Origin of the sequence: Cupriavidus sp. 2KB_3 (assembly GCF_052115685.1) — a bacterium.
Taxonomy (GTDB): domain Bacteria; phylum Pseudomonadota; class Gammaproteobacteria; order Burkholderiales; family Burkholderiaceae; genus Cupriavidus; species Cupriavidus campinensis.
Genome location: NZ_JBFRHD010000015.1, coordinates 112601 through 167995, shown reverse-complemented (window position 1 = coordinate 167995; position 55395 = coordinate 112601). Strand labels below are relative to the sequence as shown.

The window sequence follows — 55395 nt, the reverse complement described above, 5'->3', positions numbered from 1 at the left end:
GCCGCGAGGCGAACCGCAGCCAGAAGCTGGCCGAGGTGGTGTCGCGTGAAGTGGTGGAGGAAGGGCTCGCCAAGGTGCAGCAGGGCGAGGCTACGCTGGCGCAGGCCGAAGCCGCCGTGGACGTGGCCAAGCTGAACCTGGACCGCACGCGCGTGGTGAGCCCCGTGGAGGGCTACGTCAACGACCGCCTGCCGCGCCTGGGTGACTACGTGAGCACCGGCAAGCCCGTGCTGTCGATGGTCGATGCCCGGTCGTTCCATGTGGAAGGCTACTTCGAGGAAACCAAGCTGCACGGCATCCATATCGGCAGCCCGGTGGACATCCGCATCATGGGCGAGAAGGGCGTGCTGCATGGCCATGTGCAGAGCATCGCCGCCGGCATCGAGGACCGTGACCGCACCAGCAGCAACAGCCTGCTGCCCAACATCAATCCCACGTTCAACTGGGTGCGGCTGGCGCAGCGCGTGCCGGTACGGATCCAGTTCGACCAGATGCCCGCCGATGTGCGGCTGGTGGCCGGCCGTACCGCCACGGTCTCGGTGACCGGAGGAGGTGCGCAGTGAACAGCGCAGTGAGTTGCTTTACCCGCGCCACGCTGGCGGCGATGTTGCCGCTCGCGCTGGCAGCCTGCATGACCGTCGGCCCCGACCACAAGGTGCCCGGGGATGCCGTGGTCAACGCCACCACCGCCAACGGCCCGTTCCAGGGTGCCGACAACCCGGCGGTGTCGATCGGCGAGGTGCCCAACGACTGGTGGCGGCTCTATGACGACCCGAAGATCGAGGGGCTGGTGAAGCAGGCGCTCGTCGCCAACACCGACCTGCGCGTGGCCGCCGCCAACCTGAAGCGCGCCATCGCCGTCTATCACGAGGTCGAAGCGGAAAACTTCCCCGAAGCCAAGTTCCGCGCCAGCGCGGAGCGCGGCCAGATTGCCGGCGAACCGCTGCTGAAGGAAGAAAAGATCCCGGTGATGAACTTCGGCGACATCGGCTTCGACGTGTCGTACCTGATCGACTTCTGGGGCAAGCTCACCCGCGCCGACGAAGCCGCGCTGGCCGGCGCGCAGGCCAGCCAGGCCGCGCTGGACCAGGCCCGCGTGGGCGTGGTTGCGGAAACCGTGCGTGCCTATATGCAGGGCTGCACCGCCACGCATGAACTGCACGTGGCCCAGCATCAGCTCGACCTCCAGGTGCGCGGCGCGCAGCTCGCCCAGAAGATGGTCGATGCGGGACGCGGCATGCCCACGGACGTGCTGCGCGCGCAGGCGCAGGCCGATTCGCTGCGCGCCGTGCTGCCCAGGTACCGTGCCGAGCAGGAAGGCGCCGCCTATCGGCTGGCCGTGATGCTGGGCAAGCCGCCCACCGCGCTGGATATGTCGAGCGTGGCGTGCGAGCACGTGCCCACGCTGCGCCAGGCCCTGCCGGTGGGCGATGGCGCGGCGCTGCTCAAGCGCCGTCCAGACGTTCGGCAGGCCGAGCGTGAACTGGCTTCGGCGACGGCCAAGATCGGCGTGGCAACGGCGGACCTCTATCCGCAGATCCGCATCGGCGCCTCGGCGGGCTTCACCGGTATTCTGGATCACCTGGGCCAGGCGCCGACCGCGCACTGGGGCTGGGGCCCGGCGATCTCCTGGACGATTCCGACCAGCGGCACGCGCGCCCGCATCCACAACATGGAAGCCGGTGCCGAGGGCGCGCTGGCCCACTTCGACGGCGTGGTGCTGCGCGCGCTGCGCGAGACGCAAAGCGCGCTCTCCAGCTACACGCACGAACTCGAGCGCAACCAGTCGCTGCGCGACGCACGCGACAAGGCCGACGAGGCCGCCCGGCACAACCGGCTGCTGTATCAGGCAGGGCGCTCGCCGTACCTCCAGAGCCTGGACGCGGACCGCACGCTGGCTAACAACGACGCTGCGCTGGCCGCCTCGGACGCGCAGATCGCCATGGACCAGATCAACCTGTTCGTGGCGCTGGGTGGGGGCTGGCAGGACGCGCCGGCCGTGGCGAGCCACCCGGTCGGCAAGGAACATTGAGGTAAAGTTTCGTCCCGGCCGCGTCCACCCGACGCGGCCCCGCCGCCGCCGATCCGCGCGCGCGGCCTTCGATCCTGAGGAAAAAGACGTATGAAGACGCTTTCGTTCGCAAAGACCCTGTCCGCCGCCGTGGTGGTGGCGACATTTGGCGTGATGGCCGCCGGCAACGCCGGGGCCCAGGAACAGACCGTGCGCGTGGGCACCGTGAGCGGCCCGGATGCCGAGGTCTGGCAAGTGGTGCAGAAGGTGGCCAAGCGCAACGGCCTGAACGTGAAGGTGGTGGAGTTCAACGACTACGTGCAGCCGAACGCCGCGCTGGACGCCGGCGACCTGGAGGCCAACAGCTTCCAGCACCAGCCGTACCTGGACAGCCAGGTCAAGCAGCGCGGCTACAAGATGGTCAGCGTGGGCTACACCTATATCTCGCCGCTGGGCATGTATGCGCAGAAACTGAAGTCGCCGAAGGACCTGCCGCAGGGCGCGAAGGTGGCCGTGCCGAACGACCCGTCGAACGAGAACCGTGCGCTGCTGCTGCTGGCCGCGCAGGGCGTGATCAAGCTGAAGCCGGGCGTGGGCACCAACGGCGTGAACGCCACGCCGCTGGACGTGGCCGAGAACCCGAAGAAGCTGAAAATCGTGGAACTGGACGCCGCCCAGCTGGCGCGCGCCCTGCCTGACGTGAGTGCGGCGGTGATCAACACCAACTACGCGCTTGCCGCCGGCCTCCAGCCGACCAAGGACGCCATCGCCATGGAAGACATCCGCAGCCCGTACGCGAACATCATCGTGGTGCGCACGCAGGACAAGGACAAGCCGTGGGTCAAGAAGCTCGTGGCGGCGTACCAGTCGGAAGACGTGCGCCAGTTCATGAAGGAAAAGTACAAGGGCGCGATGGTGCCGTCGTTCTGATCGGCACTTCATCTATCCATACTCGAATTCCTTCGTTCGCCCATGGCGGCGGCGGCGCTAAGGTAGGGGTCGATCCCAACGGAGGTACACCAGTGGTCACACCCCTCAAAGTCGTCGCCGTCAATGGCAGTGTCCATCAGCCCTCGCGCACGCGGGTGCTGGTGGAGGCACTGCTCGGGGCGCTGGAAGAACGGCTCGTGCTCGACACCCGCGTCGTCGACCTGAGCGAGATTGCCCGCCCGCTGGGCGGCGCGCTGTCGCGCGAGGAACTGCCTGCGGAGATCGAGGCGCAACTGGCGCACATCGAATCGGCAGACCTGCTGATCGCCGCCGCGCCGGTCTACCGTGGCTCGTTCCCGGGCCACTTCAAGCATCTGTTCGATCTGGTCGGGATGAACGCGCTGGTCGATACGCCGGTGCTGCTGGCCGCCACCGGCGGCAGTGACCGGCACGCGCTGGTGCTGGAGCACCAGCTGCGCCCGCTGTTCGGCTTCCTCCAGGCGCTGACGCTGCCGATTGGCGTGTACGCGTCCACGGCGGATTTCGATGGCTATCAGGTGGGCAATGGCCCGTTGCAGGAGCGCATTCGTCTCGCGGCGGATCGTGCGGCGCCGCTGTTCGCCAGCCACGCACGCCAGTTGCTGCGCGTGGCCTGACCTGGCCGGACCCGGGGCTCAGATTCCCAGGATCTTCTTCGCCTCGCCGAGCGATTTCATCGAGGCGTCGTGATCGCCGGCCTTGTGCTGCGCTTCGCCGTCGGCACGCAGCTTCTGGACCTTGGTCATGTCGGCCTGCGACAGCGCCGGCTTGGTCGCCAGCTTCGCGTCGATGGCCTTCATCTCGTTGGGGCAGTTATGCGCCAGCGCGGCACCGCTCGCGAAGAGCAGGCCCAGCGCCATAGCGATGTGACGTGAGGTGCCCATGACTGACTCCTTGGTACGGGGATGGGGAGCCTTCAGGATAGTGCACCGAGGTCAGTCCGCTGGGATCAATCCGCTGGGAGTCAGTCCACAATCGCCGGCGGCAGCCGGCTACCCACCCAGTCGCGCGCCTGCTCATAGGCGGCGGCGAGTTGCAGCACGCCCACGTCGTCGCGCGGGCGGCCGATCAGCTGCATCCCCATCGGCAATCCTTCCGCACTGAATCCCACCGGCACGCTGATGACGGGCGAGCCGGACAGCGTCCACGCCACCACCACCTCCATCCAGCGGTGATAGGTATCCATCTGCCGGCCGGCGATCGATTTCGGCCACGGCTGCTTCACATCGAACGGGAACACCTGCGCCGAGGGCACCGCCACGTAGTCGAACGTGGCGAAGGTGCGTTGCAGCGCGTTGTACCACGCCGAACGTTCGGTGCTGGCGGTGTAGAGGTCGCTGGCGGTCAGGTTCAGCGCGCCTTCGATCTCCCAGATGGCCTCGGGCTTCAGTTGTGCACGCGTGGCCGGGTTGCGGTAGAGCGCCATGCGCGCGTTGCCGACGAGGAAATGCCGATGGGTCAGCCAGACCTGCCAGATCTTGTCGGGCGGGTAGGGCGCGCCGATGGTCTCCACGCTGACGCCGAAGTCCGGGAAGAAGCGCAGCGCCTGCTCGCACAGCGGCAGGATGCCGTCTTCCATCGGCAGGTAGCCGCCCCAGTCGCCCAGCCATGCTACGCGCTTGCCGGTGAGGTCGGCGCGCAGCACGTCCGCCACGTTTGCCGGCGTGAGCGAGGCCAGCACCGGGTCGGCCGGCAGCGCCTGCGGGGTGCGTGCGTCGGGGCCGGCCTGCGTGGCCAGCAGCAGGGCGAGGTCCGCCACCGTGCGTGCCATCGGCCCTTCGCAGCCAAGCTGCGGCAGGAACAGCTCCGGCGTGGGGCCGTAGGGCACGCGGCCTGCCGAGGGCCGGAAGCCGAATACGTTGCAGTAGCCGGCCGGGTTGCGCAGGGAGCCGCCAAAGTCGCTGCCGTCCGCCACGGGCAGCATGCGCAGCGCCAGTGCCGCCGCGGCGCCGCCACTGCTGCCGCCCGCCGTGCGCGTGGCATCGTAGGGATTCAGCGTGGCGCCGTAGACCGGGTTGAACGTCTGCGAGCCCAGCCCGAACTCGGGCGTATTGGTCTTGCCGATCAGGATTGCCCCGGCGCGCCGCGCGCGCTCGACCACGACGCCATCGCTGGCCGGCACGTTGTCCTTGTAGATCGGCGAGCCGAAGGTGGTGCGGATGCCGCGCGTCATCGCCAGGTCCTTGGGCGCCTGCGGCATGCCGTGCATCCAGCCTGCGGAGCGGCCTGCCGCCAGCGCTTCGTCGGCGGCGGCGGCCTCGGCCATCAGGGCCGCTTCGTCGCGCAGTGCCACGATGGCGTTGCTGCCCGGATTGACCCGCGCGATATGGGCCAGGTAGGCCGCCATGACCTGCCGGCAAGATACTTCGCCACCGTGGGTGGCCTGCGACAGCGCACGCGCTGACAGCATGACGATGGGATCGGCGGCGTAAGGCATGGCGTGCTCGGCGTCAGAGTCAGAGTTGGGCGGCGTGGTGCCGGATATGGTCGGCAATGAACGTCTGGATAAAGTAGTAGCCGTGGTCATAGCCGGCATGGCGGCGCAGCGTCAGCGGCTGGCCGGCCACCTTGCAGGCCGCCTCGAACGCTTCCGGATGCAACTGCTCATCAAGGAAGCGGTCGGCCAGCCCCTGGTCGATCAGGATGCCGGCCGGGAAGGGCGGTGCATCCTGCCCGGTCATCAGCTCGCTGGCGTCGTGCTCGGCCCAGCGCACCGGATCGTTGCCGAGGTAGCCACTGAACGCCTTGACGCCCCATGGGCACTTCATCGGCGCGGCAATCGGCGCGAAGGCGGACACCGAGCGGAAACGGTGCGGATAGCGTTGTGCCAGCACCAGCGCCCCGTGGCCGCCCATCGAATGGCCGAAGATGCCCACGCGCGCCGCATCGCCGGGCAGCTCCGTGGTGGCGATGGCGAACAGCTCGCTCGCCACGTAGCTCTCCATATGCCAGTGCATGTGCCACGGCGCCTCGGTGGCATCCACGTAGAAGCCGGCCCCCACGCCGAAGTCCCAGCTGTCGGCCTCGCCCGGCGCGTTGGCCCCGCGCGGGCTGGTATCGGGCGAGATCAGCATCATGCCGTGCTCGGCGGCGTGGCGCTGGGCGTCGGCCTTGATCGGGAAGGTTTCCTCGGTGCAGGTCAGCCCGGCCAGGTAGAACAGCGCCGGCACTCGGGTCGTGCCCGTGCCCAGCGCTTCCTTCGGCAGGAACACCGAGAACCGCATCGGCAGCCCGATGGCCGCCGAGTGGTGCCGGTAGAAGCGCTGCACGCCGCCGTGGCAGCCGTGCTCGGCGAGCAGTTCCAGATCGGTCTGCATCAGTACAGCACCACCGAGCGGATCGATTCGCCGCGCTTCATCAGGTCGAAGCCCTCATTGATGCGGTCCAGCGGCAGCGTGTGGGTGATCAGGTCGTCGATGTTGAGCTTGCCGTCCATGTACCAGTCGACAATCTTCGGCACGTCCGTGCGGCCGCGTGCGCCGCCGAACGCCGAACCCTTCCACTCGCGGCCCGTCACCAGCTGGAACGGGCGCGTCGAGATCTCCGCGCCGGCTTCCGCCACGCCGATGATGATCGACTTGCCCCAGCCCTTGTGGCAGCACTCCAGCGCCTGGCGCATGACCTGCGTGTTGCCGATGCACTCGAACGAGTAGTCGGCGCCGCCGTCGGTCAGCTGGACGATGTGGTCCACCACGTTCGGCACGTCCTTGGGGTTGACGAAGTGGGTCATGCCGAACTTGCGCGCCATCGCCTCGCGGCCCGGGTTCAGGTCCACGCCGATGATCTTGTCCGCGCCAACCATCTTGGCCGCCTGGATCACGTTCAGGCCGATGCCGCCGAGGCCGAACACCACCACGTTGGCGCCGGCTTCCACCTTGGCCGTGAACAGCACGGCGCCCACGCCGGTAGTCACACCGCAGCCGATGTAGCAGACCTTGTCGAACGGTGCGTCCGGGCGGATCTTGGCCAGCGCGATCTCTGGCACCACGATGTGGTTGGCGAAGGTGGAGGTGCCCATGTAGTGGAAGATCGGCTTGCCGTCGATCGAGAAACGCGAGGTGCCGTCCGGCATCAGCCCCTTGCCCTGCGTGGCGCGGATGGCCTGGCACAGGTTGGTCTTGCGCGACAGGCAGAACTTGCACTGGCGGCATTCCGGCGTGTACAGGGGGATCACGTGGTCGCCCGGCTTCAGCGAGGTCACGCCGGGGCCCACGTCGGTGACGATGCCGGCGCCCTCATGGCCCAGGATGGCCGGGAAGATGCCTTCCGGATCGGCGCCCGAGAGTGTGTAGTAGTCGGTATGGCAGATGCCGGTGGCCTTGACTTCCACGAGCACCTCGCCGGCGCGCGGGCCGTCCAGGTCGACGTCTTCGATGGTCAGCGGGGCGCCGGCTTTCCAGGCGATGGCGGCTTTGGTCTTCATGGGGGGCTCCTAGGCAAGCGTGTGGGGCAGCGCGCGTGGCGCGCGAACAGGTCACGACTATACGGCCATCGGCGGCGCGCGGCCAGACGGATGCTCGATTATCGGCCGCCCGGCGCGCCGCGCGCGAGCACGGTGGGCGCGTCCCCGGCGGGTGTCAGCTGGCCTTCATGCCGCCGGCCCAGCCACCAGCCCAGCCAGGCCCACGCGATGGCCAGCACCGCGCCGGCCAGCGCCACGGAGGCGGGGTGGCCGGAGATGGCGTCGATGGCGGTGCGCACCCAGGCGCTCACCGCGTCGCCGGCGCGATAGACCGCCGTGTCGATAACGTTCTTGGCCTTGTACTTGGTTTCCGGGTCCACCACGGTGAACAGCATCTCGCGCCCGGGGCGCAGCAGCGCGTACTCGCCCACGCGCCGCACGATCATCACACCAGCCAGCACCGCGAAGGTCGGCCAGACCGCCAGCGCCAGGAAGCCGAGGGTCACCAGCACGGGCACGCCGGTCAGCAGCGCCGTCACGCCGTAGCGCCGCGCCACGCGGCCCGAGAAGAACAGCTGGATGACGATGGTCAGCGCCTGCACCGTGGCATCGAGCGCGCTGAAGACCTGCGTCTGCTGGGCGCGCGACGGATACGCGGCCGCCACGAGTTTGGCCTGCTCGAAGTACAGGAAGGTGCTCGCCGTGGCGAGCAGGATCACGAACACGCTGATGCCGAGCAGGTAGCGCGAGCGCGCCACGAGCACCAGCCCCGCCCAGAGCCCCCCGCCGACCGGCTCGGCCGGGTCTTGCCCAGCACCGGCACCGCCTATGCCCGCCATGCCAGCCCCCGCGCGGCGCCGCCAGCCGAACAGAAAGCCCGCGCCCGGCAGTGTGGCGGCCAGCAGCGCCGCCGACAGCACCATCAGCCCGGTCAACCCGATGCTTCCCACCAGCCAGCCGCCCAGCAGCGGACCGGCCAGCCCGCCGGCGCTGGCACCCGCCGCCAGCAGCGCGAACAGCCGCTTGGCCTGGTCGGGACGGAACACATCGGCCATCAGGCTCCACGCCACCGATACCACGAACAGGTTGAAGACCGAGAGCCAGACATAGAACACGCGTGCCAGCCACACGTTGTCCGGCATCGCCCGCGTGGCGAAGGCAAAGCCGAGCAGGTTGGCGATGAAGAACGCGTAGACCCACGGCACGAAGCGCCGCCGGGGCAACCATTTGCAGCAGGCGCCGTAGAACGGAATGGCCACCAGCATCACCACGAAGGTGGCGGTGAACAGCCATTGCAGGTTCTGCACGCCGCCGGCGATGCCCATGGTCTCGCGCACGGGCCGCAGCATGAAATAGCTGGCGAACAGGCAGAAGAAGAACAGGAAGCCCGCCACCACGGCGGGGGTCTCGCCGGGGCGCATGCCGAAGCCGCGTTGCAGCGGGCGGGCGGTGTCGGCTTGGGCGGGAGAATAGGGCGAGGGCGGGGGCGTAGCCATGGCCGGCGCTCAGGCCAGCGCGGCGGCAATGCGGGCCCGCTCGCGCGTATCGGGCATGCGGCCGAACGCTGCGCTGAGGTTATCGGCCATATTGCGCGGCTTGGACGTGGCCGGGATAGCCGCCGTCACGGCCGGGTGGCTGACCACGAACTTCAGGAACAGCTGGCCCCAGGTGGTGCAGTCCACCTCGCCGGCCCAGTCGGGCACGGGCTTGCCCTTTACCGCGCTGAACAGCCGCCCGTCCTGGAACGGCCGGTTGATCAGCACGGCCACGCCGCGTTCCTCGCACAGCGGCAGCAGCGTCTTTTCGGCATTGCGCTCGCCCACCGAGTAATTGATCTGGAGGAAATCCATCTTTTCGTGCCGAAGGATCTGCGCCAGAGTGTCGTGCGAGTCTTCCCGATAGTGGGTGATGCCGATGTTGCGCGTCTTGCCGGCTTCCTTCTGCTGGCGCAGCCAGCGCAGGTTGTTCTGCCAGTCGATCAGGTTATGCACCTGCAGCAAATCCACGCTGTCCACGTGGAGATCGGACAGCGAGCGGGCGAACTGCGCCGGCACCTGCGCCACGCTGGTGGAAATCTTGGTCGCCAGGAACACCCGCTGGCGGGCCTTGGCAGCCTGCAGGAGGTCGCCGGTGACGGCTTCCGCGCTGCCGTAGCTGGGCGCGGTGTCCACCACGGCGCCGGGAATGCGCTGCAGCAACAGCGCCATGACCTCGGTGAGCGGGGCGCGTTCGTCGGGGCCGGTGCCCACGTTGAAGGTGTCCGCCGTGCCCATGCCGATGACCGGCAGCTGCACGTTGGTGCCCGGGATCTTGCGCCGCATCGGCGCCTCCACGGTGGCGGCATGAGCGGCGGCATGCGCGGCGGCATGCGCGGCGGCCAGGGCAGGGGTGGCCGCCGGCAGGGCGGCCAGCGCGGCGGAAAGTCCCAGGAAGGTGCGGCGGTCGATCGGCATGGCAATGTCCCTCGCGGTTGGGTTTCAGGACGTTAGCGCGTGGCCGGGGCGATGTAAACCAGACAACGCGCCAGACAACGCGCCAGACAAGGTGGCGAAACCCGGCACGCGCGGGTGGGGCCCGATTGCAAAAAAGCGGCGCGCACTGAACAATCCGGCGGCAACCCTGAAAACGGAGGACAACCCCGGTGATCGCGAGTTTCCTTGGCGTGCTGTTCGACGGCCTGGCGTACGGCAGCCTGCTGTTCCTGATCAGCATTGGCCTGTCCGTGACCATGGGGCTGATGAACTTCGTCAACCTGGCCCATGGCGCCTTTGCCATGCTCGGCGGCTATGTGGCCGTGGTGCTGATGAACCGCGCCGGCGTGCCGTTCCTGGCGGCGCTGCCGCTGGCCTTCCTGGGGGCGGCGGCGGTGGGCTGGGTGCTGGAGCGCACGCTCTATCGGCGTCTGTACCGGGCCAGCCACCTCGACCAGGTGCTGTTCTCCATCGGCCTGACCTTCATGGCGATGGCCGGCGCCACGTGGCTGTTCGGCCCCGGCCAGCAGCCGGTGGCGCTGCCCGAGTTCCTGATCGGGCAGGTGCAGGTGGCGGGAATCGACCTCGGCGCCTACCGGTTGTTCCTGATCGGCGTGGTGGTGGTCATCACGCTGGCGCTGGGCTGGCTGGTGGCGCGCACGCGCTTTGGGGCGCAGGTGCGGGCGGCGGTGGATCACCAGCAGGCCGCGCGCGGCCTCGGCATCAACGTGGAGCGGGTGTTCAGCCTCACGTTCGCGCTCGGCTCGGGGCTGGCGGGTCTTGGTGGCGGGCTGGGCATCGACGTGCTGGGGCTCGATCCGGCCCTCCCGCTCAAGTACATGGTGTATTTCCTGCTGGTGGTGGCCGTGGGCGGCGCCGGCTCCATCCGCGGCTCGCTGCTCGCGGCGATCGTGCTCGGCGTGGCGGACGTGGCCGGCAAGTACTACGTGCCGGCGGTGGGCGCGTTCGTGATCTACGCGATGATGGTGGTGCTGCTGGTGGCCTTTCCGGCCGGGCTGTTCGGGAGGCGCGCATGAAATCCGTGCTGCGTACCGATCACGCCGCCCAGCCGGCGGCCGCCCTGCGCCACCGCCTGCCCGATGGCCGCTGGCATCCGGCCGAAATCGTCTTCTGGCTCGCGCCGGTGGCGGTGTTCTTCCTGCTGCCCGACTACCTGATCCTCGGCAGCCAGATCCTGATTACCGGCCTGTTTGCGCTGTCGCTGGACCTGATCCTCGGCTACGCCGGCATCGTCTCGCTGGGCCACGCGGCCTTCTTCGGGCTGGGCGCCTATACGGCGGGCCTGCTCGGCGCGCATGGCTGGGGCGAGCCGATTTCCGGCCTGCTGGCCGCCGGCGCCGTGGCCGCGCTGGCGGGCTGGCTGTGCAGCTTCCTGGTGGTGCGCGGCGGTGACCTGACCCGGCTGATGGTCACGCTCGGCATCGGCCTGATGCTGTTCGAGGCCGCCAACAAGGCGGCCTTCCTGACTGGCGGGGTCGATGGGCTGTCCGGCGTGACCATGGGCAAGGTGCTCGGGCTGTTCGAATTCGACCTGTTCGGCAAGACTGCCTATATATATAGCCTCGTGGTGACCTTCCTGCTGTTCGTGGCGGTGCGCCGCATCGTGGCATCGCCGTTCGGGCTGTCGCTGCGCGGGGTGCGCGAGGGCGTGCGGCGCATGCCGGCGCTGGGCGCCAACGTGCCGCGCCGGCTCGGGGCGGTGTTCACGGTGTCGGCGGCGGTGGCTGGGGTGGCCGGCGGCCTGCTGGCCCAGACCACGCAGTTCGTCGGGCTCGACGTGCTGGGCTTCCCGCGTTCGGCCGAGCTGCTGGTCATGCTGGTGCTCGGCGGCACCGGCCGGCTCTACGGCGCGCTGGTCGGCGCGGCGCTGTTCATGATCGCGCAGGACGTGCTGGCCGGCATCAATCCGGTCTACTGGCAGTTCTGGATCGGCCTGCTACTGGTGCTGATGGTGCTGTTCGCCAAGGGCGGCGTGATGGGCGCGGCCAGCGCCATCGCGGGCCGGCTGCGGCGGGGCCGGGGGGCGGCACCGTGACGGCCATGCTCCGTACGGCAGGGCTCGGCAAGTCCTGGGGCGCCTTCGCCGCCAATAGCGACATCTCGCTCAGTTTCGCGCCGGGCGCACGCCACGCGCTGATCGGCCCGAACGGTGCCGGCAAGACCACCTTCATCAACCTCCTGACCGGCGCGCTGCCGCCCTCGGCGGGGCGGATCTGGCTGGGCGACCAGGACATCACCGCGCTGCCCCAGCACGCCCGCGTGCGGCTGGGCATGACGCGCACGTTCCAGATCAACACGCTGTTCCCGGGGCTGACGGTGCTCGAATCGGTGGTGCTGGCGGTGGCGGAGCGCACCGGGGCGGCACGCATCTGGGCACGCACGGTGGCCTCCCAGACGGCACTCGTCGACGAAGCCATGGCGGTGCTGGCCACGCTGCGGCTGGACGCCGATGCCGGCGTGGAGACCCGCCAACTGCCCTACGGCAAGCAGCGGCTGCTGGAGATGGCGCTGGCGCTGGCCACGCGGCCGTCGATCCTGCTGCTGGACGAACCCGCCGCCGGCATTCCCTCGGGCGAGAGCTTGGAGCTGTTCGCGGTCATCGCCGGCCTGCCGCGCGACATCACCATCGTCTTTATCGAGCACGACATGGACCTGGTGTTCCGCTTCGCCGAGCGCATCACGGTGCTGGTGGCGGGCCGCGTGCTGACCGAGGGCACGCCGGCTGAAATCGCCGCCGACCCGCGTGTGCGCGAGGTGTACCTGGGGGAGGCTGCCCATGACTGACTTGCTGCGGATGGAGGGCGTCAGCGCGGGCTACGGCGATGCGCTGGTGCTGGACGGCATCGACCTGACGCTCGCCGCCGGCGACAGCCTGGCGCTGCTGGGCCGCAACGGCGTGGGCAAGACCACGCTGCTGGCCACGCTGATGGGCTTCACGCGGCTGCGCGGCGGGCGGCTGCACTGGCAGGGGCGTGACCTCGCCCGCATGGCGCCACACCGGCGTGCGCAGGGCGGTATCGGCTGGGTGCCGCAGGAGCGCTGGGTGTTTCCGTCGCTGACCGTGGCCGAACACCTGAGCGCCGTGGCGCGCCCCGGGCCGTGGGACATCCCCCGCGTTTTTCAGGTTTTTCCGAGGCTTGAGGAGCGCCGGAAGAACCTCGGCAACCAGTTATCGGGCGGGGAACAGCAGATGCTGGCGATTGCGCGCGCGCTGATGGTCAATCCGTCGCTGCTGCTGCTGGATGAGCCCATGGAAGGGCTGGCGCCGATCATCGTGCAGGAACTGCGGCGGGTGATTGCCGGGCTGATCGCGGACAGCGGCATGGCGGTGATCGTGGTGGAACAGCACGCCCGGCTGGCGCTGGCGATGACGCAGCGCGCGATGGTGCTCGACCGGGGGCGCGTGGTGCATGCCGGCGAGAGCGCCGCGCTGCTGGCGGACCGGGCGCTGCTGGACCGGCTGGTCAGCGTGGCGGCATAGGTGGCGGCATCGGTGGCGGCATAGGACTCGTCCGATCGCTTTTCAGAAACGTCTCATATCGCTGGGCCAGCTTCATTCCCAGAATGCATGGATCGGAATCATCCGCTCAGCCAGAAGGAGATCGCCATGCACAAACCAAGACCCGCCGCCCGCACGTCCATTACACCCGGCATGCTGGGGACACCGGGGTTCCCCGGGCCGATGGCGCCGTCGGCCCCCGCGCTGCGTCAGCTGGAGCGTATACAGGAAGCATTGGGGGTGATGTCGGCGGCGCTGGATAACGCGGCCTCGCCGGACTTCGGCAACGCCGGCGCCGCGCTGATCATGCGACTGATCCGGCGCGAGGCGGCGTCAGCCATCTCGGTGCTGTCGCCGCCGAAGGCACGCTCCGGTCACGGCTTCAAGCCGCTGTAGAACGCCGCGAGGTTGTCGATGTCCTTGTCGGTCAGCGGCTTGGCCATCAGGTTCATCATCTCGTCCTTGCGCGCGCCGGTCTTGTAGTCCTTGAGCGCCTTCACCAGGTAGGTCTCGTTCTGGCCGGCCAGGTGCGGCGCCTCGGGCAGCTTCGACTTGCCGTCCAGGCCATGGCAGGCCTGGCACTGCATGGCCTTGGCCTTGCCGGCCTGGGCGTCGGCGGCCAGGGTCGGCGCCCCGGCCATGGCCACAACCATGACCATTGCCAACAAGGCGGCGATTGTCAGGGAACCCTGTCGCGTCACTTGGCCCCCGCGTAGGAGATGCGGTAGATCGCCCCGGCGTAGTCGTCGGACACCAGCAGCGAGCCGTCCTGCAACTGCTGCACGTCCACCGGGCGGCCCATGTACTCGCCGTTGGCCGTCAGCCAGCCTTCGGCGAAGACCTCCGTGGCGCCTACCGAGCCGTCGGCGTTGACCGGCGTGTACACCACCCGGGCGCCAATCGGCTTGGTGCGATTCCAGGAGCCATGCTCGGCCGCAAACACGCCGTTCTGGTACTTGGCCGGGAACATCTTGCCGGTATAGAACGACATGCCGAGGTCGGCCGCGTGGGGGGCGTATTCCACTACCGGGAAGACGGCGTCTGCCGGCGGCTTGGCGTCCTTGTACTCGACCGTGCGGACCTTGCCGCCGCCGTACCACGGGAAGCCGAAGTTCTGGCCCGCCTTGGTGGCCCGGTTCAGCTCGCCAGGGGGCTGGTCGTCGCCCATGCCGTCCACCTGGTTATCGGTGAACCAGAGCATCTTGTCGACCGGGCTGAAGTCCAGGCCCACGGAGTTACGCACACCATGGGCATAGACCTCGCGGTTCTTGCCGTCCTGGTCGATCCGGATGATGCCGCCGACGCCATTCTTGTCGAGGGTGGCCAGCTTGTCCTTGGGCGGCACGTTCCACGGCTGGCCGAGGGCGACGTAGAGCTTTTTGTCCGGGCCAACGCGGCAGGCACGCGCGCCGTGGTTGAAGCTCTCGAACTCGGTCGGGATCAGCTTGCCCTGCGGCACGACCACGCCCACAGCCACGTCCGGGCCGCCCTCGCCGAAGAACTGGGCGGCCGGGAACGCCAGCACGCGGTTCTGCTCGGCCACGTAGAGGATGCCGTCGGGGGAGAAACAGACGCCGTTGGGCACCTTGAAGGCAACGGAACTGGCGAACTGCACCACGTCGTCCGCTACACGGCGCTTGTTGCGGTCCGTCACCTGCCAGACCTTGGACTTGCGCGTGCCGACGAAGACCACCCCCGTGGAGGGCTCCACCGCCATGTGGCGGGCCTCGGGCACCACCGCGTACAGCTCGATCTTGAAGCCCTGTGGCAGCTTGATGCTCTTGAGGTTCTCGCGGATGGCGTCGGCGCGCGCGCCGGTCTGCGGCACGGTTTCCGGCGTGGCGGTGCCGGTCGGCTTGAAGCTCTGGAGCTTCTGGAGGTTGTCTGGGGCGGCCATGGCGGGTGCCATGGCCAGGAACATCGCGGCGGCGGCCGCGGCGGCGGGGGTGAATATCGCAGTCCTGATCATTTTGTCGTCTCCGGAGTTCTTCTTGTGTGCATCAAACAGCTTAGGTCAAGAATCGGAACTCGCGTCATGCACATTCTTGACGACGCAATAAAAGAAATTCAGGACGGCCGTCGCCGGGGCAGGCTTATTTGCCGGAGTCCTTCACCCCGTCGAATTTGTCGAACTCGACGTTGTAGAGCTCCCCATTCACCTTTTCCACCTTGCGGATGTAGACGGTCTGCACCACGTCCCGGGTGGCCGGGTCGATGGTGATGGGGCCGCGCGGGCTCTGGATCTTCATGCCCTTGAGCGCCGCCAGGAACTTGTCGCCGTCCGTGGCGCCTCCGGTCTTCTTCAGGGCCTCGTAGATGGCGGCCATGCCGTCAAAGGCGGCCACGGCCATGAAGTTGGGCCGACCGGCGCCCGGGTTGGCCTCGGCAAACGCCTTCAGGAACGCCTTGTTTTCTTTCGAATCATGGGCGGCGGAGTAGTGGAACGAAGTGATCACGCCCAGCGTGGCGTCGCCCATGGCCGGCAGCACGTGGTCGTCGGTCAGGTCGCCGGTGGCAATCACGCGGATGCCGGCGGCGGCCAGGCCGCGTTCCCGGAAGCCCTTCATGAACGCCACGCCCTGTTCGCCGGCGGGCAGGAACAGGAATACGGCCTCGGGCCTGGCGTCCTTGATGCGCTGGATGAACGGCGCGAACTCGGGGTTGCGCAGCGGCACCCGGATCGACTCGATAATCTGCCCGCCGCCGCCCAGGAAGTTGGTCTTGAACGCGGTTTCGGCGTCGATGCCGGGCGCGTAGTCCGCCACCAGCGTGACCACCTTGCGGATGTTGTTGCGCACCGCCCAGGTCGCCATCGGCGCCGAGATCTGCGGCAGCGTCATCGAGACCCGCGCGATGTAGTTCGACTTGGTGGTAATGATGGAGGAGGCCGCGTTGAAGATCACCATCGGCTTCCTGGCCTGCTCGGCGATGGGGGCCACCGCCAGCGCCTCGGGCGTGAGGCCAAAGCCGGCCAGGATGTCCACCTTGTCGCGCACCACCAGTTCCTGGGCCAGGCGCTTGGCCACGTCCGGCACCGGGCCGGTGGTGTCCTTGAGGATGACTTCGACCTTGCGGCCGCCCACGGTGTCGCCGTGAAGCTTCTGCCAGGCCTTGACGCCGCCTTCCATCTGCTTGCCGTAGTCGGCAAAGCTGCCCGAGAACGGGGCGATCAGCCCGATCTTGACCGGATCGGCGGCAAAGCTGGAAGCGGGGAATGCCAGGACGGCGAGGGCGCCGCACGCCAGGACGGCGCGCCGCAGCGGGGTGAAGGTCATCGAAGTCTCCCGAAAGTGCGGTACTAGGCGACCGCATCGAACGGGAGTGTAGGGGGGGAGGGCGGCTGTGCGCAATCCCGTGTTTTGCTCCCCCTCCCGCAGGCGTGAGAGGGGGAAAACCAAGGTTCAGACCACCGTTAGACCACCGTTGCCAGCGCCAGCGTCAGCCCCAGCGCCACCACCGAGATGATGGTTTCGCAGACCGACCAGGTCTTGAACGTCTGCGCCACGGACATGTTGAAGTACTCCTTCACCAGCCAGAAGCCGCCGTCGTTCACGTGCGAGAGGATCAGTGACCCGGCGCCCGTGGAGAGCACCAGCAGTTCCGGGCGGGTGCCCGGCACGCTGGCGGCGATCGGGGCGACGATGCCGGCGGCCGTGGTCATGGCCACCGTGGCCGAGCCCGTGGCGATACGGATCATCACTGCCACCAGCCAGCCCAGCACCAGCACGGACACGTGGGCGCTGGTCGCCACGTCCACGATGGACGTGGAGATGCCCGAGTCGCGCAGGATGCGGCCAAAGCCGCCGCCGGCGCCCACCACCAGCGTGATGATGGCCGTGGGGGCCACGCACTCGTTGGTGAACTTCAGGATCATCTCGCGGCTGAAGCCGCGCGCCTTGCCGAAGGTGTAGAAACTGACCAGCGCGGCGATCAGCAGCGCCATCACCGAGTTGCCGATCAGCTTCAGGAAGTCGTTGGCGAAGGTCTTCGGCGTGGTGAACACGTCGGCCCAGCTACCGATCAGCATCAGCATCACCGGCAGCAGGATGGTGAACACCGTGATGCCGAAGCTCGGCAGGGCGTGCGTGGTCTTGACGCCCTCGTCTTCCTCGGTGAACTGCGCGGCCAGCGGGTTCACATCGGGCAGCTTCACGTAGCGGTCCATCAGCTTGGCGAACAGCGGGCCGGCGATGGCCGCCGTGGGAATGCCCACGATCAGCGCGTACATGATGGTCTTGCCGATGTCGGCGCCATAGGCCGTCACGGCCAGCAGCGCGGCCGGGTGGGGCGGGATCAGGCCGTGCACCACGGACAGGCCGGCCACCATCGGAATGCCGACCAGCACCATCGAGGTACCGGTGCGCTTGGCCACGTTGAAGGCAATCGGCACCAGCAGCACGAAGCCCACCTCGAAGAACACCGGCAGGCCGACGATGAACGCGATGGTCACCATGGCCCAGTGCACGTTCTTCTCGCCGAAGAAGTCGATCAGCGTCAGCGCGATGCGCTCGGCGCCGCCCGACTCGGCCATCATCTTGCCGAGCATGGTGCCCAGCCCGATCACCAGCGCGATGTGGCCCAGCGTGCCGCCCACGCCGGCCTCGAACGACTTGATGATGTCGCCCATCGGCATGCCCACGGCAAAGCCGAGCGCGACGGACACCACCACCAGCGTGATGAACGGGTTGAGCTTGAACCTGGCGATCAGTATGACCAGCGCGATCACGGCGATCAGCGCATAGACCAGGAGTGTGGTTCCTGTTACGGCACCCATATTGTCTCCTTGCGCGGGTGCCGTCCGGAGGACGGTCCGCTTCCGCTATGAAAAGGCCGCTATTCCTGTGGGGCTTAGCGGCCGGGTTGAAAAATCGGTTGGCTCACCGTGCGGGCTTATGCCGCGGGTTTCTTGTAGGCAATGCAGTCCACTTCGACCTTGCAGTCCACCACCATGCTGGACTGCACGCAGGCGCGGGCCGGCGGGTTGGCGCCGAAGTATTCCTTGAAGATCTTGTTGAACGAGGTGAAGTCGCGCGCGTCGTCCAGCCAGACGCCGCAGCGCACCACGTGCTCGGGGCCGTAGCCGGCCTCGGCCAGGATCGCCAGCACGTTCTTGATGGCCTGGTGGCTCTGCGCCACGATGCCGCCGTCGATGACCTCGCCGCCCACCATCGGCACCTGGCCGGATACGTAGAGCCAGCCGTCGGCGGCTACCGCGCGGGCGAACGGCATGTGCGAGCCGCCCTGGCCCGTGCCGCCTTCCACGCCGAAACGCTTGATGTCCATGAAAACTCCTGTTTGCTAATAGTGAAAGGGATCAGGCCGTGGGATCAGGCCGTGGCGCGGCTGCCGCGCGGCAGGAAGCGGCCGGCGCGCACGCCGGTGGCCGCGCGCTGCTGCCAGGACAGCGCGCCGTTGACCCAGACCGCCGCGATGCCCTCGGCGGGCTGCATCGGGTCGGTGAAGCTGGCAGCGTCGCGGATCGTAGCCGCGTCGAACAGCACCAGGTCCGCCCAGTAGCCTTCGCGCACGAAGCCGCGCCCGGTCAGCCCGAAGCGCTCTGCGGAGAGGCCGGTCATCTTGTTGACGGCCACGGTCAGCGGAAACAGCTCGCGGTCGCGCGCGTAGTGGCCCAGCACGCGCGGGAAGGCGCCCCAGAGGCGCGGATGCGGCAGCGGGTCATTGGGCAGGCCGTCGGAGCCGACCACCGTGGCCGGATGGCGCAGGATGCGGTCCACATCGGCATCTTCCATGCAGTGATAGACCGCCCCGGCCGGTTGCAGGCGGCGCGCGGCTTCCAACAGGTCGACGTTCCACTCGGCGGCGATGTCGGCCAGCAGGCGGCCGCCCATGGCCGGGTGCGACTCCGACCACGTGACCTGGATGTCGAAATCGCTGGTCACCTGCTTGAGGTCGAGCGTGGACGAACTGGCCGTGTATGGATAGCAGTCGCAGCCCACCGGCTGCCAGCGCTGGGCGCCTTCCAGCGCCTCCAGCACCTCGCCGCTGCGGCCCCAGTTGGGCACGCCGGCGCATTTCAGGTGCGAGATCACCACCGGCACGCGTGCATGGCGGCCGATGCGGAAGGCTTCGTCCATGGCGTCCAGGATCTCGGCGAACTCGCTGCGCAGGTGGGTGGCGTAGAGCGCGCCGGCGTCCGCGAGCGGCTCGGCCAGGGCGAGGACTTCCTCGGTGGGCGCGCAGAACGCGTTGGCGTAGGCCAGCCCGGTGGAGAGGCCCAGGGCACCGTGGGCCAGGGCCTCCTCGAGCTGCGCGCGCATCGCGGCGGCTTCGTCGGGGGTGGCGGCGCGGTCTAGCCGGTCCATATGGTTGCTGCGCAGGGCCGTGTGGCCGACCAGCGCGGCCACGTTGACGGCGGGCTGTGCCGCGTTGACGGCTTCGACGTAGGCCTGGAAGTTCGGGTAGCAGAACGCCTCGGCGCGGCCCAGCAGGTTCATCGGATCGGGCGGATCGCCCGCCAGCGTGACCGGCGCGGCGCTGATGCCGCAGTTGCCCACGACCACCGTCGTCACGCCCTGCGAGATCTTCGGCGTCATCTCGGGCTGGCGGACCACGTTGGTGTCGTCGTGCGTGTGGACGTCGATAAAGCCGGGCGAGAGCACCATCCCGTGGCCTTCCACCACGTGGGAGGCGGTGTCCGGGTCGATGGCGCCGGGGGCGTCGATGCGCGTGATGCGGCCGTCGCGGATGCCCACGTCGGCCAGCCGGGGCGCGGCGCCCGAGCCATCGATCAGGCTTACGAGGCGGATCAGGGTGTCGAACAGGTGTGGCATGGTCAGTCTCCCAGCGGCTGGCGGCTGTCCGGCCCGTCGCTGTCCTGGCTCACGCCGCGATGGGCGTCGAGCACGTATTTGAGGCGGCGCAGCTTCTCGGCGCTCTGTTCCTGCGTCAGCAGGGCCAGGCGCGTGGCGAGCACGTCGAGCACCAGCAGCATTGCGTAGCGCGAGGCCGATGGCTTAAAGATGAAATCCGTCTCCAGCGAGCGCACGGGCAGCAGCACATCGGCACGCGCCGCCAGCGGCGAGCCGAGTGCCGTCACGGCGATCAGGCGGGCGCCGTACTCGCGCGCAATGTCGCAACTGGCCAGCATCTCGGGCATGTTGCCGCTGGCCGAGAACGCCAGCACTACGTCGTCGCGCGTCAGCGTGGCCGCCACCATTTTCTGGAGGACCGCGTCCTGATAGCTGGCCACGGGGTGCCCGAGCCGCGCCAGCCGGTAGCGCGCCTCGTCGGCCATGAAGGTCGAGCCGCCACCCATGCCAAAAGCGTAGACCATGCGCGCGTCCAGCAACAGCCGCGCGGCAATGCCAATGCGTTCCGGGTCGATCAGCTTGCGATTGACCTCCAGCGTGTTGATGATATCGGCGTGAATGCTCTCCGCCAGCGACGCCGGCGTGCCGGGCTCCGCCAGCGGCACCGGCTGCAGGAAGCGCGAGCCCACGGCGGTGGCCTGGGCCAGCCGCAGCTTCAGGTCGCGCACGTCGCGGCAGCCGATGGCCTTGGCGAAGCGCGTGACACTGGCCTCGCTCACCGCCGCCTTGCGCGCCAGTTCATTGATGCTGGCCGCCGCCGCGCCGGCCAGGTCTTCCAGGATCACCTGGGCCACCTTCTGCTCGGCCAGACGCAGCGCGGGGCCGCGTTCGGCAATGCGGGTCAGGATGTCGAAAGGCGCGGTCATGGCGGGCGGTTGCGCGCCGCCCGGCAGGGGTGCCGGCGGCGCATGTTACTTTATAACAAGGATGAAATATCGTAGTTTCAAGGCTATGATTACGTCAATCAGAATTTTCGCGGGGCGATGACAGCATGCGTGAGACAAAGTATCAGGGTGAATACCAAGCCGGGATCATCGATCCGCTGAACAAGGCGCTGGGCCGGATGGACACCCCGCTGGCACCGGCAAACGCGAGCCAGGTCGGCTGGAACCTGTTGTCCGAGGACCTGAGCCTGCCGGCCGCTGTGCTCTATGAGGAACGTCTTGCGCACAACCTCACGTGGATGCGCCGCTTTATGGGTGAATATGGCGTGCAGTTGGCGCCCCATGGCAAGACCACCATGGCGCCCAAGCTGTTCGCGCGGCAGTTGCAGGAAGGTGCCTGGGGCATCACCCTGGCTACCGCCCACCAGACCGCCGCCGCCGCTGCGCATGGCGTAAAGCGCGTGCTGATGGCCAACCAGCTGGTCGGCCGCCGCAATATGGAGATCGTGGCGGACCTGCTGCGCGATCCGTCCTTCGAATTCTTCTCGCTCGTCGATTCGGCAGATCTCGTCGATCAGCTAGGCGCGTTCTTCCGCGCGCGCGGCCAGAAGCTCCAGGTATTGGTGGAACTGGGCGTGGAGGGCGGTCGTACCGGTGTGCGTGACGCCGCCCAGCAGCAGGCCGTGATGGACGCGCTGGCACGCTGGCCCGATGCGCTCTCCCTGGCCGGCGTGGAAGTCTACGAAGGCGTGCTCCAGCACGAGGCCGATATCCGCGCCTTCCTGCAGCGCACCGTGGCCGTGACGCGCCAGCTGGCCGCCGAAGGCCGCTTCAGCCGCAGCCCCGTGGTCATGTCGGGCGCCGGCTCGGCCTGGTACGACGTGGTGGCCGAGGAGTTCTCGCGCACCGATATCGGCACCCCCATCGACATCGTGCTGCGCCCCGGCTGCTACCTGACCCACGACGTGGGCATCTACCGCGCCGCGCAGACGCGCATCCTGGCCAACAACCCCGTGGCGCAGCAGATGCGCGAGGGGCTGCTGCCCGCGTTGCAGCTCTGGGCCTATGTGCAGTCGATTCCCGAGCCGACACGCGCGATCATCGGCATGGGCAAGCGTGACGCGGCGTTCGACGCCGGCATGCCGATACCCGCGCGGCTGTACCGGCCCGGCACGGATGCCCCGGTGGACACCCCGGCGCACTGGCAGGTCACCGGCATGATGGACCAGCACGCCTACCTGCAGATCGAGGCTGGCGACGATGTGCGCGTCGGGGATATGATTGCCTTCGACATCTCGCATCCCTGCCTGACGTTCGACAAGTGGCGGCACATCCCCGTGCTGGACGGCCAGTTGCGCGTCATCGACATCGTGCAGACGTTCTTCTGAGGGAGACCTGCGACATGAGCATCGATATTCTTGCCTACGGCGAGCCGCTGGTCGAATTCAACCAGCTACCCGACGACGCCAGCCGCTACCTGCAAGGCTTTGGCGGTGATACCTCGAACTTCTGCATTGCCGCCGCACGGCAGGGCGCCACCACCGGCTACATCAGCGCGGTGGGCGCCGACAGCTTTGGCGAGCGCCTGCTGGCGCTGTGGACCACCGAGCGCGTGGATACCCGCCATGTCAGCGTGAACGCGGCGGCGCCCACGGGCGTCTACTTCGTCTCGCACGACAGCCACGGCCATCGTTTCGACTACCTGCGCGAGGGCTCGGCCGCGAGCCGCTATCACCATGACCAGCTGCCGCTGGCGGCGATTGCCCAGGCGCGCTTCCTGCACCTGTCCGGCATCAGCCTGGCCATCAGCACCAGCGCCTGCGACGCCGGGCTGGCCGCGATGGAGCACGCGCGCAAGGGCGGCACGCAGGTGTCGCTCGATACCAACTTGCGGCTGCGGCTGTGGTCGCTGGCGCGGGCGCGCGGCATCATGCGCGAGGCGTTCTCGCTGACCGACGTCTGCCTGCCGAGCTGGGACGACATCACCGTGCTCACGGGGCTCGACGACCGCGATGCCATCGTCGATTACCTGCTCGGCTGCGGCATTGGCCTGGTGGCGCTGAAACTGGGCGAGGAGGGCAGCTACGTGGCCACGCCCGAGGCGCGCTCGCTGGTGCCGCCATACCCCGTGCGGCCGCTCGACGCGACCGGCGCCGGAGACTGCTTCGGCGGCAGCTTCATCGCCCGGATGGCCGCGGGCGCCGATCCGTTCGACGCCGCGCGCTACGCCAATGTGGCGGCGGCGCTGTCCACCACGGGCTACGGCGCCGTTGCGCCGATCCCGAGCGCCGAGACCGTGCAGGCGCGCCTGGAACAATCCGTGTCGGTGATTGCCTGACTGGAACCACACGGGCGTGCTTCGCCCCCAACAATTGCTACCCAACATCGGGACTGTCATGCCAAATCAACCCTCCCCGCTGCTAGAACGACTTGTCAATGTGCCGGTGATTCCGGTGCTGGAATTCCACTCGGTGGACGACGCGCTGCACGTCAGCGAGGCGCTGGTCGCCGGCGGCCTGCCGCTGCTGGAGATCACGCTGCGCACGCCGGTGGCGCTGGAGGCCATCCAGGCCGTGGCCAAGGCGCTGCCGCAGGCCGTGGTGGGCGCCGGTACGGTGCTGACGGTGGAGCAGCTGCACGCCGTGCGCGACGCCGGCGCCCAGTTCGCGGTCTCGCCCGGCCTGACGCAAAGGCTGGCCGATGGCGCGCAAGGCGCGGGCATCACGCTGTTGCCGGGCGTGGCCACCGCCAGCGAGGCCATGGCGGCGCTGGAAGCCGGTTTCACCTTCCTGAAGTTCTTCCCGGCCGAGGCGGCCGGCGGCGTGCCGATGCTGAAGTCGCTGTACGGGCCGCTGGCGCAACTGAAATTCTGTCCGACCGGCGGCATCGACATCGTCAAGGCCCAGCACTACCTGGCCCTGCCGAACGTGGTGTGCGTGGGCGGCTCGTGGGTCGTGCCGAAGGACGCCGTGGAGGCCAAGGACTGGGGCCGCATCCGCAAGCTCGCCGAGGAGGCGTCGCGGCTCTGCAAGGGCTGATTGCCATCGTTTCGCCCGTCGCTCGGGCAGCAGATCGTAAAAACTACAAAGCCGGCCGGGAATTCATGCCCGGCCGGCTTTTTTCTCCCGGCTGTTGCCGAGAGGTGAGGCGGGGCGCCCACTACGGCGTCCCGGCTGAAGAGCGCTTACTTCGCCCGTTCAGCGGAGTTTTCGAGTTTCTGACCGCCCTTCTGCACGTCCTGGCCGACGCCGGCCATGGTATTGCAACCTGCCAGCAGGGTGGCACACAGTACGCACCAGATCCATCCTTTTTTCACGAGTGGCTCCTTTAGGGATAGTGAGAAGTGGGCACATTCTACCGTCGCCCCACTCGATCCCGATGCAGGATGTGTGCCAATTTGTAAGTAGGAAAACGCTGACAAACCACTGACAGACAGGGGTCCATCCGGCACTGTCCGCCGTCAGGGTCTCAGGCTGGGGCCGAGCAGTTGCCGCGCGCGGTTTACGATGGCCGCGTGGGTCTGTGCCAGCCAGTGCGCAGGGAACGGCTGCGCTAGCAGATAGCCCTGGACGCTGTCGCAACCCCAGGCGCGCACGGCCTCCAGCTGGACGCGCGTCTCCACCCCCTTGGCACAGACCGGCACGCCATGCGCGTGGGCCAAAACGCACGCCGCGCGCAGGTGGGCGGCAGTGTGGCCGCTGCGGGTGGCGTGCCCCAGATGGCGCGCATCGAGCGTCACCACATCGGGCCGGGTGATTTCCAGCGCGCGCAGGCTTGCCGCATTATCAGTGAAGTCGCTGAGGGCCATGCCGATGCCGGTGTCATGCAGCAGCGCTGCCTTGCGGGCGGTCTCCGGACTGTCCGGCACGATGCTCACCGGCACCTCCACGCAGAGCCGGCCAGGGCCCACGCCGTAGGCATCGACGGCACGCCGCAACATCTCGATGGTGTCGGGCGACTGCAACTGCGAGCTTGACGCCAGCAGCGTGAAGGGCACTGGCGCCACGGCCTCCGTGGCCCGCATCAGGGGCAGCAGTTGCTGGAGAATCCATTGCCCCAGTTCATCCATCATGCCCAGCGCCTCGGCGGCGGGCAGGAAATCCTGTGGCCCAATGCGGCCCAGCACCGCGTGCTGCCAGCGCAGCCGCACGGTGTAGGCGACGATCTCGGCGGTGGAGAGCAAGGCGCGGGGTTGCAGATGCAGGCTCAGTTCACCCCGGGCGATGGCATGGGGCAGCGCGGCGAGCAGCGGCGCCATTCGTGGCGGCGTGGGCAGGTCGGCGCGGCCAACGCCATCGCCGCCGCGCCGGTTGATCTGCAGCATGGCGTCGAAGGCCTGCTGCAGGTTGCGTTCGGTGGCGCTATCCGGGTGATCCATGGCCGCGCCGATGCTGCAAGACAGAAACAATTCGAAACCATCTACCAGATAGGGCCGGCCCAGGACGGCCGCAATCGTCATGCTCAGGCAGCCGGGGTCGTCCGTGCCTTCGGGGAGCACGCAGGCAACGCCGAGGTCGGCCGGGCCCAGCCATTGCATCACGGCTGGCATGGTGGCGAGGCTGGCCACCCGCGACTTGACCTCCGCGCGCAGCCGGTTGGCGCGCGCCGGGCCTAGGGTGTCGCAGGCATGCTGGAAGCGGTCGAGGCGGATGACCAGCACGGCCAGCGGATGGGCCGTACCGACCTGCGCGCGGTGTTCGTCCAGGGCGGCGATGAACGCCGCCGGCTGGACCGCGCAGTTGCCGTCCATGGCGGGTGGCGTGTCGTGAGTGTCCGCGCTCATCAGTGACTCGCGGCGCCGTAGAGGCCGAGGCGGACATCAGCCATCGGCCATACCCGTTTTGCGTTCCCGTTCATGCATTCCATCTTTCGGGGCGCTCTGCTGGCGCCGCTCGATTTTGTTTAGCGACTGCGTGGTACTACGGATGCTGCAAGGCAGATCATACGGCAGCCACGCGGAACTAGGAAAACGGCTATGTACACGTGCGCTGCGCGTAACAGCGATGTTTGATTCCGCACAACGAACCGAATGTCGCCACAAATGTCGTCTTGACCATTGAGCAGGAAACGCGTTATGGCGCGGGTCATAAAAAACGGACGCATGAGCGTCCGTTTCGTGGGTAGGCGGGTGGGGCCAGGGCGGGGTTAGGGCGGGGCCGTCAGCCGGTGGTTTCAGGCTCCGGGCCTTCCTCCGGCGGCACCTGGGAGGCCAGCACCTTGTCGATGCGTTTGCCGTCCATGTCGATAATCTCGAACTTCCAGTCGCCCCACTGCACGCTGTCGGTGGTCTGCGGCAGGCGGCCGAGCAGCAATAGCAACATGCCGGACAGCGTGTGGTAGCGCTCCTTGTCTTCCTCAGGCACGGCGCGCAGGCCCAGGCGATCCTTGAATTCCGGTACCGGGATCATGCCGTCCAGCAGCCACGAGCCATCGTCGCGCTGCACAGCCCACTCGCCACCTGCCTCATCGGGCTTGAACTCGCCGGTAATGGCCTCGATCAGGTCCTGCAGCGTGACCAGCCCCAGCACCTCGCCGTATTCGTCGATCACGAAGGCGATCTGGCCGCCGGACGCACGGAAGTTCTCGAGCAGCTCCATGCCGGTGACGCTCTCGGGCACGAACACGGCCGGCTGGAGCACCGCCGTCAGTTCGGCTCGCTCGCCACGCAGGCGGCGGGCTAGCAGCTGACGCGCGCTGACTACGCCCAGAATGTCGTGCATGCCCCCCCGGACCACGGGGAAGCGCGAGTGGTCCGATTCCTCGATCCGGCGCAGGTTCTCTTCCTCGGAAAGGTTGGCATCCAGGTAGACCACATCGCCACGCGGCACCATCAGCGAGGCCAACTGGCGATCATCGAGCCGGAACACGTTGCGCACCATGGTGTGCTCGTGACGCTCGATGACACCGGCCTCCGAGCCTTCCACGAGCAGCGCGTGGATCTCTTCCTCGGTCACCGCCGGGCCCCGATCTGTCTTGACGCCGAGCAACCGCAGCACCAGGCGCGTGGAGCCGCCCAGCAGCTTGACGAATGGCGTGGACGCCGTGGCGAGGAACGAGATCGGGCGCGCCACCGCGCGCGCGATGGTCTCCGGCGCCAGCTGGCCGAGCCGCTTGGGCACCAGTTCGCCCAGGACAATCGAGAAATAGGTCAGTCCGGCCACCACGATGGCCGTGGCGGTATAGCCGGCCGACGGCTGCGACAGGCCCAGGCCTGCGAGCCATTCGCCGAGCGGCGCCGCCAGCGTGGATTCCCCGACCACGCCGTTCAGCACGCCGATGGAAGTAATGCCGATCTGGACGGTGGACAGGAAACGCGTGGGGTCCTCTCCGAGCTTGACGGCCTCTATCGCGCCACGGTCGCCGTTTTCGATCTGCCGCTGCAGCCGGGCCTTGCGGGCCGTGACGAGCGCGATTTCGGACATGGCGAACAGGCCGTTAAGCAGAATGAGCGCCAGTAATATGGCTATTTCCATCAGGGTGCGCGCCCTACGCGCGCGGGAATTGAAAAGTCAAAGCATACCATCGGCATGTGACCGGGCCACTGCGCGGTGGCGCACACGTCACAAGGAAAAGGCGCGTCCGATGGGCGGGTCTGCACGGCAGCGCAAGCACGGATCATGCCGTCAGTGGCTGGATATCCCGGTCGATCTTCTCGCCGGCCTTCTCCTGGGCGATGCGCAGGTCGTACCCGGCCTGGAGATTGGCCCAGAATTGGGGCGTCGTGCCGAAGTAGCGCGCGAGCCGCAACGCCGTTTCGGGCGAAATGGCGCGCCGCCCGCGCACCACGTCATTGATGCGCGGCGCCGGTACCCGCAGGGCAATGGCCAACGCATTGGCCGAAAGCCCGTGCGGGGCCATGAAGTCCTGGCGCAGGATCTCGCCCGGATGCACCGGTGCGAGGGGCTCGCCGGTTTCGACGTCCGTGGCATCGAGGCGCGGCAGGTCTTCACGCTTGATGGTCATGCTGGCTCCGGTTGTCGGTGATAGTCCGCGATGTCGACGTCCCATGCTTCGCCGTTCTGGAAACGGAAGCAGATGCGCCACTGGTTATGAATCTGGATGCTCCATTGCCCACGCCGCGCGCCGCGCAGTGCCTCGAGCCGGTTCGCCGGCGGGGCCTGCATGTCGCCCAGCGAGGCTGCCGCGTCCAGCAGGCCGAGCTTCCTGAACGCCGTGGCCTGAATGTGCGGTGGCAGGGTGTTGACGTACCGGCCGCAGAACACTGCCGCCGTGGCTTTGTTGGCGAACGTCCGGATCATGAATGTCGATGGTATAACGTATTGCATTAAATGGCCAGCATCAAGGATGAGGGTGAGTCGTCATCCTAGGTAGCCGCGCGCCATTGCGACATAGGACGAATCTGAAACCTCGTGAATCACGATGATGACCTTGGAGGTAGTCGCCATGCTTCCCGGCCCATGCTGTAATACCTGCCATGGAACCCCTCACGCCCGGCTCCGAAGCCGCCCTCGATTTCCCCGGCTTGCTGCGTTACTGGCGTGGCAAGCGCGGCTACAGCCAGCTCGCGCTGTCGCTCGCGGCCGGTGTTTCGCAGCGCCATATCAGCTTCCTGGAGTCAGGCCGGGCGCGGCCCAGCCGCGAGATGGTGCTGGCGCTGGCAGATCGCCTCGCCGTGCCGTTGCGGCAGCGCAACCGGCTGCTGCTGGCCAGCGGCTTCGCGCCAGCCTATAGCGAACACGCGCTGGCAGCGCCGCCCTTGCACATGGTGCGGCAGGCCATCGCCCTGATCCTGAGCAAGCAGGAGCCTTATCCTGCCGTGGTGCTGGACCGATTCTGGAACCTGGTTGACGCCAACGTCGCGTACCGGCGCATGTTCGGCACGCTGCTGGCGGGGCGCCGGCCTGTTTCGCTCGATGAGGACGGCCGGCGCCTCAACCTGATGCTGACGGTGTTCGATCCGGACGGCCTCTGGCCGATGATCGAGAACGCGCAGCAGGTGGGCCGCTATCTGGTGCGCCGGGTCTGGCAGGCCTTGCAGGCGCAGGCGCACGACGAGGTGGCGCGTGAGATGTTTCGCCGCATCGCCGCATGGCATCCGGACATGGTCGGGCCCGGCGGGGAGCTGCTTGCGGACGAGGATGACGCCGAGGCGGACGGGGCACCGCCGCCCGTCCTGCCCGTGATCGTCCAGGCCGGGCGGTTTCGCGCCTCGTTGTTCTCCACCCTGACCACGCTGGGCATTCCGCAGGACGTTACGCTGGAGGAGTTGCGCATCGAGTGCTTTTTCCCGGCCGACGAGGCCACCCGCGCTGTATTCGAATCATTGGCCGGTACCCCCGCGCCCGAGAGCGCGCTCGAATCGTAGTTCAGCCAGAACCGCACGCTCGTGCTAAGATCGCCGGGCCGTTGTGGCAGTGCGGAAAACGCCTGCCGCCACGGCGTCGTTACGTCTTCAGGGCGGGGTGAAAGTCCCCACCGGCGGTATGTTGCCAGCGTCGTGCATCGATGGCGTTTGGCGGCGAGCCCGCGAGCGCCCGCATTCCCGTGCGGGGTCAGCAGACCTGGTGAGAGGCCAGGGCCGACGGTCAGAGTCCGGATGAAAGAAGATGGGCGCAATCCGCAAGCCTGCCTTGCGCGCGTGGACACGTCCGCCCGCGCGGCGGAGCGTCGTCGTATTTTTGCGGGTTTCGCTGATCAACCCTGAAACGCCCACTGATCCCTATATATGGAGCGTTTCAATGCTGCACCACAACGAAGTCAATCTCCCGAACGCCAATTCCAACGTGAATCCCGCCGCCAGCCTCGCCATGGCCGATGCCGATCCGCGCCCGCTGGCCGAGCGCATCGCGCACGCGCTCGAGGCCATGCGTGAGGGCCGCCCGGTCGTGCTGCTCGATGACGACGACCGCGAGAACGAGGCAGACCTGATCCTCGCCGCCGAGCGCCTGACCACGGCCAATATGGCGATGATGATCCGCGAATGCAGCGGCATCGTCTGCCTGTGCCTGACCGAGACCAAGGTCCGCGAACTCGGGCTGCGGCCCATGGTGGAGAACAACCGGAGCCAGTACGGCACCGCCTTCACGGTGTCGATCGAGGCGCGCGAGGGCGTGACCACCGGCGTGAGCGCCGCCGACCGCATCACCACCATCCGCGCGGCCATCGCCGAGGATGCCGGCACGGACGCCGTGGTAAGCCCTGGCCACGTGTTCCCGCTCGTGGCCCGCGACGGTGGCGTGCTGGTGCGGCGCGGCCATACCGAGGGCTCGGTGGACCTCGCGCGGATGGCCGGGCTCTCGCCGGCGGCGGTGCTCTGCGAACTGATGAACCCCGACGGCACCATGGCGCGCCGCCCCGAGGCACTGGCGTTTGCTGAGATGTACCAGTTGCCGGTGCTGACCATCGAAGACCTCGCCGCCTGGCGTGAAATCAACGGTTGACTGCCCCGGGGAGGCCCGCCAGGCATCTTCGGCCCGGCTCGATGACGCAATCTGATGCAGTTTCATCGCGCCAAACGGGCGAAGGGGCGGCCTCCCTGTGCGACAATGCGGGCTGTTTTTTCCCGTCATGACGAGGGCTCCCCGATGTCTCTTCGCGCGTTTCTCCCGCGTTTTTCGCGTTTTCCCCGATTTCTCGCACGCCTGACCGTCCTGGCCGGCGCGTGCTTCAGCCTGACCGTCCACGCCGGCGGGCAGGCCGACCCGGCCCCGCCTGACCCCCAACGCTGGGTGCCGGTGACGGGCGCCACTGGCATGATCTCCTACTTCGACCAGACCGCCGTGCGCCGTCGCGGCCCCGAGGTGGGCGTCGTGCTGATGCATAACGCCCCCACGGGCGGGGTGATTCGCACCGCCAGCGGGGACGCCATTCGCTCGTCGCTGAAGCGGATGGTGCTGAATTGCGCCACGTCGATGTTCGCAGTGGTGGAGCAGACCCTCTACAGCAAGCGCTTCGCGCGCGGCGATTCGCTCTACACGATCCGCGCCCCGCAGACGGGCATGCCCCAGCCGATTTCCGCCGGCACCCTCGCCGGGGAGCTGATGAGCCGGCTCTGCCGCTGAGGCCAATCGCCACAGGCTCAGGCCGCCCGTCACGACTGTCCCGTTTTTCGCTGCCACGCGTTATGCTTCGCCTCACGTCCACACGAAGGGGCAGGCATGGCGCACGCACGGCGGCAGGTGGCATGGTTCTGGCTGACGACCATTGGACTGGTCGGCATCTTCTGTGGATGGGGGCATGCGGCGTCGGCGCCCGCCGCGCCATCCTCCCCTCCGGCGGCCACCACGGCCGCTGCCCAGTCCACGCCTGTGGAACTGCGGCTGATGAACCGCCCCGTCGCCACGCTGCGCGGCACCCTGGGCGGGGCGGGCCCCGCCACCCGCGCTGAGCGGGCCGAAACCACGTTCGATAACCTGAGCGAGTCGGAGCTGCGGCTGCCGCTGAGCCAGCTGAGCGGCAGGCTCGGCGATGTCAGCGGCGTGGCCTTCCGCCTTGGCGACCGGGTGCTGTTCGCCCTGGTCGAGGGCGATCTCGATCCCACCGACGGCCTGACGATGGAAGCGGCTGCCGCCCAGACGCGCGCGCGGCTCCAGGCCGTCATCGACGCCCGCCGGGCCCAGCTCTACTGGCCGAATCTGTTGCGCGGTGCCTTGTTCTCGCTGGGCAGCCTGGCGCTGCTGGTCGGACTGATCTGGGGCATCGGCCGCGCCCGCAGCCGCATGCGCGCCGCCCTGCAACGGGCGCTGGACGTTCACCTGCAACAGCGCAGCGGTAGCCAGTTCGACTGGACCGGCACCGTCTACCAGCTGGTCAGCCGCATCGTCCAGATCCTGGCGGTGGGCTCGGTCATCGCGCTGGGTTTCCTCTGGCTCCAGTTCGCGCTCGAGCAGTTTCCGCTGACCGAACCCCTCGGCGACCGCATGGGCGCCTTTATCCTTGGCCTGCTGCGGCAGATCGGCGTGTCGATTGTGGAGTCGATCCCGGGGCTGGTCACGGTGGTGGTCATCCTGCTGATCACGCGCGCGGTCCAGCGGCTGGTCGGCAATATCTTCGTCGCGGTGCAGAAGGGCCAGATCACGGTGCCGGGCATGCACCCGGAAACGGCTGGCGCCACGCGGCGGCTGGCCAGCGTGCTGGTCTGGGCGCTCGGGTTCACCTTCGCCTATCCCTATATCCCCGGCTCCCAAAGCGACGTGTTCAAGGGCCTGTCCGTGCTGATCGGCTTCATGGTCACGCTGGGCTCGGCCAACATCGTCAACCAGATCATGAGTGGGATGGTGGTGATTTATTCGCGCGCGCTGCGCCGGGGGGACATGGTCAGCATTGGCGATACGGTGGGCACGGTGGTGGGGCTGGACGCGCTGTCGGTCAAGGTCGTCAACCTGCGCAACGAGGAGGTGACGCTGCCGAACGCGGTGGTGGTGGGCAGTGCCATCCACAACTTCTCGCGCCATGGCGCCACGCGCGCCCCCGACAGTGGCGAGCAGAGCGCGATGGTGTCCACCTCGGTCACCATCGGCTATGACACACCGTGGCGGCAGGTCCATGCAATGCTGCTGGAGGCCGCCGCCCATGCCACCCACGTGGTGCCGGCGCCCACGCCGTTCGTGCTCCAGCGCGGGCTATCGGATTTCTACGTCGAATATGAGCTGTTCGCGGCGATCGACAACCCGCGCAATCGCTTCTTTGCGCTGTCGGCGCTGCACGCGGCCATTCAGGATGTGTTCAACACCCACGGCGTGCAGATTATGTCGCCCCATTTCATCGACCAGCCGGGCCAGAGCGTGGTGGTGCCGCAGGCCCGCTGGTTCGAGGCGCCGGGCAATGCCGGAGTGGACCCGGCCGCGCACCCCCGCCGCCGGGGCACGCAGCCCTGAGGCCGGCTTCGGTTGTAGCTTACTGCGCCACGTGGCGGGCCTTCCAGGCGCCGTTGGACTGCTTGCAGAACCAGCCCGACCACGCTTCGGTGGCGCTGCCGCGCTGCAGTTCGGACTTCAGGCGCCGGCACTTCTGGCCCTTGTCCTCCTTGGTGGCGACGGGCGTGATGGTGCCGAGAATGGCGGCGCGCTTGCCGGCGCCCGGGTAGTTCCAGGTCACGGCTTCGTTGTCGGGGCCGCCGTCGAGGATCTTGCGCACCGTCTGTTGCAGCGACGCGGCTTCCTTCTGGTTCAGCGTGCCGACAATGCTGCCGGACAGATAGTTGTCGAAATAGGCGAGGGCGGGCTGGGCAGAGCCAAGCAGCAGGGCGCTGCCGAGGCTGGCCGCAAGCGCCATACGGAGATGGGAACGGCGAAGGATACCCCGGGCGTGCATGACGATTCCTCGTGAGAATGGATGACGAGGCGATTGTAAGCGCGCCCGCGCCGCTTGGGGGCATCGCGATGCTTCCCGAGCCACTTGTCGCCCCGGTGCGGCGCAGCATGGCTTGCGCCGCAGTGCGGTTTGACACCGTGCCGCCGCTGACCTAGCGTGGATTGCCATGTGTCCGCGCAGCCATCCGGGCGCGGCACTGCCATGGGCCGGACGCGGGGGCGAACCCTGCCCATATGCCGGAAACGCTTGTCTGAAGCGGCTTTGGCGCTACCGCTTGAACATTTTGTTGCAAACGTTGCCCCAACGAAACGTGACTTTTAAGTCTCGAATTGTTATGGTTTCGCATCGCAATGCAACAAATCCGTTACGGACTGGTCGATACCAATCCGGTTGATTTGAACCCGGCGCCTGGTCCGTCTCTTGCTCTGGAGATCTGCGACCGACAGCCGGGCGCACGCTAAACCGTCTGTTGAACACTTTCGATCCGCGCTGACATGGCGGGTCGCCATCCATCCATTTTCCGGCCTTCATGACCGCAACCATCTCGCCGTTCCGCCCCATCCAAGCCCCGACCGATGCGCCCGTGCGCCGCTTACCCGGGATGCTAGGGGGGCTGGGACGCTGGCTGGGGGGCGGGCTGCTGGCCGTGGCGGCGCTGTCCGCGCATGCTTTCGACTTCGAGACCGTGGCCGCCAAGGCCCGCCAGCTCTCGGGCGCGCCGTACAAGCCGGCGCCGCAGAACCTGCCGGCCGAGCTGAAGGACCTGAGCTACGAGCGTTATCGCGAGATCGAATACAAGCCGGAGCGCTTCGCCTGGCGCGGCGCGCGCCTGCCGTTCGAGATTTCGTTCTACCACGAGGGCATGGTGTTCGATCAGCCCGTGCGCATCAACGAGGTGGTGGGCAACAGCGTGCGCGAGTTCCGCTTCGATCCGGGCGCGTTCAACTACGGCTCGCACAAGGTGGACGCGGCCAAGCTCAAGGGACTCGGCTTTGCCGGCTTCCGCCTGCTGTACCCGCTGAACCAGGGCAAGCGCAAGGATGAACTGGCCTCGTTCCTGGGCGCCAGCTACTTCCGCGCGCTGGGCAAGGACCAGTGGTACGGCCTGTCGGCCCGCGGGCTGGCAGTGGACACCGCGCTGAATTCGGGCGAGGAATTCCCGCGCTTCGTCGAATACTGGATCGAGCGGCCGTCCGCCAACGACAAGCAGGTGACGATCTACGCGCTGATGGATTCGCGGCGCATGAGCGGGGCGTACCGCTTCGTGATCAAGCCGGGCAACGAGACGGTGATGGAAGTGAAGTCGCGCCTGTTCCTGCGCGAGAACGTGACCAAGCTCGGCCTGGCCCCGCTGACCAGCATGTACCTGTATGGCGAGAACCAGCCGTCCACGGCGGCGGACTTCCGCCCCGAGGTGCATGACTCGGACGGCCTGTCCGTGCAGCTGGGCACCGGGGAGTGGGTCTGGCGTCCGCTGGTCAATCCCAAGCGGCTGCTGGTGACGTCGTTCGCGGCGACCAACCCGCAGGGTTACGGCCTGATGCAGCGCGACCGCAGCTTCGACAATTACCAGGAGCTGGGCGCGTGGTACGAGCGCCGCCCGAGCGGCTGGGTGGAGCCCAAGGGCAACTGGGGCTCGGGCCGGGTGGAGCTGGTGCAGATTCCGACCCCGGACGAGACCAACGACAACGTCGTGGCCTTCTGGGTGCCGGACAACCCGCCCAAGCCCAAGCAGGCCTTCGACTATGAATACCGCCTGAAATGGCAGAAGGATGGCGAGAACCTGCCGCCGCTGTCGTGGGTCACGCAGACCCGGCGCGGCCAGGGGCTGACCCGCAAGCAGGACGACACGAGCTTCTCGCTGACCGTGGATTTCGAAGGCCCGGCCTTCAAGAAGCTGGCCGAGGATGCGCGGCTGGACCCCGTGATCTCGGCGGACGCCAACGGCGAACTGCTGAAGACCGCGGTGCGCCGCAACGAAGCCACGGGCGGCTGGCGCGTGACGCTGTTCATGCGCCGCAAGGACGAGACAAAGCCGGTTGAGTTGCGCGGCTATCTTCGCAACGGCAATACAACCCTATCCGAGACATGGAGCTACATCATTCCCCCCGGCTAAAGCAGCGCCCGGCCCAGGCGGCAGCATGCGAGCGCTATGTCGACCGCCTGCCTGCCTCGCCCGAGCTGCGTAGCGAACTGCTGGCCGACACCCCCATGCCGCCCGTGACCTCCGTGCCCGCCGAGGGCATCGAGGTGCCTTCCGCGATGATCGAACTGCAAACCCGCCTGGCCCGCCGCGACCCCAAGGAGCGCGAGGGCGATGACACCGCCGTCACCGCCACGCCCGGCGGCCCGACCTACGCCTCGGTGCCGCGCCGCCTGACGATGGCCTATGGCAATCCGCAGGTGGATGGCGAGCCGCTGCTGCAACGCCGCGACGATGGCACCGTGCGTGTGGATACCGGCCCGAAGCCGGAGCGCGCCTCGATGGTGCCGCGCCAGTGGCCGCCCCATGTGGTGACCGGCTGGCTGCGCAATACCTGGCGCAAGATGACGGGCCGCCCGCCCGTGCCCGAGACCTGGGACACCTTGCACGACGGCCCCGACGCCGAGGGCAAATGGCATCCAGCCGGCTCGCATCGCCGCTGGTTCCTGCTGGGGCTGGTGGTTGCCCAGACCACGCTGGCCACGTATTTCATGGCCAAGGTGCTGCCGTACCATGGCGCCGATCCGCTCGAAGTGGCCATCCTGGCCCTGTTCGCGATCCTGTTCTCATGGGTGTCTGCCGGGTTCTGGACGGCGATGATGGGCTTCCTGGTGCTGGCCAGGGGCGGCGACCGCCACCTGATCTCGCGCAGCGCCGCGCCAGACGCGCCGATCGACCCATCCGCCCGCACGGCAGTCATCATGCCGATTGCCAACGAGGACGTGACACGCGTCTTCGCCGGGCTGCGGGCGACGTATGAGTCGCTCGAGCGCTCGGGCGACCTGGCCCACTTCGACTTCTTTGTCCTCTCGGACAGCGGCAACCCCGACCTGCGCACCGCCGAGCACGATGCCTGGATGGAGATCTGCCGCGCCGTGGGCGGCTTCGGCCGCATCTTCTACCGCTGGCGCCGCCACCGCGTGAAGCGCAAGACCGGTAACGTGGCCGACTTCTGCCGCCGCTGGGGCAGCAAGTATCGGTACATGATCGTGCTCGACGCCGACAGCGTGATGAGCGGCGAATGCCTGGGCACGCTGACGCGCCTGATGGAAGCCAATCCCGGCGCCGGGATCATCCAGACCGCGCCGCTGGCCGTGGGCCGCGACACCCTCTATGCGCGGGTGCAGCAATTCTCCACGCGCGTCTACGGTCCGCTGTTCACGGCCGGCCTGCATTACTGGCAGTTGGGCGAGTCCCACTACTGGGGCCACAACGCGATCATCCGTATCAAGCCGTTCATGGAGCACTGCGCGCTGGCGCCGTTGCCGGGCAAGGGGCCGCTCTCGGGCGAGATCCTGTCGCACGACTTCGTCGAAGCCGCGCTGATGCGCCGGGCGGGGTGGGGGGTGTGGATCGCCTACGACCTGCCGGGCTCGTTCGAGGAACTGCCGCCGAACCTGCTGGACGAGGTGAAGCGAGACCGCCGCTGGTGCCAGGGCAACCTGATGAATTTCCGGCTCTGGATGAAGCAGGGTTTCCACATGGTGCACCGCGCCGTGTTCCTGACCGGCATCATGGCCTACCTGTCGGCGCCGCTCTGGTTCCTGTTCCTGCTGCTGTCCACCGCCGCGCTGGCCAAGCACGCGCTGGTACCGCCCGAGTACTTCACGCAGCCATACCAGTTGTTCCCGACCTGGCCCGAGTGGCACCCGGAGAAGGCGCTCGCGCTGTTCTCGGCCACGGCCACGCTGCTGTTCCTGCCGAAGCTGGCCAGCGTGATCCTGCTGCTCAAGGACGCGCGGCAGTATGGCGGCCCGGTGCGGCTGATCGTCAGCATGCTGCTGGAAATGCTGATGTCGGCGCTGCTGGCGCCCACGCGGATGCTGTTCCATACCAAGTTCGTGATTGCGGCGTACAGCGGCTGGGGCATTTCGTGGAAGTCGCCCCCGCGCGAGGATGCCGAGACCTCCTGGGGCGAGGCGTTCCGCCGCCACGGCTGGCACACGGTGCTGGGCCTGGTCTGGGGTGCGGGCGTGTACTGGCTGAGCCCGGGCTTCATCTGGTGGCTGCTGCCGATTGTCGGTTCGCTGGCGCTCTCGATTCCGCTGTCGGTGCTGCTCTCGCGCGTGACGCTGGGCCGCGCCATGCGCCGCGCCGGGCTGTTCGTGATTCCCGAGGAAGCCGAGGTGCCGCGCGAGATCGTGGAAACCCAGCAGCACGTGGAGGCGGCGCAGGACGTGCCGGGCTTCGTCGATGCCGTGGTGGACCCGGTCACCAATGCGCTGATGTGCGCCACGGCCACTGCCCGCAAGGTGCAGCCTACGCCGACGCGCCTGCAGCACGGCGCGCTGGTGCAGCATGCGCTGACGCATGGTCCGCAATCGCTGTCGGCGGCGCAGAAGCATGTGCTGCTGGGCGATCCGTTCGCACTCTCCAAGCTGCACGAACTGGTCTGGGGCTCGCCCCTGGCCGATGCGGCGTGGAAGGAGACGCGCGTGCTGATGCGCCGCGCCGCCAACGTGCTGCCGCTGCGACCGCGCGCGGCCGGATAGACGACCTTCGGCTCGACGCAAGTCAAAACGGCAGGTCAGCCCGGGTTGGGCTGACCTGCCGTTTTTTTCGTCCTGTCGTTTCAAACCGTTGTATCGGGGGCGGGCCGGGACTTATCGCAGGGCCGACACGCAGATCGGCGCATTGATATAGACATCGCCCACGCGGCGCTCGCCGCGGTCCTTGCGGGTCATGTAGCGGAACATCATGCTGACGCCGAGCTTGGTCAGGATTTCCACGTCGCGGTTGGCGCAGATGTTACGTTGCAGCGGCGCGGCGTAGTTGACCTCGAAGCTGGCCAGGTCAAGCATCGGTCCACGATAGTTGGTCAACTCCAGCTGGAACAGCACGTGCTTGCCCGGCACCGACTGGCAGCGGCGCAGGCGCGTCTCGCCATCGATCTCGATTGGCAGGGCATCGTTGAGTTGGCGGCAGGCACGGGCCAGCACGCCGTCGGGGCGGCTGGTGTTGCGGAGCAGTTCGGGTACGCCAGCGCCGCCAGTGTTCTGGCCTGTGGCGGCACCCTTGAGCATGCGCGACAAGGCGTCGGCTTCATCCACGGGCACGGGAGCGGCTGCCGGCGCGGAAGCCGTGACCGGGGCCCTGACCGGCGCCGCCCACGCGGGCAACAGCGGCAGGGTTGCCAGGGCAACCAGGCTCAGCGAAACAATGATCGGCGTTTGTCGTATGGTCATGCGGGGTAGCGTTGCCGGGGACGGCTCCCGTGACCCGTCTCCCGCTGTGCGTCCGACTACGCGGTCGGCGCAACATCGGTGCCGACAGGCAGGCATTGTACCCTCCACCCCCGTGCGTGCGAAAGCCACGCCACACCGAAAGCACGCTTTGTAACCTGTGCAACAATTGCGCCTTGTCTTCGGAACCGTTTCATGACTGCCACCCCGCGCGCGCCCACGTCTTCCACCCGCTTTCCCCTCTGGTTGTTGATCTGCGCCTCGCTGACCGCGCTGGCGCCGCTGTCGATCGACATGTACCTGCCGAGCTTTCCGGCGCTCGCGGTGGACCTCCACACCGAGATCGGGCAGGTGCAGCTGACGCTGGGCACCTTCCTGGTCGGGCTGGCGATCGGGCAGGCGTTCTATGGTCCGATCAGCGACCGCTACGGCCGCAAGGCGCCCCTCTATATCGGGCTGGCGCTGTACGGCGCCGCCGCTGCCGGCTGCGCGCTGGCCGGCAGCGTGGAGTCGCTGATGCTGTGGCGATTCCTGGAGGCGCTTGGCGGCTGCACGGGCCTGGTGGTGTCGCGCGCCGTGATCCGGGACCGGCTCGAGGCCAAGGAATCGGCGCGCGCGTTTTCGTCCCTGATGCTGGTGATGGGCCTGGCGCCGATCCTCGCGCCGCCGATTGGCGGGGCCATCCTGTCCGCCCTGGGCTGGCGTGCGATCTTCTGGGTCCATTGTGGCGCGGCGGTGCTGATCCTTTGGTTCGTTCACGCACGGATGGAGGAGTCGCTCGATCCGGCGCACCGGCGCACGCTGCACCCGGGCACCGTCCTGCGCAACTACTGGGAGTTGCTGCGCGACCGCGAATTCCTGGGCTACTCGCTCACGGCCGGCTGCGTGCAGGCGGGCATGTTCGCCTATATCGCCGGGTCGCCGTTCGTGCTGATCGAGTTGCATGGCATCGACCCCTCGCACTATGGGTTCGTGTTCGGGGCCAACGCGTTCGGGCTGATCGCGATGTCCCAGATCAACGCGCGGCTGGTGCGCGCGCGCTCGCTCGACGACGTGCTGGGCATGGCCCTGTACGCGCCGCTGCTGGCCGGCCTGATGCTGGCCGTCGCGGCGCTGGCGGGCATGGCCGCGCTGCCGGTGCTGCTGGTGGGCTTCTTCGTCTTTCTGGCGGGAATGGGGTGCATCACGCCGAATGCGTCGGCGCTGGCGCTGGCGCACCAGAGCCAGCGCGCGGGCACGGCGTCCGCGCTGATGGGCACGCTACAGTTCGGTTTCGGCACGCTGGCTGGCGCCGCCGTCAGCCTGTGGCACGACGGCACCGCGCTCCCGCTGGCCGTGGTGATGGCCCTCTGCGGCTGCAGCGCGGTCCTGATGCGGCGTTACGGGCGGGTTGGCGCGGGCGTGCCCGCCTGATCAGGCGGCCTGGTTGGCGGGCGTCGACGGCGCAATCGGCATGGCCGGGGCAGGCTGCATGACCACCATCTGCGCCGGCATCGGGGCGGCAAAGCCAGCCTGGCCAAAGCTCTCGCGAATCACACGGTTGGTATCGAAATAGACCTGCCAGTAGTGATCGTTATGGCAGTGCGGCCGTACGGCGAGCACTGGGCCGACCAGGGTGAACTCGAGGATTTCCACGTCCACCGGCGGTTCGGCCAGGACGTTGGGAATCGCGCCGATGCGCTCCTTGAGCAGCGCCACGGCCGCCGCCACGTCGGTCGAGCCTGCGAGCTGCGCCTTCAGTTCCACGCGCCGGTAGGCATTGGCGGTGAAATTCTGGATGGTGTCCGAGAAGATCTTGTTGTTGCCGACCACGGTCAGCACGTTGTCTGGCGTATCGAGGGTGGTGGCAAACAGGCCGATCTCCTTGACCGTGCCGGTCACGCCGCCGATGGTCACGAAATCGCCCACCTTGAACGGCCGCAGCACCACAAGGAAGGCGCCGGCGGCGAAATTCGCCATCAGCCCTGACCACGCCATGCCGATGGCCACGCCCGCCGCCGCAATCAGCGCCGCGAAGGTGGTGGTCTGAATACCGAAGTAACCGAGGATGCCGATCACCAGCACCACGTTGAGGGTGACGGTGACGATGGACCCGACGTAGCGCAGCAGCGTGGGGTCCACCTTCTGCCTGCCCAGCGAGTTCTGCACCAGCCGGACCACGAAATGGATCAGCCAGCGGCCGATGACCCAGAAGGCCAGTGCGGCGAGGATCTTGACGCCAAAGACGGTGGCGTAACCGATGATCAGCTCGCGAATGCTCTGCAACGAAGAGGTATCCATGGGGCATGCTCCTGTTAGGCAAGGGCATTATTGGCCTCGTCGCGGGCAAGTTCAAGTTAATAATTTCGCGAAAATCCGCCGTTCGATCTGCGTAAATAGTAAAGCGGCCGGAACGCTGTCCGGCCGCTTTCCTCCAATCCCTGCAAGGGCGGATTACCAGTTGGTCTCGCGCTCCGGGGTGGCCGAAATGCGGTGCAGGGTGAGGTCCGCGCCATTGAACTCGGCTTCGGCATCGAGCCGTATTCCGACGAATTTCTTCAGTGCACCGTAGACCACCGTGCCGCCCACCAGCGCGATGGCGATGCCGAGCCCCGTGCCGATCAACTGCGCGACAAGCGACACCCCGCCCATGCCGCCGAGCGCATGGGTGCCAAAGATGCCCGCCGCGATGCCGCCCCAGGCGCCGCACAGGCCGTGCAGCGGCCAGACGCCCAGCACGTCATCGATATGCCATTTGTTCTGGGCCAGCGTAAACAGATAGACGAACAGCACGCCGGCCACGGCGCCGGTGATCAGCGCGCCGAGCGGATGCATCAGGTCCGAGCCGGCGCACACGGCCACCAGCCCTGCCAGCGGGCCGTTGTAGGCGAAACCGGGATCGTTGCGGCCAGCCCACCACGCCGCCAGCGTGCCACCGGCCATGGCCATCAGTGAGTTGATGGCCACCAGGCCGCTGATCTTGTCCACGGTCTGGGCGCTCATCACATTGAAGCCGAACCAGCCCACCGCCAGCACCCAGGCGCCAAGCGCCAGGAAGGGGATGTTCGAGGGCGGATGCGCGCTGATGCGGCCGTCTTTCGAGTACCGGCCGCGCCGGGCGCCGAGCAGCAGCACGGCGGGCAGGGCGATCCAGCCGCCCACCGCGTGGACGACTACCGAGCCCGCAAAATCGTGGAACGGCGAGCCCGCCACCGAGGCGATCCAGTCCTGGATGCCGAAACGGTTGTTCCAGGCGATGCCTTCGAAGAACGGATAAACAAAACCGACCAGAATAAATGTGGCGACCAGTTGCGGATTGAATCGGGAGCGCTCGGCAATGCCGCCCGAAATAATCGCCGGAATGGCTGCGGCAAATGTGGCGAGGAAGAAGAACTTGACCAGTTCATATCCGCTCTTTTGTGCCAGGACTTCTGCACCGGACATGAATTGCACCCCGTACGCCACCGTATAACCGACAAAAAAGTAAGCAATCGTGGAAACAGCAAAATCAACAAGGATTTTCACCAGTGCATTCACCTGGTTTTTCTTGCGTACCGTGCCGAGTTCCAGGAACGCAAATCCCGCATGCATGGCCAGTACCAGGATGGCACCGAGCAGGATGAACATCGCATCGGCGCCCGTTTTCCAGTTTTCCATTGCTACCTCAATGCTCAAAATGGGAGCACGAGTATGCAAAATCCGTTCCAGATTGCGATGCAAAATGGGGAAAATAGCGCCGAGGCGGTGCGCGGCGCACTGGTGTGGCGTTTGCGGGTGAGTTGTCGGGTCAACAGTTGCGCGAACGGCGCAGGCCCCAGCGTCGAGCTTCGCCTCATTTTGGATCGTCGTGCGCCAAAAGCGGGCGCCGCGGGCGCCGGGCGCGGTCCAGAATGGTGCATCGACAGCAAGCTGAGGCCCCAGAGACCCGGGTTATTGCGTGTGCGCCGTACGATACGTGCCGGGCCTGAAAAGTGACGATTCCATTCAGGGAAAAGAGGGGTAAAACCCCCGCTAAGTCTTGCCAGAGAAGGATTTCCGGCCGTTTTCGTTGCTTCGGTGCCACTGGGGATTGCCCAAGGCGCAAAGGGCAGATTAGACTGCGCCGATCGGTAATTTGCCGGCAGGCAGATGTCCGGTGACGACGACCAACAAGGGAAATCTAGCCATGAATAAAGGTGAACTGGTATCGGCCATCGCCGCGGAAGCAGAACTCAGCAACGCCGCCGCCGAGCGCGCGCTGAACGCCGCGCTGGACAGTATCAAAAAGGCAGTGGCCAAGGGGGACTCGGTCACCCTGGTGGGGTTTGGTAGCTTCAGCTCGGGCAAGCGTGCTGCCCGTACCGGCCGCAATCCGCGCACCGGCGAAACGATCAAGATCCCGGCCGCCAAGACGGTGAAGTTCTCCGCCGGCCAGGGTTTCAAGGACGCCGTGAACAAGAAGAAGTAAGCAAGTTCGCGTTCTTGAAGCATGGAAAGCGGCCTTCGGGGCCGCTTTTCTTTTTGGGCCTGGCATCCACGCGCGGATTTGCGCCATGGGCGCGCCGCGTCGGGTTACACTGCCCGCGCCTCAGGCTCGATTTCTGGATATTCTGCGATGAACGATCTGTCCCACCAGCTTTCCATGACCGTGCTGATGACGCCGGACATGGCCAACTTCTCCGGCAACGTGCACGGGGGCACCATCCTGAAGTACCTGGACATGGTGGCCTACGCCTGCGCCAGTCGCTATGCCGGCCGCTATGTGGTCACGCTGTCGGTGGACCAGGTGATGTTCCGCCAGCCGATCCACGTGGGCGAACTTGTCACCTTCCTGGCCGCCGTGAATTACACCGGCCGCAGCTCGATGGAAATCGGCATCAAGGTGGTGACCGAGAATATTCGCAGCAAGGTGGTCCGGCATACCAATAGCTGCTATTTCACGATGGTGGCCGTGGACGACAACGGCGCGCCGGCCGAGGTGCCGCCGCTGCAACCGCGCGACGAGGTGGAGCGCCAGCGCGCCGCCGCCGCCCAGCAGCGCCGTGCGCTGCGCCAGGAAATGGAGCGCCGGCACGACGAGATCAAGGGTTCGGCAGACTGACCATGACGAAAATCCGCATGGGGATGATAGCCGTTGCCGGCCTGTGGGCGCTCTCCGGCGCCACGCAGGCCGAGGAAATCGGCAGCGTGAGCACGAATTTCCGCGTCACCGGCTCCGACAAGGTGGTGATCGAGGCCTACGACGATCCCCAGGTGGACGGCATCACCTGCTACGTCTCGCGCGCACGCACGGGTGGCATCAAGGGTTCGCTGGGCATGGCCGAAGACCCGCCCGAGGCGTCGATCGCCTGCCGCCAGGTGGGCCCCATCACCTTCAAGGGCCCGGTCAAGGCGCAGGAAGACGTGTTTTCCGAGCGGATGTCGATCCTGTTCAAGACCCTGCACGTGGTGCGCGCGGTGGACCGCAAGCGCAACACGCTGGTCTACCTGACCTATTCCGACCGCATTGTCAGCGGCAGCCCGCAGAACGCGGTGACGGCGGTACCGGTGCCGGCCACGACACCGATTCCAGTCAAGTAAGCCTCAGCCCCCTCAGCCCCCTCAGCCCCCTCAGCCACCTCAGGCTTCAAACAGCTTGCGCAGGTTGGATTTCAGAATCTTCCCATTGGGATTGCGTGGCAGCATCTCCCCGCTGACGATAATCCGCACCGGCACCTTGAACGCCGCCAGCTGCTGGCGCACGAAGTCCTGCAATTCCGCCTCCGTGGCCTGCATGCCCGGCTTCAGGCTTACTACCGCGCCGGGCTCCTCGCCCAGCGTGCGGTGCGGAATGCCGACCAGCGCCGCGTCCATGATGGCCGGGTGCGCGTACAGCGCGCTTTCCACCTCGATGCAGTAGATGTTCTCGCCGCCGCGGATCAGCATGTCCTTCATCCGGTCCACGATATAGAGGAAGCCGTCCGCGTCCAGCCGGGCGATGTCGCCGGTGTGCAGCCAGCCGTCGACGAAGGTCTTGGCCGTCGCCTCGGCCTTGTTCCAGTAGCCGTGTACCACGTTGGCGCCGCGCACCATCAACTCGCCGGTCTCGCCCACGGGCAGGGCGCGCCCAAAGCCGTCATCGATCTTCATCTCGCCAATCGGCAGGGCCGGACCGCTGCTGTCCGGCCGGAATACATATTCTTCCGCGCTGTGGCTGGTGAAGGTAGCCGAGGTCTCGGTCATGCCCCAGCCGATGCCGGGCGCCGCGTGCGGAAACACCTCCTTGATGCGCCGTACCAGCTCCGGCGAGGCCGGCGCGCCGCCGTAGTTCACGTTTTCCAGCGATGACAGATCGAAATCGCCACGCCGCGGATGTTCGATGAGCTGCCAGGCGATGGTCGGCACGCCGCCCGCCGCCGTGCAGCGTTCGCGCTCGATCAGCGCCATGGCCTGGAGCGTGTCCCAGCGATGCAGCAGCACGATCTTGCCGCCCGTCGCGAGTGCGCCATTGAGCACTGACATGCAGCCCGTGACATGGAAGAACGGCACCGCCAGCAGCACCGCCTTTTGCGGGGCGTTCGGATCGGGCTCCGGCACCGGCTCGCCGCGCCGCAACAGGTTGCGCAGCGGGCTGAACTGGGCCGCCACGGCCACCGAGGTGGCGTTGCGGTGCGAGCCCACGGCGCCCTTCGGCTTGCCGGTGGTGCCCGAGGTGTAGAAGATCGTCGCGTCCTCGTCGGGGTCCAGCGGGATGGCCGGCAGCGATTGGGAGGGCAGGCCGTTCCAGGCCGACGACGGGCCGATCACCGATTCGAGCGTGGCGATATGGGCGTCGCCGGCGACCTGCGAAAAGTCGCCGCTCTCCGGCAGCCGCGACACATAGACGCGCTCCAGCGCCGGGCAGGCGGGCAGGTGCTCGAGGATGCGGCCGAGCCGCTCGTTGTCGACAATGGCAATCCGGCTGCCCGAATCGGCCAGCCCGTATTCGAGTTCGGCGCCTGTCCACCACGCATTGAGCGGCGTGACGATGGCCCCCGCCAGCAGCGCGCCGAAGAACGCCACCGGCCATTCCGGCAGGTTGCGCATGGCCACGGCCACGCGGTCGCCCTTGCGTACGCCGTCCTGGATCAACTGGTGCGCCAACGCCGTGGCGGCCAGCGCGAATGCGCGGTAGCTGACGCGTTCTTCCTCATAGACGACGAAGGTCTTCTCGCCCCAGGCGGCGGCCACCAGGAACAGGTCGCGCAGCGTGGGCGGGGCGTTTTTCCAGACCGTCGTGGGAATGCCGCGGATCACGCGCGTCTCGGTTTCGAACGGCGCGCCGGGCGCGGTCAGGCGGGCGTGGGCTTCGGCGAGGGACATCACCGGCCACACGGCGGTTTGCTGAGGATGTTGCGACATGACTGCCTCCGGGGCTGCATTGCAGGTGGACGTGCAGAAACGCGAAGGGCGGCAGGGGCCGGAGCCACCGCCGCCCGGGAGGGGTGTGGGTCAGATCGTGACGCCGCCGTCCACGACCATCGCCTGGCCGGTCATGAAGGTGCTGGCGGCCGAGGCCAGGAAGCAGGCGGCGCCGGCAATCTCGATCGGCTCGCCGATGCGGCGCAGCGGGGCGCCCTGGGTCGACTGCTTGTAACGCTCCGGATCTTCCCACAGCGCGCGCGCGAAATCGGTCTTGATCAGGCCCGGGGCGATGCAGTTCACCCGCACGTTATGCGGCCCGAACTCCACGGCCAGGTTGCGCGCAAGCTGGAAATCGGCCGCCTTGGAGACGTTGTAGACGCCAATCGTCGGGGAGCCGCGCAGGCCGCCAATCGACGACACGATGATGATCGAGCCCTCGCGGCGTTCGATCATCTGCGGCGCCACCATCTGGATCAGCCAGTGGTTGGAGATGACATTGTTGTCCAGCACCTTGCGGAACTGGTCGTCCGTGACGCCGCTCATCGGCCCGTAGTAGGGGTTCGAGGCGGCGTTGCAGACCAGGACGTCCACCTTGCCGAAGGTGCGGTTGGTCTCGTCCACCAGGTGCTGGAGGTCTTCCTTCGACGAGATATTGGCCGGCACGGCGATGGCGGTGCCGGCGCCGTGGCGCGCGTTGATGGCGTCTACCACTTCGGCGCAGGCCTCGGCCTTGCGCGACGAAATGACCACCTTGGCGCCTTGCACGGCCATCTGCTCGGCGATGGCGCGGCCGATGCCGCGCGACGAACCGGTGATGATGGCAACCTTGCCCGACAGATCGAACAATGACATGGTGTCTCCTGAGGATCGCGGCGGTCCTGCCGTCGCTGGATATATGAGGTGCCGGCACATTATGGGGACGCCGCCCCCCTCAGTCCACCCGCAAAACGCCACGCCGGGGGTGGTATCAGCAAACTTTCTGCGGGCAATTCACGCGATGCATGACGCGTGCCGCAGCGTGGAATTCCCCGCTCCTACTCGCCGTTGTCGGCGGCGAGCACGCGCGGCAAGGTGCTGGCGAGCGCACCGCGCAGCGGCGCGTCCAGGGGGATGCCGAAGCGGTGGACCAGCAGGTCGATGACGGCATCGGCGGCTTCCAGCGTCTGCTTCTGGACGCTGCCGTCAGCGGCGCGCGCGGCGAACTGGCCGTTGCGCAGCGTCAGGCGCACCCCGTCCACCATCCGCGCCACCATCAGCGTCTGGGTGAACTGGCTGTCCGGATGGGTCGACACATACCAGTTGCGGGCCACGTAGTCGATCTTCGGCTGCGGGGTCAGGTCGAAGCGGTACATCACGCGCCAGTCGTCGGCGCCGCTGCCGGTGCCGGTGCCGCCGTCGGATCGGAATTCAAGGTCGTAGGCGTGGAGCGCGGTGCTGGCCGACTGCGCCGCCGGCGTGGGCACCAGCCGGAACGGCTGGGCCGGGTCCATCGGCAGAGACAGCGGCAGCGCGCGGTCGGGCGTGGTGCCGCCGAAGCCGACATCGGCGAGATAGCTCTCGTGCGCCACCTCCACGCGCAGCAGCATGTGCGACAGCCCGGTGGGCGGATGGTCCGGCGGCAGCCGCCAGCGCACGCGCGCGGCCAGGGGCACCACGGCATAGCCGAGCGCCTTGAGGGCGGCGCAGAACAGGGTGTTGAGCTCGAAGCAGTAGCCGCCGCGCCCTTCGGTGACGAGCTTTTCGAACACGTCCGACAGATCGATCCGTACCGGGCGGCCCGTCAGCGGATTCAGGTTCTCGAACGGGATATGGGCGAGCTGGGCCGCGATCAGCGCGTCCAGCGCGGGGCGGTCTGGGGTGGCCGGCGCGGCATCGAGGCCGATCCGCACCAGCCATGCCTGCAGCTGATCGGGCGAGAGCGGGGAGATTTCATCGACGGGAAGCATGGGTATCGCTGTCTCCGTGGGGGTGTGGGAGTGCCCCGGTGGCGGTTGGTTTGGCGAGAATGCCAGGCTGCGCAGACGGATTCCGCTTGGATTCCGCTTGGATTCCGCTTCGTCAGCGGTGGGGTAGACCCGGGCTGGCGCGCCCACTACTATAAGTCGACATCGCCACCGGCACCGATGCCCCACGCATGACAGGCATCCTCAGCCGGGCACCTCTCACAGGAGACGCCCCGTGAAAACCCTGATCGAGCATCTGTCGCATTACGCGGCTTATCACCGCGATCGCCGCAACATCGTCACCCATTTCGTCGGCATCCCGATGATCGTGCTGGCGGTGACCACGCTGCTGGGCCGGCCCGCCATGCCGCTTGGCGAGGGGGCGGCGTTGCTCACCCCCGCCATGGTCGTCTACGCGCTCTCGTGCCTGTTCTACCTGCGGCTGTCGTTCGGCTTCGGCCTCGCCATGGTGGTCATTCTGGCCGTATTCCTATGGGTTGGGGCATGGATTGCCGCGCTGCCGACGGCGGCCTGGCTCGCCTCGGGCATCGGCCTGTTCGTGGTGGGATGGATCATCCAGTTCGTCGGGCACTACTACGAGGGGCGCAAGCCGGCCTTCGTCGATGACCTCGTCGGGCTGCTGATCGGCCCGCTTTTCCTCGTGGCGGAGACCGCGTTTGCGATGGGCCTCGCCCGCGAAACGCACGACGCGATGGCCGCGCACGTGCACTGATCGGGTCAGATTCCGGATCTCCGGACACACGTCGCGCACGCCAAAGTGGGGGGACGTACCCCCTTTGCGCGTGCGCAAGGCCTGTTTGCAAGGCCGTTGCTGACGCAAAGCAGCGACAAAACCCGGGGTTTTCACTGGGTTTGACGTGCCTCATGTACGAAAACCCCTTGACTTGCGGTACTTTCCGCTATGATTCAGTGCGTACCGGCACCCGTGATTCGCAACGTGCCACTGCCGTAAGACGCAGCGATGCGTGGCGATGCGCCGGGACACATTCTTCAACTCACGTATATCGATATGGCGACCAAAGCGAAACCGACCACGAAGACTGCAACCAAGCCCGCTGCCAAGAAGGCACCGGCAACCAAGGCACCCGTGAAGGCTGCCGCCAAGAAGGCCGCCGCTCCGGCCAAGAAGGCTGCTCCGGCCGCTGCTCCGACTCCGAAGCCGCTGAAGGACACCTTCAACAAGTCGAGCCTGGTCGCTCACCTGGTAGCTCAGACCCAGCTGGAAGCCAAGGCCGTGAAGTCGGTGCTGGCCCATCTGGAAAACACCATCGTCAGCGCGCTGAACAAGAAGGGCGCCGGCGAATTCACGCTGCCGGGCCTGCTGAAGGTGACCGCGCAGCAAGTGCCGGCCAAGAAGAAGCGCTTTGGCAAGGACCCGTTCACGGGTGAAGAGCGTTGGTTCCCGGCCAAGCCGGCCAGCGTCAAGGTCAAGGTCCGTCCGCTGAAGAAGCTGAAGGACGCCGCGGCCTGATCGCCACGCATCTTTGGTAGTCCTGAAAACCCCACCCGCTCCGGCGCGTGGGGTTTTTTGTTGCTGGGATGCCCCGGCGATGAGGGCGGATCAGTACGCCTTGAAGTTGGCCGCCACGCGCTGGCGCAGGAAATCGCCCGCCGAGATGGCCGGGTACAGCCGCGCGGGGCCCTCGATCACCGCCTCGCGGTTGGCCTGGCAGAAGAACGCCAGGCTGTAGCGCGGGCCCATGTACTCGCCCGGCGCGGGGTTGCGCACGCGGTGGAAGTTGGACGGCAGGCGGTCATCGCTCCAGCGCATCAGCATGTCCCCGATATTGCACGTGATGACGTCCTCGTCCGGGGCGATGGGCGTCCACGCCTGCGCCTCCATCTCCTTGCCCGGGCAGACTTGCAGGCCGCCCTGGCCCTGGCGCTGGAACAGCAGGGTCAGGCAGTCGAAATCCGTATGGGCGCCGGCGCGCCAGAGTTCGAGCTTGTCTTGTGCCTCGGGCGGAATCGCGTAGTAGTGGAGCAGCCGCAGCGTGCTCTGGTAGTCCGGCGCGGCCGGGTCGTGAGCGCGCGTGAAGAAATCCGGATCGAAACCGAGCTTGTCGGCGAAGCAGGACAGGATCTTCATGCCGACCTCCCAGCACTGGCGCTCGAAGGCCAGCATGGTGGCCTGGAAGCCGGCCAGCTCCGCCTCAGTGGGCCACAGCGGCGCCATGTGCGGGCGGGTGATCTGGTAGGACTCCTTCTGGTCCGGCGTGCCGGTGGACGGCCGCACCTGCGCGCGAGACTCCCAGCCGGCGTTGTTGGCCTTCTGGAGCGGATACTGGCCCTTCACGGTTTCCGGCAGCGCGAAGAAGCGTTCGGTCATGGCGAAGGCTTCGCGCACGGCGGCGAGATCGATCCCATGGTTTGCCACCTGGAAGAAGCCGACGTCCACGGCCGCCTGCCAGAGTTCGTCGGCGATCTCGGCCTTGCGGCGGGAGTAGTCGGAGAGGTCGATGCGGCGAATCTCGCGCGCGCTGGTCTCGTGGCCTTGCGCGCCCATGCGCGATTCGCGGGCCAGTTCGTGGAGGGAGGAGGTGTCGTTCATGATCGTTCCGGAGTCAGGAAAGGGGGGCTGCGGCCCTGCCTTTCGCGCGATGACTGCCGGGGGATCTCGACCTCGGGATGATCTCTGGACGATCTCTTGAGCCCCGGTGCCAGTCGCGCAAGGGCGGGGCACGGACGTCAAGAGCAATTTCCTGCCGCGCACCGAGGGTGTGCGGTTGAACGCTTCTACTCTTCGGGGGGTGAGATTGCAGGTTTCGGGCCAGCCGGCTTGACCCGGGTTCGGGCCAGTTCCGGCCCGATGTGCGCCGTGATGGCGCAAGCCACGCCGCAGGATGGTGCGGCGCGCCCAAAAAAAACGCCGGCCCAGAGGCCGGCGTTCAGTTCTTCTCTCCCCACAAAGGGGAGGCAGAACCCGCTTACTGGGGTCCCAGCTTGCGGATCAGGGCGTCCAGCTTGCCCATTTCCTCTTCGGTCAGGTCCGTCAGCGGGGCGCGCACCGGGCCGGCGTCGTGGCCAACCAGCTTGGCGCCGGCCTTGACGATCGACACCGCATAGCCTTGCTTGCGGTTGCGGATGTCCAGGTACGGCAGGAAGAAGTCGTCGATCAGGCGACCCACGGTAGCGTGGTCGTCCGCCGCGATAGCGCGGTAGAAGTCCATCGCCGTTTTCGGGATGAAATTGAACACGGCCGACGAGTACACCGGCACGCCCAGCGCCTTGTAGGCAGCGGCGTAGACCTCGGCGGTCGGCAGGCCACCCAGGTAGGCCAGGCGGTCGCCGAGCTTGCGGCGCACGCGCACCATCGCCTCGATCTCGCCCACGCCGTCCTTGAAGCCGATCAGGTTCGGGCAGCGGTCGACCACGCGTTCCAGCAGGTCGGCGCCGATGCGCGAGTTGGCGCGGTTGTAGACGATCACGCCGCACTTGGTGGCCTTGCAGACCTCTTCAATATGGTTGGCGATGCCTTCTTCGCTGGCTTCGGTCAGGTAATGCGGCATCAGCAGGATGCCGTGCGCGCCCAGGCGCTCGGCTTCCTTGGCGTATTCGATGGCCACGCGGGTCGGGCCGCCGGCGCCGGCCAAGATGGGCACCTTGCCACGGCAGGTTTCCACCGCGGTGCGGATCACGTTCGAATAGTCCTGCTGCGTCAGCGAGAAGAACTCGCCCGTGCCGCCAGCTGCGAACAGGGCGGAGGCGCCGTACGGCGCCAGCCATTCCAGGCGCTCGATATAGGTGGACGCACGGAAGTTGCCCTGTGCGTCGAAGTCGGTCACGGGGAACGAAAGCAGGCCGTCCGAAATAATCTGCTTGAGTTCTTGCGGTGTAGTCATGTCGCTCATCCTGATCGCCACATGGCGAATAGTGTGGTTTGTTGATGGGGCAAGGCCCGTTTCGATGACCTCGCACCCAACTGCTGAGTGGATTCGAGATAAGTCATCGTACAACTAACAACTTGACGGTGCAAGGGCTAAGGGCACGATTGAGGGAAAACCCCGGCATTTTTGCTGGCACCGGGGGCGGGCACGCGGAGGCTGGCGTCACCTCGCCCAACCCGGCCGATCGCCCGCCAGACCGCAAGGAGATTGAAAGGGGCGGCAATCGGCCCGATGCCCGAAAGCAGGGCGATCTGCACCGATCTAGGGTAAACGCGCACTGTGTCTGACGGAACCGCATCCCTATAATCGCAGTCGTACGACGACATATCACAAGCCGGTCCACGCATCCTGCATCAGGTCCCCGGCTGTGAGGAGACCCCGATGAACGCAAGCCCCACTTCCAGCGCCGCCGCCGCGACTTCCGCCGAAGGCGCGCGCCGCACCAACGTCCGCTACTGGATTCTCCTGCTCATCTTCATTGTGACCACGGTCAACTACGCCGACCGGGCCACGCTGTCGATTACCGGCCCCGCCATGCGCGAGGAGTTCGGCTTCAGCGCCGTGCAGATGGGCTACATCTTCTCCGCCTTCAGCTGGGCTTACGTGATGGCGCAGATTCCGGGCGGCTGGCTGCTCGACCGCTTCGGCGCCCGCCGTATCTACGCGGCCAGCATCTTCGTCTGGTCGTTCTTCACGCTGCTGCAGGGCTGGCTGGGCGTGTTCGCCACCATCGGTTCGGCCATGACCGTGCTGTTCGCGCTGCGTTTCGCCGTGGGCCTGGCCGAATCGCCGGCCTTCCCGGCCAACGCCAAGGTCGTGGCCAGCTGGTTCCCCACCGCCGAGCGCGGCACGGCATCGGCCATCTTCAACGCCGCGCAGTACTTCGCCGCCGTGGTCTTCACGCCGCTGATGGCCTGGGTCGTCCATAGCTGGGGCTGGCACCACGTGTACCTCTGGATGGGCCTGATGGGCATGGCGCTGGCGCTGGTATGGCTCAAGATCATGCGCAGCCCGGCCACGCACCCGGCCGTGAACGGCGCCGAACTCGCACATATCGAGCAGGGCGGCGGGCTGATCCATATGAACGAGGGCGCCGGCCAGGGCTCCGAAAAGGCACCGGCGGGCTGGTTCTACGCCAAGCAGCTGCTTTCCAACCGCATGCTGGCCGGCGTGTACCTGGGCCAGTACTGCATCAACGTGCTGACGTACTTCTTCCTGACGTGGTTCCCGGTGTACCTGGTGCAGGCGCGCGGCATGTCGATCCTGAAGGCGGGCTTCGTGGCCTCCCTGCCGGCTATCTGCGGCTTCCTGGGCGGCGTGCTGGGCGGCGTGATCTCCGACAGCCTGCTGCGCAAGGGCTACTCGCTGACCTTCGCCCGCAAGCTGCCAATCGTGGTGGGCATGCTGCTGTCCGTGTCGATGATCGCCTGCAACTACGTAGACGCCGAGTGGCTGGTGGTCGGCATCATGGCCCTGGCCTTCTTCGGCAAGGGGATTGGCGCGCTGGGCTGGGCGGTGGTGGCCGATACGGCGCCCAAGGAGGTCATGGGCCTCGCCGGCAGCATTTTCAACACGTTTGGCAATATCGCCGGCATCGTGACGCCGATCGTGATCGGCTATATCCTCAGCGTCACGGGCTCGTTCAACGGCGCGCTGGTTTTCGTGGGCATCAACGCCCTGGTCACCGTGGTGAGCTACCTGGTGATCGTGAAGGACATCCGGCGCGTGGAACTGAAGCACGCCTGATATAGAGAGAAGACAAGGACCCCCCAACATGTCTGAACAGGATTCCCCGGTGGCCGCCCAGGCCGTGGCTGCCGACCCCAAGCCGCTGTACATCCGCATCCACGCCGACGACAACGTGGCCATCATCGCCAATGACGGCGGCCTGCCCGCCGGCACGGTGTTCCCGTGCGGCCTGACGCTCGTGGAACGCGTGCCGCAGGGCCACAAGGTGGCGCTGGTGGACCTGAAGCAGGACGACGCGGTCATGCGCTACAACGTGGTGATCGGCTACGCGCTGAAAGACCTGCCGCGCGGCAGCTGGATCAACGAACGCGTGCTGCGCATGCCCGAGCCGCCCGGCCTGACCGACCTGCCGATCGGCACGCGGGTGCCGGCGCCGCAGCCGCCGCTGGAAGGCTATACCTTCGAAGGCTTCCGCAACCCGGATGGCTCGGTGGGTACCCGCAACATTCTGGCGATTACCACCACGGTGCAGTGCGTGTCTGGCGTGGTCGAGCACGCCGTGCGCCGCATCAAGGCCGAACTGCTGCCGCGCTACCCCAATGTCGACGACGTGATCGGCCTGGAGCACACCTATGGCTGCGGCGTGGCCATCGACGCCCCCGACGCCGTGGTGCCCATCCGCACGCTGCGCAACATCGCCCTGAACCCCAACTTCGGCGGCCGCGCGATGATGGTGAGCCTGGGCTGCGAGAAGCTCCAGCCGGAGCGCCTGATGCCGCCGGGCACCATCCCCATCCAGACCGGCGCCGGCGAGGTGCAGGTGGGCGTGGTCTGCCTGCAGGATGACCAGCACGTGGGCTTCGGCTCGATGATCGACTCGATCATGACCATGGCGGAATCGCACCTCGAAGTGCTGAACGCGCGCCAGCGCGAGACCTGCCCGGTCTCGGAACTGGTGGTGGGCGTACAGTGCGGCGGCAGCGACGCCTTCTCGGGCGTGACCGCCAACCCCGCCGTGGGCTACGCCACGGACCTGCTGGTGCGGGCCGGCGCCGCCGTGATGTTCTCGGAAGTGACCGAGGTGCGCGACGGCATCGCCCAGCTCACCGCACGGGCCGCCACGCCGGAAGTGGCCGAGGCCATGATCCGCGAGATGGACTGGTACGACCGCTACCTGGATCGTGGCCGCGTGGACCGCAGCGCCAACACCTCGCCCGGCAACAAGAAGGGCGGGCTATCGAACATCGTGGAAAAGGCGATGGGGTCCATCGTCAAGTCGGGCAGCTCGGCTATCTCCGGCGTGCTGTCGCCGGGCGAGAAGCTGAAGCAGAAGGGCCTGATCTACGCCGCCACGCCCGCCAGCGACTTTATCTGCGGCACGCTGCAACTGGCCGCCGGCATGAACCTGCACGTGTTCACCACCGGCCGGGGCACGCCGTACGGCCTGGCCGAGGTGCCGGTGATCAAGGTGGCCACCCGCAGCGACCTGGCGCGCCGCTGGCACGACCTGATGGACGTGAACGCGGGCCGCATCGCCACCGGCGAGGCCACCATCGAGGATGTGGGCTGGGAGCTGTTCAACCTGATGCTGGATGTGGCCAGCGGCCGCAAGAAGACCTGGGCCGAGCACCACAAGCTCTACAACTCGCTCGCGCTGTTCAACCCGGCGCCGGTGACCTGAGCCAGCGTTACTCGCCGATGATCTGCTTGGTGAACACGGCGCGCTCCATCTCCTGCACGTTCACGCTGACCTGCACGTTCTGGCCGGC

General features: G+C 67.3%; 55 protein-coding genes and 1 riboswitch (2 of these 56 only partly in view). Of the genes, 27 read left to right on the top strand and 28 right to left on the bottom strand.

Features of this window, described 5'->3' with window-relative positions; all coding sequences use genetic code 11:
- The 4 genes from AB4120_RS17565 to msuE all read left to right on the top strand — a co-directional run.
- A protein-coding gene (locus AB4120_RS17565) for an efflux RND transporter periplasmic adaptor subunit (RefSeq protein WP_187645260.1) crosses the window boundary here: on the top strand, nucleotides 1-563 show its 3' portion. Its footprint begins 313 nt before the window's first position; 563 of the gene's 876 nt are visible here — the last part of the coding sequence; its start codon lies off the left edge, out of view; the stop codon is at nucleotides 561-563.
- A gap of 41 nt (nucleotides 564-604) precedes the next feature.
- Nucleotides 605-2032, top strand: coding sequence for an efflux transporter outer membrane subunit (locus AB4120_RS17560; RefSeq protein WP_441642634.1), 1428 nt, complete (start codon nucleotides 605-607; stop codon nucleotides 2030-2032).
- 153 nt (nucleotides 2033-2185) lie between these two features.
- A complete protein-coding gene (locus tag AB4120_RS17555) occupies nucleotides 2186-2941 on the top strand; it encodes a MetQ/NlpA family ABC transporter substrate-binding protein (RefSeq protein WP_262389880.1) in 756 nt (251 codons plus the stop codon).
- 92 nt (nucleotides 2942-3033) lie between these two features.
- Nucleotides 3034-3597 (top strand): FMN reductase, encoded by a 564-nt coding sequence (gene msuE, locus AB4120_RS17550; RefSeq protein WP_149137909.1) that lies wholly within the window; start codon nucleotides 3034-3036, stop codon nucleotides 3595-3597.
- An 18-nt stretch (nucleotides 3598-3615) separates the two neighbouring features.
- On the opposite strand, the gene AB4120_RS17545 is transcribed toward msuE, so the two are convergent.
- The 6 genes from AB4120_RS17545 to AB4120_RS17520 all read right to left on the bottom strand — a co-directional run bounded on the left by AB4120_RS17545 (nucleotide 3616) and on the right by AB4120_RS17520 (nucleotide 9835).
- Nucleotides 3616-3864 (bottom strand): hypothetical protein, encoded by a 249-nt coding sequence (locus tag AB4120_RS17545; protein WP_149137908.1) that lies wholly within the window; start codon nucleotides 3862-3864, stop codon nucleotides 3616-3618.
- An 80-nt stretch (nucleotides 3865-3944) separates the two neighbouring features.
- A complete protein-coding gene (locus AB4120_RS17540; RefSeq protein ID WP_149137907.1) occupies nucleotides 3945-5417 on the bottom strand; it encodes an amidase in 1473 nt (490 codons plus the stop codon).
- A 19-nt stretch (nucleotides 5418-5436) separates the two neighbouring features.
- Complete coding sequence (gene fghA / locus AB4120_RS17535; RefSeq protein WP_149139273.1) at nucleotides 5437-6285, bottom strand: S-formylglutathione hydrolase; 849 nt, start codon at nucleotides 6283-6285, stop codon at nucleotides 5437-5439.
- Between the two features lie 11 nt (nucleotides 6286-6296).
- Nucleotides 6297-7403, bottom strand: a complete 1107-nt coding sequence (locus tag AB4120_RS17530) for an S-(hydroxymethyl)glutathione dehydrogenase/class III alcohol dehydrogenase (RefSeq protein ID WP_149137906.1) — start codon at nucleotides 7401-7403, stop codon at nucleotides 6297-6299.
- Nucleotides 7404-7501: 98 nt separating this feature from the next.
- A complete protein-coding gene (locus AB4120_RS17525; protein ID WP_441642629.1) occupies nucleotides 7502-8878 on the bottom strand; it encodes an NTP/NDP exchange transporter in 1377 nt (458 codons plus the stop codon).
- Nucleotides 8879-8887: 9 nt separating this feature from the next.
- The gene (locus AB4120_RS17520) at nucleotides 8888-9835 is read right to left on the bottom strand and encodes an aldo/keto reductase (protein ID WP_441642628.1); all 948 of its coding nucleotides are present in this window, start codon (nucleotides 9833-9835) and stop codon (nucleotides 8888-8890) included.
- A gap of 191 nt (nucleotides 9836-10026) precedes the next feature.
- Between AB4120_RS17520 and AB4120_RS17515 the strand changes: the two genes are divergently transcribed.
- The 5 genes from AB4120_RS17515 (at nucleotide 10027) to AB4120_RS17495 (ending at nucleotide 13769) form a co-directional block, all read left to right on the top strand.
- A complete protein-coding gene (locus AB4120_RS17515) occupies nucleotides 10027-10890 on the top strand; it encodes a branched-chain amino acid ABC transporter permease (protein WP_441642633.1) in 864 nt (287 codons plus the stop codon).
- Complete coding sequence (locus AB4120_RS17510) at nucleotides 10887-11909, top strand: branched-chain amino acid ABC transporter permease (protein ID WP_441642627.1); 1023 nt, start codon at nucleotides 10887-10889, stop codon at nucleotides 11907-11909. Before AB4120_RS17515 ends, AB4120_RS17510 begins: the two co-directional genes overlap by 4 nt.
- Nucleotides 11906-12658 carry an ABC transporter ATP-binding protein gene (locus AB4120_RS17505; RefSeq protein ID WP_149137902.1) on the top strand — a complete coding sequence of 251 codons (753 nt, stop codon included), beginning with the start codon at nucleotides 11906-11908 and terminating at the stop codon, nucleotides 12656-12658. The genes AB4120_RS17510 and AB4120_RS17505 overlap by 4 nt, the downstream gene beginning before the upstream one ends.
- A complete protein-coding gene (locus tag AB4120_RS17500) occupies nucleotides 12651-13355 on the top strand; it encodes an ABC transporter ATP-binding protein (RefSeq protein ID WP_149137901.1) in 705 nt (234 codons plus the stop codon). The genes AB4120_RS17505 and AB4120_RS17500 overlap by 8 nt, the downstream gene beginning before the upstream one ends.
- Nucleotides 13356-13481: 126 nt before the next feature.
- On the top strand, nucleotides 13482-13769 hold the full coding sequence (locus AB4120_RS17495) for a hypothetical protein (protein ID WP_149137900.1): 288 nt from the start codon (nucleotides 13482-13484) through the stop codon (nucleotides 13767-13769).
- Here AB4120_RS17495 and AB4120_RS17490 read toward each other — a convergent pair.
- From AB4120_RS17490 to AB4120_RS17460, 7 genes are all read right to left on the bottom strand, one after another.
- Nucleotides 13748-14026 (bottom strand): c-type cytochrome, encoded by a 279-nt coding sequence (locus tag AB4120_RS17490; RefSeq protein ID WP_316248531.1) that lies wholly within the window; start codon nucleotides 14024-14026, stop codon nucleotides 13748-13750. The genes AB4120_RS17495 and AB4120_RS17490 overlap by 22 nt on opposite strands.
- A gap of 44 nt (nucleotides 14027-14070) precedes the next feature.
- The gene (locus tag AB4120_RS17485) at nucleotides 14071-15294 is read right to left on the bottom strand and encodes a PQQ-dependent sugar dehydrogenase (RefSeq protein WP_262389879.1); all 1224 of its coding nucleotides are present in this window, start codon (nucleotides 15292-15294) and stop codon (nucleotides 14071-14073) included.
- 172 nt (nucleotides 15295-15466) lie between these two features.
- Complete coding sequence (locus tag AB4120_RS17480; RefSeq protein WP_149137897.1) at nucleotides 15467-16648, bottom strand: ABC transporter substrate-binding protein; 1182 nt, start codon at nucleotides 16646-16648, stop codon at nucleotides 15467-15469.
- Nucleotides 16649-16785: 137 nt separating this feature from the next.
- Nucleotides 16786-18147 (bottom strand): GntP family permease, encoded by a 1362-nt coding sequence (locus tag AB4120_RS17475; protein ID WP_149137896.1) that lies wholly within the window; start codon nucleotides 18145-18147, stop codon nucleotides 16786-16788.
- 116 nt (nucleotides 18148-18263) lie between these two features.
- Nucleotides 18264-18656, bottom strand: coding sequence for a RidA family protein (locus AB4120_RS17470; RefSeq protein ID WP_149137895.1), 393 nt, complete (start codon nucleotides 18654-18656; stop codon nucleotides 18264-18266).
- Nucleotides 18657-18700: 44 nt separating this feature from the next.
- Nucleotides 18701-20164, bottom strand: coding sequence for an N-acyl-D-amino-acid deacylase family protein (locus AB4120_RS17465; protein ID WP_149137894.1), 1464 nt, complete (start codon nucleotides 20162-20164; stop codon nucleotides 18701-18703).
- A gap of 2 nt (nucleotides 20165-20166) precedes the next feature.
- Nucleotides 20167-21069 carry a MurR/RpiR family transcriptional regulator gene (locus AB4120_RS17460; RefSeq protein WP_149137893.1) on the bottom strand — a complete coding sequence of 301 codons (903 nt, stop codon included), beginning with the start codon at nucleotides 21067-21069 and terminating at the stop codon, nucleotides 20167-20169.
- Between the two features lie 125 nt (nucleotides 21070-21194).
- On the opposite strand from AB4120_RS17460, the gene AB4120_RS17455 reads away from it, so the two are divergent.
- Genes AB4120_RS17455 through AB4120_RS17445 form a run of 3 tightly spaced genes read left to right on the top strand, consistent with a single transcriptional unit; the run spans nucleotide 21195 to nucleotide 24125 of the window.
- Entirely contained in the window at nucleotides 21195-22475 is a 1281-nt protein-coding gene (locus AB4120_RS17455; protein WP_149137892.1) for an amino acid deaminase, read from the top strand.
- A 14-nt stretch (nucleotides 22476-22489) separates the two neighbouring features.
- Nucleotides 22490-23425, top strand: coding sequence for a sugar kinase (locus tag AB4120_RS17450; protein ID WP_149137891.1), 936 nt, complete (start codon nucleotides 22490-22492; stop codon nucleotides 23423-23425).
- Between the two features lie 58 nt (nucleotides 23426-23483).
- A complete protein-coding gene (locus tag AB4120_RS17445) occupies nucleotides 23484-24125 on the top strand; it encodes a bifunctional 4-hydroxy-2-oxoglutarate aldolase/2-dehydro-3-deoxy-phosphogluconate aldolase (RefSeq protein ID WP_149137890.1) in 642 nt (213 codons plus the stop codon).
- Between the two features lie 146 nt (nucleotides 24126-24271).
- Here the strand turns inward: AB4120_RS17445 and AB4120_RS17440 are convergent, their stop codons facing one another.
- The 5 genes from AB4120_RS17440 to AB4120_RS17420 all read right to left on the bottom strand — a co-directional run bounded on the left by AB4120_RS17440 (nucleotide 24272) and on the right by AB4120_RS17420 (nucleotide 28346).
- Nucleotides 24272-24403 (bottom strand): entericidin A/B family lipoprotein, encoded by a 132-nt coding sequence (locus AB4120_RS17440; RefSeq protein ID WP_149137889.1) that lies wholly within the window; start codon nucleotides 24401-24403, stop codon nucleotides 24272-24274.
- A 144-nt stretch (nucleotides 24404-24547) separates the two neighbouring features.
- Complete coding sequence (locus AB4120_RS17435; RefSeq protein ID WP_149137888.1) at nucleotides 24548-25870, bottom strand: GGDEF domain-containing protein; 1323 nt, start codon at nucleotides 25868-25870, stop codon at nucleotides 24548-24550.
- Nucleotides 25871-26246: 376 nt separating this feature from the next.
- Nucleotides 26247-27560: a hemolysin family protein gene (locus AB4120_RS17430; RefSeq protein ID WP_149137887.1), complete on the bottom strand. Its 1314-nt coding sequence runs from the start codon at nucleotides 27558-27560 to the stop codon at nucleotides 26247-26249.
- Between the two features lie 142 nt (nucleotides 27561-27702).
- Complete coding sequence (locus AB4120_RS17425; RefSeq protein WP_149137886.1) at nucleotides 27703-28050, bottom strand: HigA family addiction module antitoxin; 348 nt, start codon at nucleotides 28048-28050, stop codon at nucleotides 27703-27705.
- Nucleotides 28047-28346: a type II toxin-antitoxin system RelE/ParE family toxin gene (locus AB4120_RS17420; protein WP_441642626.1), complete on the bottom strand. Its 300-nt coding sequence runs from the start codon at nucleotides 28344-28346 to the stop codon at nucleotides 28047-28049. The genes AB4120_RS17425 and AB4120_RS17420 overlap by 4 nt, the downstream gene beginning before the upstream one ends.
- Nucleotides 28347-28522: 176 nt before the next feature.
- Here AB4120_RS17420 and AB4120_RS17415 point away from each other — a divergent pair, with 176 nt between their 5' ends.
- From AB4120_RS17415 to AB4120_RS17400, 4 genes are all read left to right on the top strand, one after another.
- Complete coding sequence (locus AB4120_RS17415; protein ID WP_149137884.1) at nucleotides 28523-29413, top strand: helix-turn-helix domain-containing protein; 891 nt, start codon at nucleotides 28523-28525, stop codon at nucleotides 29411-29413.
- Nucleotides 29414-29492: 79 nt separating this feature from the next.
- Nucleotides 29493-29660: riboswitch (FMN riboswitch) on the top strand.
- Nucleotides 29661-29855: 195 nt separating this feature from the next.
- Entirely contained in the window at nucleotides 29856-30488 is a 633-nt protein-coding gene (gene ribB, locus AB4120_RS17410) for a 3,4-dihydroxy-2-butanone-4-phosphate synthase (protein WP_244844450.1), read from the top strand.
- Nucleotides 30489-30632: 144 nt separating this feature from the next.
- Nucleotides 30633-31109: a surface-adhesin E family protein gene (locus AB4120_RS17405; protein ID WP_149137883.1), complete on the top strand. Its 477-nt coding sequence runs from the start codon at nucleotides 30633-30635 to the stop codon at nucleotides 31107-31109.
- Nucleotides 31110-31205: 96 nt separating this feature from the next.
- Nucleotides 31206-32924, top strand: a complete 1719-nt coding sequence (locus AB4120_RS17400) for a mechanosensitive ion channel domain-containing protein (protein WP_441642625.1) — start codon at nucleotides 31206-31208, stop codon at nucleotides 32922-32924.
- Between the two features lie 19 nt (nucleotides 32925-32943).
- Here the strand turns inward: AB4120_RS17400 and AB4120_RS17395 are convergent, their stop codons facing one another.
- The gene (locus AB4120_RS17395) at nucleotides 32944-33321 is read right to left on the bottom strand and encodes an RT0821/Lpp0805 family surface protein (RefSeq protein ID WP_262389833.1); all 378 of its coding nucleotides are present in this window, start codon (nucleotides 33319-33321) and stop codon (nucleotides 32944-32946) included.
- Between the two features lie 640 nt (nucleotides 33322-33961).
- On the opposite strand from AB4120_RS17395, the gene AB4120_RS17390 reads away from it, so the two are divergent.
- Both AB4120_RS17390 and mdoH read left to right on the top strand, forming a co-directional pair.
- Complete coding sequence (locus AB4120_RS17390) at nucleotides 33962-35476, top strand: glucan biosynthesis protein G (protein ID WP_441642632.1); 1515 nt, start codon at nucleotides 33962-33964, stop codon at nucleotides 35474-35476.
- Nucleotides 35449-38055: a glucans biosynthesis glucosyltransferase MdoH gene (gene mdoH, locus AB4120_RS17385; protein ID WP_149137881.1), complete on the top strand. Its 2607-nt coding sequence runs from the start codon at nucleotides 35449-35451 to the stop codon at nucleotides 38053-38055. Before AB4120_RS17390 ends, mdoH begins: the two co-directional genes overlap by 28 nt.
- Before the next feature lie 111 nt (nucleotides 38056-38166).
- Here the strand turns inward: mdoH and AB4120_RS17380 are convergent, their stop codons facing one another.
- Entirely contained in the window at nucleotides 38167-38748 is a 582-nt protein-coding gene (locus AB4120_RS17380) for a hypothetical protein (RefSeq protein ID WP_149137880.1), read from the bottom strand.
- Nucleotides 38749-38940: 192 nt separating this feature from the next.
- Between AB4120_RS17380 and AB4120_RS17375 the strand changes: the two genes are divergently transcribed.
- The gene (locus tag AB4120_RS17375) at nucleotides 38941-40158 is read left to right on the top strand and encodes a Bcr/CflA family multidrug efflux MFS transporter (RefSeq protein ID WP_149137879.1); all 1218 of its coding nucleotides are present in this window, start codon (nucleotides 38941-38943) and stop codon (nucleotides 40156-40158) included.
- On the opposite strand, the gene AB4120_RS17370 is transcribed toward AB4120_RS17375, so the two are convergent.
- Nucleotides 40159-41025, bottom strand: coding sequence for a mechanosensitive ion channel family protein (locus AB4120_RS17370; RefSeq protein ID WP_149137878.1), 867 nt, complete (start codon nucleotides 41023-41025; stop codon nucleotides 40159-40161).
- Between the two features lie 153 nt (nucleotides 41026-41178).
- Entirely contained in the window at nucleotides 41179-42381 is a 1203-nt protein-coding gene (locus AB4120_RS17365; RefSeq protein WP_149137877.1) for an ammonium transporter, read from the bottom strand.
- Between the two features lie 33 nt (nucleotides 42382-42414).
- Here AB4120_RS17365 and AB4120_RS17360 point away from each other — a divergent pair, with 33 nt between their 5' ends.
- The 4 genes from AB4120_RS17360 to AB4120_RS17345 all read left to right on the top strand — a co-directional run bounded on the left by AB4120_RS17360 (nucleotide 42415) and on the right by AB4120_RS17345 (nucleotide 44283).
- Nucleotides 42415-42699 carry a hypothetical protein gene (locus tag AB4120_RS17360; RefSeq protein ID WP_149137876.1) on the top strand — a complete coding sequence of 95 codons (285 nt, stop codon included), beginning with the start codon at nucleotides 42415-42417 and terminating at the stop codon, nucleotides 42697-42699.
- 190 nt (nucleotides 42700-42889) lie between these two features.
- Nucleotides 42890-43171, top strand: coding sequence for an HU family DNA-binding protein (locus AB4120_RS17355; protein ID WP_008651272.1), 282 nt, complete (start codon nucleotides 42890-42892; stop codon nucleotides 43169-43171).
- A 147-nt stretch (nucleotides 43172-43318) separates the two neighbouring features.
- Nucleotides 43319-43804 carry an acyl-CoA thioesterase gene (locus tag AB4120_RS17350; protein WP_149137875.1) on the top strand — a complete coding sequence of 162 codons (486 nt, stop codon included), beginning with the start codon at nucleotides 43319-43321 and terminating at the stop codon, nucleotides 43802-43804.
- Nucleotides 43805-43821: 17 nt separating this feature from the next.
- Entirely contained in the window at nucleotides 43822-44283 is a 462-nt protein-coding gene (locus AB4120_RS17345) for a CreA family protein (protein ID WP_262389936.1), read from the top strand.
- A gap of 39 nt (nucleotides 44284-44322) precedes the next feature.
- Here the strand turns inward: AB4120_RS17345 and AB4120_RS17340 are convergent, their stop codons facing one another.
- The 3 genes from AB4120_RS17340 to AB4120_RS17330 form a co-directional block, all read right to left on the bottom strand.
- Nucleotides 44323-46083, bottom strand: a complete 1761-nt coding sequence (locus AB4120_RS17340) for a class I adenylate-forming enzyme family protein (RefSeq protein ID WP_149137873.1) — start codon at nucleotides 46081-46083, stop codon at nucleotides 44323-44325.
- Between the two features lie 90 nt (nucleotides 46084-46173).
- On the bottom strand, nucleotides 46174-46938 hold the full coding sequence (locus tag AB4120_RS17335; protein WP_144198258.1) for an SDR family oxidoreductase: 765 nt from the start codon (nucleotides 46936-46938) through the stop codon (nucleotides 46174-46176).
- Nucleotides 46939-47120: 182 nt separating this feature from the next.
- Nucleotides 47121-48032, bottom strand: coding sequence for an arylamine N-acetyltransferase family protein (locus AB4120_RS17330; protein ID WP_149137872.1), 912 nt, complete (start codon nucleotides 48030-48032; stop codon nucleotides 47121-47123).
- A 232-nt stretch (nucleotides 48033-48264) separates the two neighbouring features.
- Between AB4120_RS17330 and AB4120_RS17325 the strand changes: the two genes are divergently transcribed.
- Both AB4120_RS17325 and AB4120_RS17320 read left to right on the top strand, forming a co-directional pair.
- The gene (locus AB4120_RS17325; RefSeq protein WP_149137871.1) at nucleotides 48265-48762 is read left to right on the top strand and encodes an Mpo1 family 2-hydroxy fatty acid dioxygenase; all 498 of its coding nucleotides are present in this window, start codon (nucleotides 48265-48267) and stop codon (nucleotides 48760-48762) included.
- Nucleotides 48763-49059: 297 nt separating this feature from the next.
- Nucleotides 49060-49521 carry an HU family DNA-binding protein gene (locus AB4120_RS17320; RefSeq protein WP_149137870.1) on the top strand — a complete coding sequence of 154 codons (462 nt, stop codon included), beginning with the start codon at nucleotides 49060-49062 and terminating at the stop codon, nucleotides 49519-49521.
- A 90-nt stretch (nucleotides 49522-49611) separates the two neighbouring features.
- Here the strand turns inward: AB4120_RS17320 and AB4120_RS17315 are convergent, their stop codons facing one another.
- Together AB4120_RS17315 and kdgD are read right to left on the bottom strand one after the other, a co-directional pair.
- Nucleotides 49612-50601: an isopenicillin N synthase family dioxygenase gene (locus AB4120_RS17315; protein ID WP_149137869.1), complete on the bottom strand. Its 990-nt coding sequence runs from the start codon at nucleotides 50599-50601 to the stop codon at nucleotides 49612-49614.
- A 376-nt stretch (nucleotides 50602-50977) separates the two neighbouring features.
- Entirely contained in the window at nucleotides 50978-51892 is a 915-nt protein-coding gene (kdgD, locus tag AB4120_RS17310; protein ID WP_149137868.1) for a 5-dehydro-4-deoxyglucarate dehydratase, read from the bottom strand.
- Between the two features lie 426 nt (nucleotides 51893-52318).
- On the opposite strand from kdgD, the gene AB4120_RS17305 reads away from it, so the two are divergent.
- A complete protein-coding gene (locus AB4120_RS17305; RefSeq protein ID WP_149137867.1) occupies nucleotides 52319-53683 on the top strand; it encodes an MFS transporter in 1365 nt (454 codons plus the stop codon).
- A 28-nt stretch (nucleotides 53684-53711) separates the two neighbouring features.
- Nucleotides 53712-55307 carry a galactarate dehydratase gene (garD, locus tag AB4120_RS17300; protein ID WP_149137866.1) on the top strand — a complete coding sequence of 532 codons (1596 nt, stop codon included), beginning with the start codon at nucleotides 53712-53714 and terminating at the stop codon, nucleotides 55305-55307.
- A gap of 7 nt (nucleotides 55308-55314) precedes the next feature.
- Here the strand turns inward: garD and AB4120_RS17295 are convergent, their stop codons facing one another.
- On the bottom strand, nucleotides 55315-55395 hold the end of the coding sequence (locus AB4120_RS17295; RefSeq protein WP_149137865.1) for a 5-carboxymethyl-2-hydroxymuconate Delta-isomerase. 285 nt of this gene lie beyond the right edge of the window; only the last 81 of its 366 coding nucleotides appear in the window; its start codon lies off the right edge, out of view — the gene reads right to left on this strand; it ends in the stop codon at nucleotides 55315-55317.

Bases quoted from the DNA above. Each gene is read 5' to 3' on its own strand.
- AB4120_RS17560 (WP_441642634.1), top strand. From the start codon at position 605: ATGTTGCCGCTCGCGCTGGCAGCCTGCATGACCGTCGGCCCCGACCAC.
- AB4120_RS17555 (WP_262389880.1), top strand. From the start codon at position 2,186: ATGGCCGCCGGCAACGCCGGGGCCCAGGAACAGACCGTGCGCGTGGGC.
- AB4120_RS17545 (WP_149137908.1), bottom strand. From the start codon at position 3,864: ATGGGCACCTCACGTCACATCGCTATGGCGCTGGGCCTGCTCTTCGCG.
- AB4120_RS17540 (WP_149137907.1), bottom strand. From the start codon at position 5,417: ATGCCTTACGCCGCCGATCCCATCGTCATGCTGTCAGCGCGTGCGCTG.
- AB4120_RS17530 (WP_149137906.1), bottom strand. From the start codon at position 7,403: ATGAAGACCAAAGCCGCCATCGCCTGGAAAGCCGGCGCCCCGCTGACC.
- AB4120_RS17525 (WP_441642629.1), bottom strand. From the start codon at position 8,878: ATGGCTACGCCCCCGCCCTCGCCCTATTCTCCCGCCCAAGCCGACACC.
- AB4120_RS17520 (WP_441642628.1), bottom strand. From the start codon at position 9,835: ATGCCGATCGACCGCCGCACCTTCCTGGGACTTTCCGCCGCGCTGGCC.
- AB4120_RS17510 (WP_441642627.1), top strand. From the start codon at position 10,887: ATGAAATCCGTGCTGCGTACCGATCACGCCGCCCAGCCGGCGGCCGCC.
- AB4120_RS17500 (WP_149137901.1), top strand. From the start codon at position 12,651: ATGACTGACTTGCTGCGGATGGAGGGCGTCAGCGCGGGCTACGGCGAT.
- AB4120_RS17495 (WP_149137900.1), top strand. From the start codon at position 13,482: ATGCACAAACCAAGACCCGCCGCCCGCACGTCCATTACACCCGGCATG.
- AB4120_RS17490 (WP_316248531.1), bottom strand. From the start codon at position 14,026: ATGGTTGTGGCCATGGCCGGGGCGCCGACCCTGGCCGCCGACGCCCAG.
- AB4120_RS17485 (WP_262389879.1), bottom strand. From the start codon at position 15,294: ATGTTCCTGGCCATGGCACCCGCCATGGCCGCCCCAGACAACCTCCAG.
- AB4120_RS17480 (WP_149137897.1), bottom strand. From the start codon at position 16,648: ATGACCTTCACCCCGCTGCGGCGCGCCGTCCTGGCGTGCGGCGCCCTC.
- AB4120_RS17475 (WP_149137896.1), bottom strand. From the start codon at position 18,147: ATGGGTGCCGTAACAGGAACCACACTCCTGGTCTATGCGCTGATCGCC.
- AB4120_RS17470 (WP_149137895.1), bottom strand. From the start codon at position 18,656: ATGGACATCAAGCGTTTCGGCGTGGAAGGCGGCACGGGCCAGGGCGGC.
- AB4120_RS17465 (WP_149137894.1), bottom strand. From the start codon at position 20,164: ATGCCACACCTGTTCGACACCCTGATCCGCCTCGTAAGCCTGATCGAT.
- AB4120_RS17460 (WP_149137893.1), bottom strand. From the start codon at position 21,069: ATGACCGCGCCTTTCGACATCCTGACCCGCATTGCCGAACGCGGCCCC.
- AB4120_RS17455 (WP_149137892.1), top strand. From the start codon at position 21,195: ATGCGTGAGACAAAGTATCAGGGTGAATACCAAGCCGGGATCATCGAT.
- AB4120_RS17450 (WP_149137891.1), top strand. From the start codon at position 22,490: ATGAGCATCGATATTCTTGCCTACGGCGAGCCGCTGGTCGAATTCAAC.
- AB4120_RS17445 (WP_149137890.1), top strand. From the start codon at position 23,484: ATGCCAAATCAACCCTCCCCGCTGCTAGAACGACTTGTCAATGTGCCG.
- AB4120_RS17435 (WP_149137888.1), bottom strand. From the start codon at position 25,870: ATGAGCGCGGACACTCACGACACGCCACCCGCCATGGACGGCAACTGC.
- AB4120_RS17430 (WP_149137887.1), bottom strand. From the start codon at position 27,560: ATGGAAATAGCCATATTACTGGCGCTCATTCTGCTTAACGGCCTGTTC.
- AB4120_RS17425 (WP_149137886.1), bottom strand. From the start codon at position 28,050: ATGACCATCAAGCGTGAAGACCTGCCGCGCCTCGATGCCACGGACGTC.
- AB4120_RS17420 (WP_441642626.1), bottom strand. From the start codon at position 28,346: ATGATCCGGACGTTCGCCAACAAAGCCACGGCGGCAGTGTTCTGCGGC.
- AB4120_RS17415 (WP_149137884.1), top strand. From the start codon at position 28,523: ATGGAACCCCTCACGCCCGGCTCCGAAGCCGCCCTCGATTTCCCCGGC.
- ribB (WP_244844450.1), top strand. From the start codon at position 29,856: ATGGCCGATGCCGATCCGCGCCCGCTGGCCGAGCGCATCGCGCACGCG.
- AB4120_RS17405 (WP_149137883.1), top strand. From the start codon at position 30,633: ATGTCTCTTCGCGCGTTTCTCCCGCGTTTTTCGCGTTTTCCCCGATTT.
- AB4120_RS17400 (WP_441642625.1), top strand. From the start codon at position 31,206: ATGGCGCACGCACGGCGGCAGGTGGCATGGTTCTGGCTGACGACCATT.
- AB4120_RS17395 (WP_262389833.1), bottom strand. From the start codon at position 33,321: ATGGCGCTTGCGGCCAGCCTCGGCAGCGCCCTGCTGCTTGGCTCTGCC.
- AB4120_RS17390 (WP_441642632.1), top strand. From the start codon at position 33,962: ATGCTAGGGGGGCTGGGACGCTGGCTGGGGGGCGGGCTGCTGGCCGTG.
- mdoH (WP_149137881.1), top strand. From the start codon at position 35,449: ATGGAGCTACATCATTCCCCCCGGCTAAAGCAGCGCCCGGCCCAGGCG.
- AB4120_RS17380 (WP_149137880.1), bottom strand. From the start codon at position 38,748: ATGACCATACGACAAACGCCGATCATTGTTTCGCTGAGCCTGGTTGCC.
- AB4120_RS17375 (WP_149137879.1), top strand. From the start codon at position 38,941: ATGACTGCCACCCCGCGCGCGCCCACGTCTTCCACCCGCTTTCCCCTC.
- AB4120_RS17370 (WP_149137878.1), bottom strand. From the start codon at position 41,025: ATGGATACCTCTTCGTTGCAGAGCATTCGCGAGCTGATCATCGGTTAC.
- AB4120_RS17365 (WP_149137877.1), bottom strand. From the start codon at position 42,381: ATGGAAAACTGGAAAACGGGCGCCGATGCGATGTTCATCCTGCTCGGT.
- AB4120_RS17360 (WP_149137876.1), top strand. From the start codon at position 42,415: ATGCAAAATCCGTTCCAGATTGCGATGCAAAATGGGGAAAATAGCGCC.
- AB4120_RS17355 (WP_008651272.1), top strand. From the start codon at position 42,890: ATGAATAAAGGTGAACTGGTATCGGCCATCGCCGCGGAAGCAGAACTC.
- AB4120_RS17350 (WP_149137875.1), top strand. From the start codon at position 43,319: ATGAACGATCTGTCCCACCAGCTTTCCATGACCGTGCTGATGACGCCG.
- AB4120_RS17345 (WP_262389936.1), top strand. From the start codon at position 43,822: ATGGGGATGATAGCCGTTGCCGGCCTGTGGGCGCTCTCCGGCGCCACG.
- AB4120_RS17340 (WP_149137873.1), bottom strand. From the start codon at position 46,083: ATGTCGCAACATCCTCAGCAAACCGCCGTGTGGCCGGTGATGTCCCTC.
- AB4120_RS17335 (WP_144198258.1), bottom strand. From the start codon at position 46,938: ATGTCATTGTTCGATCTGTCGGGCAAGGTTGCCATCATCACCGGTTCG.
- AB4120_RS17330 (WP_149137872.1), bottom strand. From the start codon at position 48,032: ATGCTTCCCGTCGATGAAATCTCCCCGCTCTCGCCCGATCAGCTGCAG.
- AB4120_RS17320 (WP_149137870.1), top strand. From the start codon at position 49,060: ATGGCGACCAAAGCGAAACCGACCACGAAGACTGCAACCAAGCCCGCT.
- AB4120_RS17315 (WP_149137869.1), bottom strand. From the start codon at position 50,601: ATGAACGACACCTCCTCCCTCCACGAACTGGCCCGCGAATCGCGCATG.
- kdgD (WP_149137868.1), bottom strand. From the start codon at position 51,892: ATGACTACACCGCAAGAACTCAAGCAGATTATTTCGGACGGCCTGCTT.
- AB4120_RS17305 (WP_149137867.1), top strand. From the start codon at position 52,319: ATGAACGCAAGCCCCACTTCCAGCGCCGCCGCCGCGACTTCCGCCGAA.
- garD (WP_149137866.1), top strand. From the start codon at position 53,712: ATGTCTGAACAGGATTCCCCGGTGGCCGCCCAGGCCGTGGCTGCCGAC.